This window comes from Synechococcus sp. RC10A2 (genome assembly GCF_047502605.1).
On the sequence record NZ_JANSHP010000029.1, the window covers coordinates 1 to 56,205 of the forward strand.

The following is a 56,205-nucleotide window of genomic DNA, read 5'->3' on the forward strand; positions in this document are numbered from 1 at the left end:
AGGTGCCGGTGATGTTGATGTTGGTGGAGATCTGCCGGCGTACCGCCTTTTATTTCCCCCGCCAGCCGGAAAAGGCCAGCTTGCCCGATCCCCGCTGCCTTAAAATTAGCCCCTGAGGGATCCCTTCAGCCCATGAACCTGCCCCCGGATCGCCAACGGGAACACCAGGCCAACGAGCGCACCTTTCTGGCTTGGCTGCGCACCTCTGTGGCTCTCATTGCCTTTGGTTTTGCCCTCACCCGCTTCAGCCTCTTTCTGCAGCAGATCGAAGCTTCCAGCTCCCCCGAGCAGCCCTCCCCGAGCCACGGCCTCTTGAGTACCCAGAACCTGGGCCTCCTGTTGGTGATCTTTGGGATCCTGACAATTGGCCTTTCAACCTGGCGCTACAACCAGGTGATGCGGCAAATCGAGGCGGGCAACTTTCGCCCCAGCCGTTTTCTCGTCTGGATCATGGCTGCGGTGGTGGCCCTGTTTGGGCTGCTGAGCCTTCCCCTGATGCTGCGCCGCCCCCGCCCTCAGGAGCCTTCCCGGCTCAGCCTGCCGGAGTGAAGGGCTGCCAGCGGCTGCAATTGCCGGGCTTGCTGCTTGAGCCGCTCGATCAACTGCTTGCACACCACCTCGCACAGCTCAAAGCAGATGGGATCGGCAATTTGGTAGTAGACGCTCACGCCCCTGGGCTCGCGGCTGACGATCCCTGCCTGCGCCAAGATCTTGAGATGTTTGGAAACGTTGGCCTGGCCCATGCCGGTGGCCTCTAAGATCTGGGTGACGTTCTTGGGTCCCGAGCGCAACTGACACAGGATCTGCAGCCGGCTGGGCTCCGCCAAAACCTTGAAGTAATCCGCTACGCTGGTCAGCACTTCCGGCGTCAGAGTCAACTGGCACTCGTCTTTGCCACCTTTCACGAGCTCGTCCCAATCCATAGCCTGTCTTGAGGGATGCGCTGGCTTGATTTTAACACTAAATAGTTATACAGTAGATCTAGAGGCCCGAATTGGATCGCGTTCGGGTTTTGCCAACAGACAGGAGGGCAGCATGCTATTTCGCCAACTGTTCGACACCGAGACGAGCACCTACACCTATTTAATCGCAGACCCAGACACCCGCGAGGCAGCTCTGGTGGATCCCGTTTTGGAGCAGGTGGAGCGGGACTTGAAGTTAATTCGAGAGCTGGGTCTGACCTTGAAGTACTGCTTGGAAACCCACGTCCACGCCGATCACATCACCGGCACTGGCAAGCTGCGCGAGCTGACCGGCTGCCAAGGGGTGGTGCCGGTTCAGGCCAAGGCGCAATGTGCGGATCGCTTTATCGGCCATGGGGAAACGCTGCAGGTGGGATCCATTGTCATCGAGGCCATCGCCACCCTGGGCCACACCGACAGCCACATGACCTATCGCGTCAATGGGGATCGCGTTCTTACCGGCGATGCCCTGCTCATTCGCGGCTGTGGGCGCACGGATTTCCAGAGCGGGGATCCCGGCCTGATGTATGACCATGTTACCCAGCACCTGTTTACCCTGCCGGACGAGACGTTGGTCTATCCCGGCCATGACTACCGGGGGCACACCGTCTCCACTATTGGCGAAGAGAAGCGCTGGAACCCCCGCTTTGTGGATCCGGAGACCGGAAATTTGCGTTCGCGGGAGAGCTTCATCGCCCTGATGAACAGCCTCAACCTACCTCAGCCCAAGAAGATTCAGGAGGCGGTGCCGGCCAACGAGCAGTGCGGCCAAGTGGCAGCAGCCGCGGTTTAGGGGGAGGCCGCAAGGCTTGGCGCTGGGTAGACTTCTCTCAGGCAGCCCGTCAGGAGGGTTGAGAGTGGAACCCCAAAATCTCTATGAGAGGGATTTCTATGCTTGGACGCAGCAACAAGCCCAACTGCTGCGGGAGCGGGCCTGGGAGAAGCTAGACCTGCCCCATTTGATTGAGGAGATGGAATCGTTGGGCAGGCAACAGCGGCAAGAGCTGCGCAACCGGCTAGGGGTTTTGGTGGGGCACCTTCTGAAATGGGAGTATCAGCCGCAGGCTAGATCTGTAAGCTGGCTTCTTACCCTACAGGTGCAGCGACAGGAAGTTCTGGATCTATTGGAAGAAAACCCCAGCTTGAGGCCCTATTTGCCGGAGGCCATCTCCAAGTCTTACTTGAGGGCGCTGCAGCTAGCCCTGGAAGAGACCAAGCTGCCCAGAAAGACTTTTCCCAAGACGTGTCCTTACGCTCCCGAGCAAATCCTGGATAGCCAGTTTTACCCCGGCGAGCCCAGCAGGTTGCTTGAGGAAGAAGGTTAGTTACCCGAGGAGGAAACCAATGACTGTAGCCCGACAAAATCCTACGCCTTCCGCTCAGCAGGAACGGGATCCCCGTCTCAAGGAGATCGACGCCCTGACCTTAAAGCAGTGGCTGGATCAAGGGCGGGTACAGCTCATCGACGTGCGGGAGCCGGGAGAATATGCCGATGAGCGGATCCCAGGGGCGATCAACATGCCTCTGTCTAGCTTTGATCCGGCCAAGGTGCCCGCCTCGACGCCGGAAAAACCGGTGGTGTTGCAGTGCCGCATGGGCAGCCGCTCCATCCGCGCCGGCTGTCAGTTGCTGGAGTACGGCTGGCCGGAAGCGATGAGCCTAAAGGGCGGGATCGAAGCCTGGAAGGCCGCCAAGCTGCCCACCACCCGCACCCGCAACGCCCCCATCTCGCTGATGCGGCAGGTTCAAATTGCGGCGGGATCCCTGGTGGTGGCCGGCACCCTGCTGGGAGCTTTTGTCCATCCGGCCTGGCTGGTGTTGAGCGGCTTTGTGGGAGCCGGGCTGGTGTTTGCCGGGATCACCAACACCTGCGGCCTGGCGCTGCTGTTGGCCCGCATGCCCTGGAACCGAGGTCAGACGCTATGAGCAGCGAGATCCCGTCCGCCTCTTCTACAAAGCAGGGGATCTGGGCGCGCTACCTGCCCTTTGCCAAGGATTCCTTGTGGTGGCTTCGCTATCGGCGAGAGGATCTGCCGGGGGATCTCATTGCCGGACTGGTTACAGCCACTCTTCTAGTGCCCCAGAGCATGGCCTACGCGCTGCTGGCCGGGCTGCCTCCCCAGGCGGGCCTCTACGCCAGCATCCTGCCGGTGATCGCCTACGGCTTTCTGGGATCCAGCCGGGCTTTGTCGGTGGGGCCGGTGGCCATCATCTCCCTGCTGGTGGCCGCGGGCTTGGAGCCGCTGGCGGAGCCGGGCAGCCCGGAGTATGGCCGGCTGGCGCTGGGCTTGGCCCTGGAAGCGGGCTTGATCCAAGTAGGGGTAGGTCTGCTGCGGCTGGGGTTTTTGGCCAATTTCTTGAGCCACTCAGTGGTAACGGCCTTCGGCAGCGCGGCAGCCTTGATCATCGCCTTCAGCCAGCTCCGCCATCTGCTGGGGGTGAAGATCGCCAACACCGAGTCCTTCTGGCTGCTGCTGCAACGGCTCTGGCAGAGCTTGGAGGGAGTCAACTGGGCCACCCTGGGGCTGGGGCTGTTATCCATCGCCCTCTTGGTGTACGCCCAGCGGAAGCTCCCAGCGCAACTGCGCCGCTGGGGGATCCCACCCCTCTGGGGCCTACTTCTCACCAAGGGCGCGCCGCTGGGAGCCGTCTTCCTGACCACGCTGCTGGTGTGGGGGTTGAACCTCTCGGAAAGATCAGGAGTGGCGGTGGTGGGATCCATTCCGGCGGGTTTGCCCCCCCTGACCTTCCCTTGGCTGAGCTGGCCAGAGTGGCGAGCTTTGCTGCCCACAGCCTTGGCCATTAGCTCGGTGGGCTTTACAGAAAGCTATGCGGTGGGGCAGTCGCTGGCCAGCCAGCGGCGCCAGAAAGTGGATCCCAACCAGGATCTGGTGGCCCTGGGGGTGGCCAACCTGGCGGCAGCCGTGAGTGGTGGCTACCCGGTAACCGGTGGGATCAGCCGCTCGGTGGTTAACGCTCAGGCCGGGGCCAACAGCGGCCTGGCCTCGGTGGTCACGGGATCCCTGATAGCCCTGGCCGTGATCTGGCTGATGCCCCTGTTTACCTTCCTGCCCCAGACGACCTTGGCAGCTATTGTTTTGGTAGCCGTGTTGGGGTTGGTGGATTTTCACCCCTTGCTGCAGAGCTGGCGCTACGACCGCGGCGATGCCTTGGTTTGGCTGGTCACCTTTGCCAGCGTGTTGGGGATCGGGGTGGAGCCGGGGATTGGGCTGGGGGTGCTGGTTTCCATCCTGCTCTTTCTTTGGCGGGCCAGCCGTCCCCACATCGCCATTGTTGGCCAGGTGCCGGGCACCGAGCACTACCGCAACGTGCTGCGCCATGAGGTGATTACCGATCCGCGCATCTTGGCGGTGCGGGTGGATGAAAGCCTGTTTTTTGCCAACGCGGCCTACCTGCAGGAGTCCATCCTGCAGGAGGTAGCAGCGCGGCCAGCAGTGGAACAGGTGCTGCTGGTGGCCAGCGCCATTAACTTCGTCGACGGCAGCGCTTTGGAGGCCCTGGCCCAGTTGGTAGAACGTCTGCAGCAAATGGGGGTGGGCTTTGCCCTGGCCGAGGTGAAGGGGCCGGTGATGGATCGCCTCAAAAGGGCTGGGTTTGTGGAGAAAGTGGGCGCCGAGCGCTTCTTCTTGTCGACCCACCAGGCGATGCAGGTTCTCAAGTCTCAGACGAACTCTATGCCGGCAGCCGCTTCCGGATGAGCACAATCGGCGTTTGCTCTGCCGCATTGCCGGCTGGGTTCTTGCGCAGCGCCTGCTCCACCAGCTCCTCCTCCACGCCAGGGCTGGTTGCCAGAACGCTTACTTCGCCTAGATCGTTGGCATCGACAATGGCCACCTCGTAGCCGGTCTGGGCATGGAGCTCGGCCACCAGCTTGGCCGGATCCCGCGGCCCCAAGACGATGAACTGGTCGTAGGGGGGCAAAGTGCCGGTGACATCGTCGATCAAGGCCGCCTGCTCCCCCGCCAGGGCGTAGAAGGCTCCGCGGATCCCCAGCAATTTGGCCAGGGATCCTACCACAAAGGCCGCCAGCACCCGCCAGGCCCCGGAGCAGTCGATCAAAGTCTGCATCCCGTAGCAGCTTGAAAGACTGGTCTTGGAGGGGAAGAAGTAGCACAGGGTGCGTGCCAGCCAGCCGGGTTGGACTTGGAGAGGATGGCGAAAGTTGCCCTGCACAATGGCCACGGCACTCTCGGAAATAGCCACCACATCCCCAGGCTGGACGTGAGGGCTCACGTACCGCTGCAGCACCTCGGCCAAGTCATCGCTGGGGGTCAGCAGATGGGTGGGAACGGCGGCCCAAAGGAGGGATCCCTGCTTCTGCCAGTTCAGCTCTGGCAAGGGCTCCACTTCCTGCAAGGGCAGGATCAGGTGGCTGGTCTTCAGGGTGCGCCGTTGCCGCCCGTACTGGATGTAGTCCAACTCCAGCCAGGCCGAGCGCAAATGGGCCAGCCCTTCCCCCTTCAGCTCGATCTCGACTTCTAGGCCAGTCTGGTTCTGGGGGGTGATGATGTAGGCCTGCCAGTAGTTGTCTTGGCGGGGGGGAAGATCCGGATGGCGAGAGCGCAGGCGTAGGCGGTTGTGAATGCCTTCTAGGGATCCGGCGCTGAGCAAATGCAGTCGCGGCTCCACCTGGGCCAAGGTGACTTCCAAAAGGGGGTTGAGGTTGCGAGCCACAAACTCCGCTTGAATGACCCAGTGCTCGGGGGTGTGGCGGCTGATGCGCCAGCCTTGGGGCTCCACCACCAGGTGATCGGCGGGGCGGGTCTTGAGCCAGTAGAGCAAGCTGCCCAAACTCAGCAGCAACCCGGCCACTACCTGAGCCCAGCCCCAGGGATCCCAAAGCCAACGCCAAGCCCCCCATAGGCTGAGTCCTACCCCAGCCAGCACTGCAGCCAACACGCCACGATTCACCATGCTGCTACTTGTTGCCATTGGGATCCCACTCCTCAAAAAAAGACAAGTGCTTAAACCCTGCTAAAGTCTGCCCCTTTGTCCACCACAACACCCTAGACTACAGGTACGCTCTAGCTCTTCTCCCAAACCCTAGCCATCCTACCGGGAAACTGAAGCAGGCCGTAGCGGGATCCCTACCTAATTTTTAGTCTCAAACAGTTAGCTTACAAATAGATTTCATTTCAGCTAGAAATCGCAGGAGCCCCGCACTGTACCCGTAGGGTCAGTGTCGGGAGGAATGCGGAAGTTATGATAGAACCATGACCCAAGTCCTGACTGTAGCTTGCAAACTCAAGGTGTCCCAGTCGCAGGCCGCAAAGTTGGATGCGACGATGGATGTCTTTGTGCAGGCGTTGAACTGGGTCAACCAAAACACACCCGAGAAAGTCGCCAACGCAGTCAAACTCCAATCCCTTTGCTATTACCAGATTCGCGCTCGGTTTGGCTTGTCCAGTAATCTGGCCCAGCAGGTCTGCAGACGGGTGGCAGGCGCTCGCAAAGTGGCGAGACAGCGCAACCGTCCAGTTAAAGAGTTCAAGCGTAGGTTCGTTACCTACGATGCACGTATCTTCTCGTTTCGCGAGAAAGACTGGACAGTGTCGCTTGCCACGGTTGATGGAAGAGAACGCTTTGAGCTAGCCATTGGCAACTACCAGAGGGGAATGCTGGCTGGCTCTAACCCCAAATCGGCCACCCTAGTCCAGCGCAAAGACGGCTCCTACTCCATCCAGATTTGTGTTTGTGTCGAGGCAGACCCCCCCAAGCAACAGAACACCGACAAGGTGATTGGGGTTGACCTGGGACGGCGAGACATTGCACATACCTCCGAAGGAGACAACTGGAATGGACAGCAGCTGAGCAAAGTCCGAGATCACTACTGTCGGTTAAGAGCGTCTCTTCAGCGCAAGGCCAGTAAGGGCACCCGCAGTTGCAGGCGGCGATGCCGTCAACTGCTGCAACGGCTGTCTGGCAAAGAGAGACGCTTTCAAGCTTGGGTGAACCACAGTATCGCTAAGCGCATCGTTAAAGCAGCTCAATCTCTTTCTGCCTGCATTGCCATTGAGGACTTAAGCGGCATTCGAGAACGCACCAATCAACACCCCCGCAGTCATGAGGAGCGGCGGCGTAGCAATAGCTGGGCGTTCTACCAGCTGCGGCGGTTTATCGAATACAAGGCTGTGAGGGCGGGTGTCAAAGTGGTAGCTGTCCCTGCGGCCTATACCTCGCAGATCTGCCACAAGTGCCTGCATATTCATCCCGACTCCGCTCAATCCTATCGCAAGGGTAAGCAGTTCAAATGCGGGCACTGCGGTTGGGAAGGGGATGCGGATTTTAACGGTGCGAAGGTGATTGCGCTTTTGGGGGCTGCCGTAAACCAGCCTAGAGGTCCGTGGTTGGCTTGCCAACTGCAGGGCTGCCGAAAGCCCGCCCTGTACTGCGAAGCAGTCAGGGTCGGGTAGTTTACGCTTTTCAGAACACTCTGGGAGTTTCCTATGGCGCACAAACAGCAATTCAAAAGTTTTGCCGACATGATTCAGGGATCCAAAACCCCGATCCTGGTGGATTTTTATGCTTCCTGGTGCGGCCCTTGTCAGGTTATGGCGCAAGTGTTGGAGCAGGTAAAACCTCAGGTGGGGGATGCGGTTACTTTTGTGAAGGTTGACACCGAAAAGTACCCAACCATCGCTGCTCGCTGGGGCATTCAAGCGGTGCCAACGCTGATCCTCTTCAAAGATGGGAAGCCGATTGACCGCATTGAGGGGCTGTTGCAGCCGCGGGCCCTGTTGGAGCGGTTGCGGGCGCAGGTCAACCTGCCGGTAGGCTAGGTGGACGTTGCTGGGATGGGGTCTTTTGGTCATCTTCTGGTGGCACAGCGAGCTCTCCAGCAAAACCGTCTTTGAGATGTCCTCGCAGGTGTTTGAGCGCTCTTTGGGATCTCCGCCTCTGGAGGTTCACCTGGCGGGAGAAGTGCCCTATCGCACCGCTTGGGCTTGGCAGCAAGCCAGGGTGGCTCGCCTGATCTGCAATCCGCAGCTGCCAGATGGGCTCCTACTGCTCACCCACCCGCCGGTCTACACCCTGGGGGCAGGGGCGGATCCCAAGTTCCTCAAGAGCTTGGCTGGACAGATAGGATCCCCAGCTATCCACCCGGAATCTCCTTCTGAACAAGAGCCAGAAATCCTGCGGGTAGAGCGCGGCGGCGAAGTCACTTACCACGGGCCAGGCCAGTGGGTTGGTTATGCGATCCTCAACCTCAGGCGCCACCGTCTGGATCTCCACTGGTACCTGCGCCAACTGGAGCAGGTGCTTATTGAAACTGTGGCCCACTTTGGCCTGCGGGGGGAGCGGATCCCTGGCCTCACAGGGGTTTGGGTGGAGGGGCGCAAAGTGGCGGCCATCGGCATCAAGGTCTCCCGCTGGGTGACCTACCACGGCTTTGCCTTGAATGTCTGCCCCGATCTGTCGGCCTTCGAGGCCATCGTGCCCTGTGGGATCCCTGATCGCCCGGTGGGATCCCTAGTGCACTTTTGTCCAGAGGTAACGATGGCTGCCGTAGCTCCGGTGCTGGTGGAGTCGTTCTGTCAGGTCTTTGGGCTGCAGGCTCAGGCAGTTTCCCTGGCCGAGTGGTTGGGAGAACGCAAGTCTCTAAAGACTCAAGGCTAATCCACCCCCAACTGGCGCAGCAGTTGCTGCAGGATGGTTTGGTCGGCAAAGTTGCCGCTCTTGGAAAAGAGAGCCAAGGCCTGGCGAAAGTCGGCCATCGCCGCTTCTCGATCCCCCAGTTGCAGGTGGGCCACGCCGCGGCTGAAGTAGGCTTCTGGAATTCGCGGATCCAACTGAATGGCCCGCTCCGCATCGGCCAGAGCTTCTTCCGGCTGGCGCAACTGGTTGTAGACGTAGCTGCGGTTCACATAGGCCGGCGCATAGCTGGGATCCAACTGCACCGCCCGATCCAGATCCGCCAGGGCAGCTACGGGATCCCCCCGCAGCAACTTGAGGGATCCCTGCCAGTTGAACTCGGAAGCGGTGTTTGGGGCCGAGGTCTTCTCAGGAGGAGGTGGGAAGGCAGGCAAAGAGATGGCAGGGGCAGGAGCGAGGAATGCTGCCAAGAAACCTATCAGAGCTATCCTTCCCCATCGACACTTGATTGTGCTCCGCACCGCTAATGACGTCCTCTTCGGATCCCGAACTAGTTCAATATAGACCGTCGGCGAGAGGGGCAACCCCCTGCACTTAACTTGCAAGGGGTGCGGGGAGCTACAAGTTCCGCGCTCTGGCGGGAAAGTCAGCTAGAAATCGCAGGAGCCCCGCACTGTACCCGTAGGGTCAGTGCCGGGAGGAATGCGCTTTGATGAAGTACAATGAACTTATGAGCCAAGTCCTGACCATCTCCTGCAAGCTCAAGGTGTCCCCGTCGCAAGCCGCCAAATTGGACGCGACGATGGATGCCTTTGTACAGGCATTGAACTGGGTCAACCAGAACACGCAGGAGAAGATCGTCAACGCGGTCAAGCTGCAATCCCTTTGCTACTACGAGATTCGAGCCCGGTTTGGCTTGTCCAGTAACTTGGCTCAACAGGTGTGCAGACGGGTAGCGGGTTCCCGCAAAGTGGCTAAGCAGAAAAAGCGTCCCGTCAAGGAGTTTAAGAGCGGCTTTGTTACCTACGACGCTCGCATCTTTTCGTTCCGTCAAAAAGACTGGACGGTGTCGCTGACCACGGTTGAAGGGAGAGAACGCTTTGAGCTAGCCATTGGTAACTACCAGCGTGGGATGCTGGCTGGTTCCAACCCAAAAGCTGCCACGCTGGTCAAGCGCAAAGATGGCTCCTACTACATCCAGATTTGCGTAGAGGAAAAGCCACCCAAGCAACAAGATACCGACAAGGTGATCGGGGTGGACTTGGGAAGGACAGATATTGCCCATACATCGGAAGGAGATAACTGGAATGGACAGCAGTTGAACCGAGTCCGAGACCACTACTCCCGGTTGAGGGCGGCACTCCAACGCAAAGCCAGTAAGGGCACACGCAGTTCGCGGCGCAGATGCAGAGAACTGTTGCAACGGCTGTCTGGCAAGGAGAGGCGCTTTCAGGCGTGGGTCAATCATCGCATCTCTAAAGCTATTGTCTCTAGGGCAAAAGCTACCAACAGCGCTATTGCTCTGGAAGACTTGACAGGGATACGGGAGCGTATCAACCAACAACCCCGCAGCAAAGCCGAGCGACGCAGGGCCAACAGTTGGGCGTTCTACCAACTGAGGCAGTTTCTGGAATACAAGACTCTGCGTGCAGGAGTTGCTTTGATTCTGGTGCCGCCTGCCTACACGTCGCAGACCTGTCACAAGTGTTTGCACATCCATCCCGACCCTGCGCAATCCTATCGCAGTGGCAAGTCGTTCAAGTGTGGGCACTGTGGATGGGAAGGGGATGCGGACTGGAATGGGGCCAACATGATTGCCAAACTTGGGGCTGTCGTAAACCAGCCTAGAGGTCCGTGGTTGGCTTGCCAACTGCAGGGCTACCGAAAGCCCGCCCCGTACTGCGAAGCAGTCAGGGTCGGGTAGTTTACGGTCGAGATACCGACTCCTCTGCCAAGTCGTTCTGTGACGCGGGGCAGGAATGCCCAATGGCAAGGTTGGGAGGCCCAAGCTCTATTGGCTAGAGTGAGGGCGGGGGGATGTTACAAGGAAAGCTTCTGGAATAGATGAGCCACCGGCAGGGCAAATCCTGGAATAACCTCTTCACCTTCTAGAAGATCAACCGATTTCAGGAGGCGGTCAGGCTCTTGAGAGCTGCGATACACCAGGACGTAGTGCTCGCTGGGGTGAACCAGCCAAACCAGGCGGCTGCCATTTTCAAAGTACTCCACCAGCTTGTCATGAATTTCTTCAACCGTATTGCGGGGGGAAAGCACTTCAACAGCCAGATCTGGAGCGCCTTCCAAAAATCCTGTGGGCAGTTCAGCCATGCCCTGCAAGCGTTCTTTAGCAAAAAAAGAGATGTCAGGGGAGCGCCAATTTCCACTCTTCATCTTAAAAGCAGTGCTGGAATCTAAAACGATCCCCAGCTTGTTGGACAAAACGTAGGGGGTCAAAGCTGCCAATAGGAGGCTGCAGACATAACCATGGAGTGCCCCCGCGCTTCCCATATCAATTGGCTTCCCATCAACAATCTCGTAGCGATGTCCCTCCCTGGACAACGCCATGAATTCTTCGGCTGTCCAAGCTCTTTTTCCCTGAGTTGGCACAGCTCCGACGGTCATCTGCAAACTCCTTGCTGCTCCTTCGACACCGCAAGCCAAGCCCGCAGGGATCCCCCAGCGGCTTTTCCTCGAGGGGGGACGCCAAAGGCTAAAATAGCCTAGCTCATCCTACTGTACCGACGGAAAAGGCACCTTGATCGAGCGCTACACTCTGCCCGAAATGGGCCAGATTTGGTCCACTGCCCACAAGCTCCAGACCTGGCTGCAGGTGGAGCTGGCTGTCTGTGAAGCGCAAGCGGAGCTGGGGCGGATCCCGCAAGAAGCCCTGCAGGAGATCAGAGCCAAAGCCGCCTTTGACCCGGCGCGGGTTTTGGAAATTGAGGCGGAAGTGAAGCACGATGTTATTGCCTTCTTAACCAACCTCAACGAGCATGTGGGCGAGGCAGGGCGCTACATCCACCTGGGCCTGACCAGCTCGGATGTGTTGGATACAGCCCTGGCCCTGCAGCTTGTGGCCTCGGTGGAGATCTTGCAAGCTCGCCTGGCCGACCTCATCGCTGCTATCCGCGACCAAGCTCGGCAGCACCGCTACACCCTCATGATCGGCCGCACCCACGGTGTTCACGCCGAGCCGATTACCTTTGGCTTTAAGCTGGCAGGGTGGCTGGCCGAGTGCCTGCGCCACCAAGAGCGCCTAGCTCGCCTGCGGGAAGTGGTGGCGGTGGGCAAGATCTCTGGCGCCGTGGGCACCTACGCCAATGTGCCTCCCCAGGTGGAGCAGTTGGCCTGCGCCCGCTTGGGGCTCAAGCCGGATACGGTCTCAACCCAGGTGATCTCGCGGGATCGCCACGCCGAGTATGTGCAGACCTTGGCTTTGATTGGCTCTTCTCTGGAGCGCTTTGCCACCGAGATCCGCCACCTGCAGCGGACAGAGGTGCTGGAGGCCGAAGAGTACTTTGCCCCCGGCCAAAAGGGATCCTCCGCCATGCCCCACAAGCGCAACCCCATCAAGTCTGAACAACTGACAGGGATCGCCCGCCTTCTACGGGGGTATGCCGTCTCGGCCCTGGAAAACATTCCCCTCTGGCACGAGCGGGACATCTCCCACAGCTCGGTGGAGCGGGTGATCCTGCCCGATGCCTCCATCCTCTGCCACTACCTGCTGGTCAACATGGCGGATCTGGTGCGCCACCTGCAGGTTCACACCGGCAACATGGAGCGCAATCTCAACCTCTACGGCGGCGTCATCTTCAGCCAGCAGGTGCTTCTAGCCTTGGTGGAGAAGGGCCTTAGCCGCGAGGAAGCTTACCGCCTGGTGCAGGAAAATGCTCATCGCGCCTGGAACCAGCCGCAGGGAGACTTTCGCGCCAATCTGCTGGCGGATCCCCGGGTGATGGCTCACCTCAGCGAGGCGGAACTGCAGGCTTGTTTTGATCCGCGGCGCCACCTAACCCATTTGGACGAGATCTTTGCCCGCTTGCGCATTTGAGGGATCCCCTATGGTTTGGCAGCGGCAGCACGTCTTGGGCTTGGCGGATTTTACTCCCGAAGAATACCAGATGGTTTTGCAGACCAGCGCCAGTTTCCAGGAGGTGTTGACGCGGCGGTTGCCCAAGGTGCCCACCTTGCAGGGGAAGGTGGTGGTGACGCTGTTCTTCGAGCCTTCCACCCGCACTCGTTCCAGTTTTGAGCTGGCGGCCAAGCGCCTTTCGGCCGATGTGCTCAACTTTTCCCCAGGCACCTCTTCCTTGAGCAAAGGGGAGACGCTCTTGGATACGGCCCGCACCTTTCTGGCCATGGGATCCGATCTCTTGATCGTTCGCCATGCCCAGGCAGGAGTGCCCCAACAATTAGCTGCCGAGATCGACCGCCGCGGATCCCCTGTGGGCGTTCTCAATGCCGGGGATGGACTGCACGAACATCCCACCCAAGGTTTGCTGGATTTGTTTACCCTCTGCAGCCATCTGGATCCCCGGCGTCCCCGTCTGGAGTTGCTGCAAGGGATCAAAATCGCCATTGTCGGCGATATTCTCCACTCGCGGGTGGCCCGCTCCGATATCTATGCCTTGGTGGCTGCCGGAGCTGAGGTTCACTTAGCCGGCCCTCCCACCCTGTTGCCTAAGGATTTTGCCCAGTTTGTGCCCGGCCATACGCTCCCTGTCCATTGGCAGCTAGAGCCTGCCCTCGAAGGGGCGCGTTTTGTTATCACCCTACGCCTGCAACAGGAGCGCATGGGCGAGTTCCTTCTCCCCAGCTTGCAGGAGTACCATCACTTCTTCGGCCTCACGCGGCAACGACTGCGCCTGTGCCACCCGGATGTCAAGCTTCTGCACCCCGGCCCGGTCAATCGCGGTGTGGAACTCAGCTCCGAGGTGATGGAGGATCCCGGCTTGAACCTGATTGAGCAGCAGGTCACCCACGGCGTGGCGGTGCGCATGGCCCTGCTGTACCTCATGGGGGGCGGGCGGATCCCAGCTTAGAGCCCAGATCTTTCTCTGCTCGGGGAACATGTAGAGCTGCCTCACGTCTGGAGTGTTGAAGTCCATCTCCTAGCTAATTCTCTCTGTCAAAAGTCGGAAGAAGCTCTGGCCAGAGCTTTTCCCGCCCTGCTGAAATCATGTCCAAGCTTGCCGAGAGGGGAGCAACATCTTTGTATCAAATTTTACACATCTTGGATCTGGATCCAGTTTTTTTGCAGCCGTCTAAGCTTAGCTCTTATTCAAGTTGTGTCCGTTTGATTGGTTGTCAAATGAGATAGAAGTTCAGCAGCATAAGCCTTTTCGCGGATCCTGGGCTCCAGGATCCTGATTTTGCTGAAATCCAAACTGGCCAAGACCACCAGATGGAAAATCGAGGTTTGGAAACGAGCCAGCACACTCAAAAATATCGATTTTTCTCTTGACTTAACCCAAAGTTAACCTTTAGATATCCTTCCGTTAACTTTGAGGTTATAGAGTTGAAGATGTTGATTTGCCACAGATATTACCTATGCGAACCCTGCTTTCTGCTTTCTCCCTCACCGCTCTAACAGTAGGATTTCTAACAGCGACCTCGGCTCAAGCCCAAACCGTGCAAATCTCCGGGGCGGGCGCGACCTTTGCGGCTCCTTTGCTGCAACGTTGGTTTGACGCCTACAACCGCACCGTAGACCCCACTGTGCAAGTCAGCTATCAGTCTGTCGGTAGTGGTGCTGGCCTAGAGCAGGTGATCAATGGCACTGTGGACTTCGGCGCTTCCGAGGCGCCTTTCTCCGGTGCTCGCCTGGAAAGCTTCCGAGCTAAATACGGCTATGATCCCCTACAGTTGCCTCTGGCGGGAGGGGCCATCGAGTTTGCCTATAACCTGCCCGGCATTGAAGACGGAGAGCTCATCCTGAAGCGGAAAACCTACTGCGGCATCGTGACCGGCGAGATCACTCGCTGGGACGACATTCGCATCAAGGCCGAGAACCCAGGTATAGCAAACAAGCTGCCACCCCTGGACATCACCTGGGTACACCGCTCTGATGGTTCTGGGACTACCTTTGTGTTCACCAACCACATCAGAACTGTCTGCCCTAATTGGACAGCCGGTGCTGGTACTACTGTCGAGTGGCCTGTTGGCATTGGAGCCCAAGGGAATGAGGGCGTAGCCGCCACCATCAAGCAGGAGCCAGGGGCAATTGGCTACGTGAACCAGTCCTATGCCAAGCTGGAAAAGATGACCACTGCTCGCTTGGAAAACAAAGCGGGCAACATTGTTGAGTTCTCGACTGAGGCAGCTACCTCGGCGCTGGATGCTCCCATTCCTGATGACTTTGCGCTGTTGGTGCCCGACCCTGAAGGGCCAAATGACTACCCAATCGTGGGCTTGTTCTGGGTGATGCTGTACCGCGAGTATCCCGATCAGCAGAAGCTGACCAAGCTGGTGGAGGCTCTGAAGTGGACCCAGGGGCCAGAGGGTCAAGCCATCACCAAGGAGCTGGACTACATCCCTATGCCTGAGGCGGCTATCCAGCGGATCTTTGCAGAGCTGGATGCCATCACCGTTAACCCCAATGCGGTGCGATGACTGGGTTGCAGCCTGAACTCCACTAGAGTGGAGCTGGTGGCCGGCTGAGGAGGCAGATGAGGCTTTCTCGGTCGGCTGCTGGCCTTACCTTGCACGGTGGGATTTTTAGGAAAGTTTTGAACCGAAGATGATCATGGGAGAGAGGCTATGACTTCAGCGGCTACGGGTTATGGTTCACCACCAAACCCGGATATCGATGTTGACATTGAGAAAAAGGCGAGCCTGTCTCGGGCTGTTGATGTGGGCTTTGTCCGCCTGACGCTGGCCTTGGCAGGGTTTGCCGGCATTATCCTCATCTGGGTGATTCTTCAAACCACCGAAGCGGCTCTGCCGGCGATTCAGCAGTTTGGCTTGGGCTTCCTGGTTACTACCCGCTGGAACCCGGTGGAAAACATCTACGGGGTACTACCACAGATTTATGGCAGTTTGGTAACCTCTCTGGTGGCTTTGATTTTTGCCATCCCTCTGGGCATTGGCACTGCCATCTTCCTGGCGGAAGGTTTTGCCCCCAAGTGGGTAACGGAGCCGATTGGCTTTGCCGTTGAGCTGATCGTGGCCATTCCCAGTGTGGTGCTGGGGCTGTGGGGGATCTTTGTGCTGATTCCAGCAGTGCGGCCCATCTTTCGAGCCATTAACCAGACGCTGAGTTGGATCCCTTTCTTGGGTGGCCCGGCTCCGCGGGGGCCCAGCTTGTTGATAGTGGCTGTGGTGCTGGGGATCATGATCTCTCCCATCATCATCTCCATTACCCGCAGTACCCTTGAATCTCTGCCACGCAGCCTAAAAGAGGGCGCTTTGGCTCTGGGGGCAACCCGCTGGGAGACCCTCTTAACGGTGATGATCCCTGCCGGCCTGTCGGGCATTGTCAGCTCGATCATGCTGGCGCTGGGACGGGCCCTGGGAGAGACCATGGTAGCGGCCATGCTTTCCGGCAACGCCAACCGCATCAATATCTCCCTAATGCAGCCGGGATCCACCATTACCGGCTTGATTGCCTCTCAGTTTGGCGAGGCAGGACGCTTGCAGGTTTCGGCTCTCATGTATGCCGGCGTGGTGCTGATGGTGCTGACGTTATTGGTCAACATTGTTGCCGAGATCATCATCCGCAAGTTTCAAAACTTGGAGCAGTAACTTGGGAAGCAGAAAGAAGATAAAGGAGCACTGTTATCATGTCCGACTCAGCACAGCTTGCCCCTGAGAAGGTTGACATCGACATTACTCGTGCCGCCATTGCCCCTGTCCGCAATTACACAGGCATTGTCCTAACCCTGCTGAGTGGCCTCTCTGTGGCGGTGATCATAGCTTCCCTATCTTGGGTGCTGTGGGATGTGGGCAAGGAAGGCATCCAGCGGATAAATTGGGATGTCCTCACCCAGACCCGCTACCCTGCCCCTGGCCTGGCGGAAGGGGGCTTTGGTCACGCAATTGTCGGCAATTTAATGGTGCTGGCTACGGGGGCGGCTTTGAGCTTTCCCTTCGGCATCTTGGCGGCAGTGTACTTGTCTGAATTCGGTCGCGGCACCCGCTTGGCTTATCTGGTTAAGTTTTCCTGCAATGTGCTCACGGGGGTACCGGCCATTCTCTGCGGCCTGTTTGCCTATGCTGTGGTGGTGAGGGGATCCGGCTTTTCGGCTTTCTCGGGAGGGGTGGCTTTTGGCGTGCTGATGCTGCCGATTGTCGTCCGCTCCACCGAGGAGGCGTTGCTGCTGGTTTCGCCCGACATGCGCTTGGCTTCCCTTGGCCTGGGCTCAAATCGCTTTCAGACCACAATGCGCGTTGTTTTGCCGGCAGCGGCACCGGCCATCGTAACCGGGCTAATCCTGGCTTTGGCCCGAGCGGCAGGCGAGGCTGCACCTCTGCTCTTTACCGCCTTCAACAACAATTTCTGGTCTACTAATCTATTTGGCCCGGTGGCTACCTTGCCGGTGATGGTCTACTTTTTCTCCATCATTCCCTACAGGGTGCAGCAGCAGCTGGCTTGGGCGGGCGCTTTGGTTTTGTTAGCCATTGTTTTGGCGGCCAGCTTGACCGCTCGCTTTTTGGTGTACAAGACCAGGAAATAGCCTGAGGATTCTCAACAAAGTCTTGAATCGAACTCTTCGTCGAACTCTAGCTCTTTTTGTGAGTGCTGCCATGCAAACTCAATCTCTTAACCAGACCTCTTACGTTTTCAGGACCGAGAACCTGAATGTCTACTATGGCTCCAATCTGGCGGTAAAAAATGTTACTCTGGACATCCCAGCCCGACAGATTACTGCGTTTATCGGCCCTTCCGGCTGTGGCAAAAGCACGATCCTGCGCTGTTTTAACCGCACCAACGATTTGATCCCCGGTGCTCGTGTAGAGGGCAAGCTCACCTACCACGGCAAGGATCTCTACGCCAAAGAAGTCGATCCGGTGGCGGTGCGGCGGCGTATCGGCATGGTCTTCCAAAAGCCCAATCCCTTCCCCAAAAGCATTTACGACAACGTGGCCTACGGCCCGCGGGTGCTGGGGATGAAGGTGGACTTGGACGAGGTGGTGGAAACTTCGCTGAAGCGGGCCGCCCTCTGGGACGAGGTGAAAGACAAGTTGAAAGAAAACGGCCAGTCTTTGTCCGGGGGGCAGCAGCAGCGCTTGTGTATTGCCCGCGCCCTGGCGGTGCAGCCGGATGTGATTTTAATGGACGAGCCCTGCTCGGCGTTGGATCCCATCTCCACCCGTCGCATCGAGGAGCTGATGAAGGAGTTGAAGCAGGACTACACCATCATCATCGTCACCCACAACATGCAGCAGGCCAGCCGTGTCTCGGATATGACGGCTTTTTTTAGCGTGGAGCTGGTGGGATCCAACCGTGTGGGCGAGCTGATTGAATTTGACAGAACTGAAGTCATCTTCAACAGCCCCACCAAGCAAGCCACAAGAGATTATGTGGAGGGCCGCTTCGGCTAATCGACCTGGCCGGACAGGGATCCTTCCCATACTGTTCTCGGCAAACCCTTTTGCAGGCAATTTCTGCCGATGATGGAGTCTGAAGAACCGTTGCACCCAAATACGGATACCCATGATCGTTGCCGCTCCTGACAAGCTGCAGGCTTTGCGTTCTGACTTAGAGGGTATTGAGATCATCACCGATCCGGCTCAGGTGGCCAAGTTGTCGTTGGATTTTTACCACTACAGCCCCGTGCTGAGCCGACAACTGAGCGACAAGCGGGGAGATTTGGTGGTGCGCCCCGCCGATGAGGCCGAGGTGATGCGGGTGGCAGCGGCCTGTGCCAGGCTGCGGATCCCGGTTACGGTGCGCGGTGCCGGTACCGGTAATTACGGCCAATGTATCCCGCTGGCCGGGGGTGTGATCCTGGACATGGGCAAGCTCAACCAGGTGCTTTGGGCAAAGCCGGGCTTGGCGCGGGTGCAGGCGGGGGCCAAGTTGATGGCCATCGACAAACACACCCGGGAGATGGGCTGGGAGATCCGTATGGCCCCTTCCACCTACCGTACGGCCACTATTGGGGGGTTCATTGCCGGGGGCAGCGGCGGCATTGGCTCTGTGACCTACGGCCAATTGCTGGATCGGGGCAACATCTTGGGGCTGCGGGTGATCACAGTCGAAGAGGAGCCGCGGGCCCTGGAGCTGCGGGGAGACGACGTGTTTAAAGTCAGCCATGCCTGGGGCCTCAACGGGATCATCACAGAAGTAGAGATCCCGCTGGCGCCGGCCTACCCATGGGCAGAGCTGGTGGTGGCCTTTCCCCCTGAGGTGGGGTTTATGCCCTGCGCCCACTTTGGGCAGGCCCTGGCCGAGGCAGATGGGATCCTCAAGAAACTCATCAGCCTGCACGCCTGGCCGATCCCTCGTTACTTCGTCCCCCTGCAGGACTACTTGCCCCAGGGATCCGCCGTGGCCCTGGTGATGGTGGCCGAGCCCAGCCTGGAGCCGTTGCTGGAGCTAATTCGGGAACATGGCGGCCAGGTGGTCTACAACAAAACGGCGCAGGAGGCGGCCAAGGGGATCTCGCTGGGGGAATTTTCCTGGAACCACACCACCCTGCACTGCCGCAGCGTGGATCCCAATTTGACCTATCTACAATCGATTTTCCCGCCCGACCGGGAGCTGAAGTTGGTGCAGCACCTGTACGAGCACTTTGGCGACGAAGTGCTGATGCACCTGGAATGGATTCGCATACGCGGCCAGGTTGCCCCGGTCGGCCTGCAAATTGTGCGCTTTACCACTGAAGAACGCCTCAACGAGATCATGCGCTATCACGAGGCGCAGGGAGTCTTCATCGCCAACCCTCACACCTACATCATCGAAGAGGGGGGTCGCAAGGTGATGGATCCGCGCCAGATCCGATTCAAGGAAGAAGTGGATCCCTACGGGTTGCTTAACCCCGGCAAGATGCGCAGTTGGCAAGGGCGGGCTTCTGCTTGACAGTGCCGAGAGGTCTCTATCCTTAGGCGATCTCTGAGTTTCCTCTTCCAAAAGGAGAGGGGCTTGGCAGCCAATCTTCTGCCAAGGCCAGCTCCAAAGCATAGGGACAAGTCTCCGGAAAGGCCGAGATATCCATACCGGTTTGCTGAGCTGCATGGCGGCGTGCCCGTTGATAGCTCTTTTCCAGTTGCTCGGCCAGATATCCTCTTAAGCTGGGGCTATCTTCGAGGGCCAATTCAATTTGGGTTCGCGCATCTGTGATGGAATCCAACCAGCTATCTGAGCGGCGCTGAGGTTGATATTGCCACTTGAGCAAATGCAGGAGAAGGCGAGTTAATTGGCTGGTCATCCCTCGCCGTTCGCTCTTACCCAAATCCTCAACCTCTTCAATTAAATGGATTAGATCAATTTCTTGCCAACGTCCCTCCCGCAAGAGCTGGGTTGTTTGGGCAATCCACAAGTTAAAATCTGCAAAGTATAGGTTGCTCACGGTTCTATCCTGCCGCCTGTATGTAGTCGTTTCAGCTCCAGCCGGGACAATGCCCTCCTGCCCAACTTCTCAATCTCAGAGATCCTGGCACTCTGAATATCTCAGCCTAATCGCCGCTGACCCTGCAGTTAAGCTATCGTTCGCTGCGGGGACTACCTATCCAAGATTTTAACTACAGTAGTAATTGATGGCCAAAGCCCCTACTAAAGTGAACTGAAAAGTCAGGAGCACCAAGTAGAAAATGGCGCGGGGCCTGAACAAAGTCAGCATCAAGCCAATGGCCTTCAGGTCCACCATCGGCCCAAACACCATAAAGGCCAACAGGGATCCCGGCGTGAAGGTGGCGGCAAAGGAGAGGGCAAAAAAGGCATCCACCGTCGAGCAAATGGAGATGATCCCGGCCAGCGCCATCATGATCAGGATCGAGACCAGCGCATCTTGGCCATAATCCAGCACAAACGAACGCGGGATCACCGTTTGAATCAGGGCCGCCATCGCCGAGCCTAAGATGAGCACGGATCCCAATTCGCGGATCTCCTTGGCCCAGGTCTGCAGCAGGAGAACTCCTTTTTGTCCCCTGGAGGGAGAAGGCGCAGCGGCCAGAGCAGAGCGATACACATCTTCAGCCGTTTGTAAAGTGGCCAGGGATCCGCCAGAGGCCCCTTGAGCAGGGCTCTGGGATCCAATCCAGAAGGTGCCCCCCTGCAACAACGGCGAGCGGGAGATGTTCTTCGGATCAGCTTCTTGGGAGCAATTGCGCTGCAGCTCCTGCCAGACTGACGGCTGCAACAGAGGCTGGAAATCCTTTTGCAGGCTGAAGATCAAGCCGACGACAACCGCAATGCCGAAGGAAAAGAGAACTCGGTAGATCACCAGCTCCGGCATGGAGCGAAAGGCAATCCAAGTGGAAAAGATCACCACCGGGTTAAACACCGGCGCCGCCAACAAAAAAGCCACCGCCACGTGGGGTGGGATCCCTTTGATCACCAGTTGACGGGCCACCGGCAGGTTGCCGCACTCGCACACCGGAAAAAAGAACCCCAAAGCACCGCCAGCCACCGCGCTGCCGATTTTGCCTTTGGGCAGGAAGCGGGCCAACTGGGATCCCTCTACAAACACCGCCATCAGCCCCGAAAGGAACACCCCCAAGAGCAAAAAGGGCATGGCCTGCACCACGATGCTCAAAAAGAGGGTGAACCCATCGCGCCAGAGAGGAGAATCCAAAAGGCTCAACGCACCACCTCACACCAATTTGGGCTCTATTGAGTTGGGATCCCGGCCCAGCGCCCTGTCAAACCGCCCTCAACTCCGCTCCTCGATGGGGATGTAGCGCTGCTGGCGCTCGCCTGTGTACACCTGGGTGGGGCGGAACAGGCGATTGTCCGACAACTGCTCCCGCCAATGGGCCAGCCAACCCGCCGCCCGGGCAATGGCAAATACCGGCGTAAACAAATCTTCCGGGATCCCCAGCTTGGCGTAGACCAACCCTGAGTAGAAGTCCACATTCGGGTAGATCCCCTTCGGCCCTAGCAACTCCTCACACACCCGCTCCACCTCCAGGGCAATGTCGTAGTACTTGTCGTGGCCGTAGCGCTCAAACAGCTCCTCAGCCAGCCGCTGCAGGATGGTGGCCCGCGGATCCTTCACCTTGTAGACTCGGTGACCCATGCCCATGATGCGCTGTTTTTTGGCCAGCTTCTCCTCGATAAACGAGCGCACATTTTCCACCGAGCCGATTTGCCGCAGCAGCATCATCACCTGTTGGTTGGCCCCCCCGTGCAACAGCCCCGAAAGGGTACCCACCGCCGTGGCCAGGCTGCTGTAGGGGTTAGCCAGCGTGGAAGCGCTCACCAGAAGGGCAAACGTAGAGGCATTGACCGTGTGCTCGGCGTGCAGGATCAGGCAGATGTCAAAAATGCGGGCCAACCAGGGATCCGGCTTCTTGCCGGAGAGCATGTAGAGGAAATTGGCGGCATGATCCAGGCTGTCGTCGGGGGGGATGGGATCGTTGCCCTGGCGCATCTGGTGAAACATCGCCACCATCGTCGGCAGCTTGGCGAGCAGACGGGTAACCGTGCCGAACACGTAGTCGGGATCCGCCTCTCGCACCGGATAGAACATCCCCAGACTGGCAACACAGGTTTGCAGGGCATCCATGGGGTGGCCCGACTCGGGAAACGACTTGATCATGTCGCGGATGCGGTATTTCACCCGCCGATGGCTGCGGACGGCCTGATCGAAGTTGTCCAGCTCGGCTTGCGTCGGCAGCTTGCCGAAGATCAGCAGATAGGCCGTCTCCAGAAAGGTGCTCTGGGCCGTCAGTTCCTCGATGGGAATGCCCCGATACTCCAGGATCCCTGCCTGGCCATCGACAAAACTAATGTTAGAGCGCGTGGCCGGAACGCCTTCTAGCCCCGGCCTGTATTCGCCATCCGCCATAGTCGGATCCCTGAAATGAGCCCCCCAAGGAGAGAACAGGGACGTCACTACATTCGCTACATTAAAGCAGATCTGGATCTCTGAAGCCAGATCCCGCCTTTGCCTACCCTGAGAAGGGCTTTGGCAACCCATATCAGCCAGGGTGAGAAAGACCCTGCTCCGGTATCAGGTTTGCCTCGGAGCACCTCGCCAGTTAATGTACGGGATCCCGACCGGAGAGTCGCCAGCGGTTGAGGCGAGAGAAGGTCTCCGGGTTCAAATAGAAATCAATGCCCCGCCTGCTCGGCAGCCGCTTGGGCTGGATGCGCCGGATCTGCTCTTGAGCCTGCTGCACTTCTGCCCACAGTTGTTCTGCCGAGAGCCATTCTGCGTTGTAGCCGCCGATCACCCACTGCTGGACGCGATCTGAGGTGGCCACCCGTACCCGATAAGCCTTTGCCTGCAACTGAGCACAGAGCCGTTCGATGCAGGCGTCGGCAGTTTCCCCGTAAGCAGTGTAGAAAATCTCGATGCCGGAGGGAGAACGCTCCTGTCGGGCAGGAGTGGGCTGGGTATAGGCGTCGTACACCACAGTCGCCCGGTAGCCGCGGAAAGCCACGTAGCTGGCCAAAGATTCCACCAAGCGCAGACGCGCCAAGTCCAGCAGGGAGCGACGTGCCAACTTCTTTAGGGTGGGCCAAGCTCCGATGATGTTGTAGCCGTCAACCAATAAAACTGTGGGGGAGGAAGCTGTCATGCATAGTGGTGGATCCCTTGCCCAGGATCGCACCAATTTGTATCAGTTTGCACCCTTATCCTAATCCTTATCAAAGAGCGCCGTAAAGACCCTTTTGAGGCTGGCCCACTCACAGTCTTGGGCTTGCAAGTGAACCAGGAGAGGAAGACTGCCTCAAAGACGCCCCCCAGGGGTTGCAAGTCCTCAAGGAAAGCAGTCGTAAGGGGTCTGCCTCAGGCCCAAAGCTTTTTTCTACGCGACTTCCCTTGAGCGGTTGGGTGTTACTTTTCGCCTGAGTTCGCCCGCAGGTTTGTCGAGAAGACCATTTTTACCGCACCCGAGCTAGCAAGTTAAGATGTGTTACGAGATCCGTCGGGACTTCTATGGGCGCAATACCGTCAACAGCAGCAGTAACCAAACCAGTGGCAACCCAGCCTCGACCGGCTTCGGCAGCGGCGGGGGCTGAGGTTACCCTGTCGCAGCCAGCCCTGCGCTACGATCCGGAGCAATTGGCCGAGCAATACCGGGGGCGCTGGGATCTGGTGCTGGGGCGTCTATTCCAGTTGATCACCCCCTTTTTGGGTCTGTTGGCCTGGGTGTTTTGGGATCGCTGGCGAGGGGTGGAGCTGAAAAATCGGCCCAAGCACGCGGCGCGGCTGCGGGAGATCCTCACGGAATTGGGGCCGACAGCTATCAAAATTGGCCAGGCTCTCTCCACCCGTCCTGACCTGGTCTCGCCTCTTTTTTTAGAAGAACTGGCCAAGCTTCAGGATGAGCTGCCCCCCTTCGACAATGCCACCGCCTTTGCCCTTATCCAGTCGGAGATCGGCCAATCGGTAGAGCAGATCTTTCGCGAGATCGGCCCGGAACCGGTTGCCGCTGCCAGCCTGGGGCAGGTTTACCAGGCCTATCTGCACACAGGGGAGAAAGTCGCCGTCAAGGTGCAGCGGCCCGATTTGATCGGGCGCATCTCCCTGGACATGTACATCATCCGCAGCCTGGCCGCCTGGGCCAAGCGCACCTTCCGCCGCATCCGCAGCGACTTGGTGGGCATTGTGGATGAGTTTGCCGGGCGGCTTTACGAGGAGATGGACTACACCCAAGAGGGCCGCAACGCTGAGCGCTTCCTGGAGCTGTACCGCCACCCCTCCATCTACGCCCCGAAAATCTATTGGCAGTACACCCGCACCAAGGTGCTGACGATGGAGTGGATCGACGGCATCAAGCTGACCCAACTCGACAAAATTGCCGCTGCAGGGCTAGATGGACGGCACCTGATCGAGATTGGGGTTAACTGCTCCCTTAAGCAGCTTTTGGAGCATGGCTTTTTCCATGCTGACCCCCATCCGGGCAACCTCTTGGCCATGCACGACGGGCGGCTGGCCTACATCGACTTTGGCATGATGAGCACCATCCAGCCCCACCAGCGCTACGGCCTGATCAAGGCCATCGTCCACTTGGTGAACCGGGATTTTGTTGCCTTGGCGCAGGACTACGTGGATCTGGAGTTCCTGGATCCCGATACGGATCTCACCCCCATCATTCCCGCTTTGGAAGCTGTCTTTGCCGAGGCCCTGGGCAGCTCCGTGGCCGAGCTGAACTTCAAAAGCATCACGGATAAGCTCTCGGGGGTGATGTACGATTTTCCCTTCCGCGTGCCTGCCTACTACGCCCTGATCATCCGCTCTTTGCTCACCCTGGAGGGGATCGCCATCAGTTTGGATCCCAATTTCAAGGTGTTGAGCGTGGCCTATCCCTATGTGGCCCAGCGGCTGCTCACCGACCCGGCTCCAGAGCTACGCGCCGCCCTGCGGGAGCTGCTGTTTAACCAGGGGCAATTCCGCTGGAACCGCCTGGAGAACCTGCTGCGCAACGCCGCCAACAGCGAAGACTTTGACCTGCAGGGATCCCTGGAAAAGGCCGTCGATTTTATCTTTTCCGAGCGGGGGGCTTTCTTGCGGGAGCGGCTGGTGGATGTGCTGTTCTCCAGCTCGGGGAACGGCACCTCAGACGGCTTGGCTCATTTGCAACGTCTGTGGGAACTCCTCAGCCGCAACCCGACCTTTCAGCCGCTGCAGCTTCTGCCCATCGTCGCCAAGATAGCCACCAAGCCGGAAGCCCAGCAACTGGGCCGGCAATTGGCCTCCCGCTGGTTGCAACGCTCGGCAGCCCGGCTTATCCGCGACCTATTGTTGTCGGAGGATGAGAAAAAGCCCGTAAACGGGCACAACGGGAGCCCTGGGCCGATGAAAGCTGCAAAACCTGCTGCTGCCTGACCTTCCCCTTGCGCTGAACAGACCAGAACCTTTCTGCTCTGCGGGGCAACAAGACCAGCCTCCGGGAAAAAGCTTTGGGTTGCCCCGCGAGTGTCGGCCACTAACTAAGAAGAGCAAGCCGGGAAAATCCCAACGACATCCTTATGTTGAGAGAAGCAGGCAGAAGGAACTTTCCCGGCTGAACCCAATGGCGCAGTCTCTTCAGCGTAGTTCAGGTCTGCCCCGACGAGAGTCTACCTCTCCTAGCTGGCGCTCTCGTCTTTGGGGCTGACGGCATTGAGGGCTAGCGTCATCCACTCAGAAAATTCATCGCGGCGGAAAACCTGGGGGCAGGAGCGCGGGCCAAAACGCAGCAGGCTGGGCATGCCGTACTCCTTGAGGCGGTTCTGCAGCCAGGTGCCAACGCCGGTTTTGCCGTCGTTGGGCATTTCGGTTTGGAAGTCGCTGTACATCAGCAACAACTGGCTGCGAGATTGGAGCACAGCATTCTCTTGGATCAACTTCGGCAGGGAGAGGCTGGCGGCTGGATTGGCCCCTTTGATCCCTTTGGCCGATTCACGGCGACGGCTGCGGGAACGGGAGTTGGCATTTTCGCGGTTCTTACGGGCTTTCGGTTCAATGGTCATAGAATCTCCTAGACGACTGAGTGGTTCCCCAAAAGGGGTAAAAGCCGGAACTCGCAGGCTGAGGACAGAGCCCGCCGCGGAAGGTAGCTCGATGAGTCCAATGTTGGGGCAATCGCTGAGAAGAGGAACACACGCTCTCAGTTAAGCGAAGGGAGAACTGCGCCAGCTTGCCACAAAAGCTCGAGGTTCCTTGCCTGCAGCAGCAATCTACAGCGCGTCGAGTTCCTGGCCGCCCATCCGAGACTTGTCTTCGTCTTTCCTGGCGGAGGTTAGTTTGGTTACCACAGATCCGCAGGGTAAAGAAGCCCGGATGCTACCTTTTATATTGGCCTAAAACTGAACCGATGAACACTCTCTGGTCGAGCACAAATTTAGGTCTGAAGGTTTTGTCGCCCGTTGCGGATCACCCGCAGAGACTCCAACAGCCGCAGCTCTAGGTCTTGCAAAACCTGATCCACGTAATGATGGGCCTCCCGTTGTAGGCGCTCCGACTCCTGCAGCGTCTGTCGCCGCACCTCCTCGCTCTGTTGGTAGGTTTGTCGCAGCAACTGTTCTGCCTGCGCTTGAGCCTGGCGTAGGATGGTCGATTCGCTGACGAGCTGCTCGGCGCGGCGCTGGGCCACGGCCACGATCTCCTGGGCGTAACGATGGGCCTCGGCCAAAATCTGATCCCGCTGGCGCAGCACCTCCTCGGCTTCCTCCAAGGCTGTGGGCAGGTTGAGGCGGATGAAGTCCAACTGCTCCAGGATCTTCTCTTCGTCGATAAGGGTGCGAGACCAGAACAGACGAGGACTGCTGAGAATGGCTGCCTCCAGTTGATCCAAAGCCTCCTGGACGCGCATCAGCGCCAGGGTCTGTTCCCCAAGCAGGTCACCGGCGCGATTGAGGGCATCGGGGGGCAATTCTCGCATCAGGCCAGAGAGTGGGTGGCTGGGCTGAGCTAAGCAGGCAGGATAACGCCTACCATATCAGGTTCTCGCGGTTCTGAGCCTGGGCGGCTTCCCCCTGGTTCCTATCCCTCTTCAGCCGGGGGGACAGAAACCGGTCTCTGTGGCAAACTGAGGGGAAGTTGTTGGATTGCGATCTGCCCATGCCACAGCCGCAGCCTCCTCGTCGACTGGAAGATCAATTTGTGGAGAATGTCTCCCGCTACCCTACCTACTTCATTACCGTCTTGCTGGGGGGGATCTGGGCTGGCTTACAGCCTTTTGTTAACCTGTACCGCAAAAGTCCGACCTCGGCAGCCCTGGTTGTGCTGGGATCCCTGCTGTTGCTGCTGTTTGTCTATTTCACCCTGCGAGGCATGACAGGGCACACTCTCCTGCCGGCGTGGATGTTGCGTTGAGGGCAGGGGGGATGGACGAAGCGATAGAGTGGACGCCAGAAGCAGAGGCGCGCCTTAAAGAAATCCCCTTCTTTGTGCGTCCGGCTGCCCGTAAGAAGATTGAACAGTTTGCCCGCGAAGCCGGGATCCAGAAGATCACAGTGGCAGTTTACGAGCAGGCCAAGCAAAAGTTTGGCTCTTGAGGGATCCCCCCTGCTGGCCATAGCAGGGAGATTGGGTTTGCCGCTAGCTTGGTAGAGGTGTTCTCCTCTGTTTTTTGCAACTCATGGCAGATTGGATCCTGTTGGCACTGGTGGGTTCTGCAACCTACCTGCTGCTGCAAAAAAGTGTGGCCCGCCTCTCCAAGGTGCCCTGGCGGATCCTGTGGCTGGTGATGATGATGCCCCCTTTGATCTGGGTGCTGGGGCGTCAGGTGTTTCAGTACGAAATGCCCCCCCTGCTCATGTTGGGGCTGTTTCTGGCTTCCTATTTTACCAGCATGACTTTGGTACGCCGGGGGCGCCTCCGACCTCCAACGGCAGGCTCTCAACCGGGGGCGGAAAACACCTCGCCGGTTGCGGGATCGGATCGCGAGTCTTTGCTTGAAGCAGAGGAAGAAAAGGAGGACAGTGCTGCAGATCTGGCCTCGGCAGCTCTTGTCCACACCCCCATCTCGGAGGTGCCGCGAGAAAAGCTCAGCCACTGCTTCCCCTGGAATGTTTTTTATTTGCAAAGCGTGGAGTACCGTCCCCAGGCCATCATCTGCCGCGGCAATTTGCGGGCGGATCCCACGGAAGCCTATGAGCGGGTGCAGCGCAATGTAGAAAACACTTTTGGCAAACGCTTCTTGGTGGTGCTGCAGGAGGGGTTTGCCGGCAAGCCTTTTTTTGCCTTGGTGCCCAACCCGGCGGCACGGCGCTCCCTAACCCGTCAGCAGGAGTGGCCTCTGCTGGCGCTGGGGCTGCTGCTGTTTACCTTTTGGACGACTCTCACTGCCGGGGCCCAGGCGGCTGGGGTCGGCCCTGACCGGCTGCTGCATCTCCCGTCTCTGCTGAAGGGGTTGCCCTACGCAGTTGGGATCCTGGCCATTCTGGGATCCCATGAGGGGATCCGCTACTGGGTGGCCCGCCGCCACGGCATCAAAACCTCGCTGCCCTATTTCATCCCGGTGCCCTTTGTGTTGGGAACTTTCGGGGCTTTCATCGAGCTGAAAGAGCCGGTGCCCAACCGCAAGGTGTTGTTTGATATTGCCATTGCCGGGCCGCTGGCGGGCAGCCTGGTTGCTTTGGCGATGTTGCTGCTGGGGCTGTCCTTTTCGGCGCCTGGGGATCCGCCGGCGGTGCCGGAGGGGCAGCCCACCCCAATTAGCTTCCATCGCATCGACCCACGCCTCTCGGTGCTGCTGGCGATCTTGGCGCGTATGGTGCTGGGGGATCAGTTGCAGCCGGGCCAGGTGATCGATCTGCACCCGCTGGCCTTTGCCGGCTGGCTGGGCCTGGTGGTGATCGCGTTTAACCTGGTGCCGGTGGGCCAACTGGATGGGGGGCACATTGTCCACGCGGTGTACGGGCAGCAGATGGGAGCCAATGTGGGCCGGGTAGCTCGCTGGCTGGTGCTGCTGTTGGCTTTGACGGTGCAGCCCTGGCTACTCTTGTGGGCGCTGCTGCTGTTTGTCATCTCCAGCGCCGACGAGCCGGCCCTCAACGACGTCACGGAGCTGGACGAGGGGCGGGATCTGCTGGGGCTGGGGATGCTGACGCTGCTGGTGCTGATCCTGCTGCCGGTGCCGCCCTTTTTGCAAAGCTGGCTGGCCTTGGCCTAGTTCGGGGTAGGATCCAAACCACGTCCAACCAGCTCAGCCCAAGCCATGCAAGCGGGTTTAATTGTCCAGAAGTACGGCGGCACCTCCGTCGGCTCCATCGAGCGCATCCAAGCCGTGGCCCAGCGGGTGGCCCACACGGTGGATCGGGGGCAGCGGGTGGTGGTGGTGGTCTCGGCCATGGGGGACGAAACCGACCGCCTCGTGGAGCTGGGGGAGCAGATCTTGCAGGGATCCCCGACCACACCGGCCCAGTGGCGGGAGTGGGACATGCTCCTTTCCACGGGCGAGCAGGTAAGCATTGCCCTGCTGGCCTTGGCGCTGCAGCGCTTGGGCTATCCTGCCGTTTCGCTGACGGCGGCTCAGGTAGGGATTGTTACCACCCGGGATCACGGGCGGGCCCGCATTTTGCACATCCACACCGACCGCCTCTGGCAACACCTAGAGCGGGGAGAGGTGGTGGTGGTGGCCGGGTTTCAGGGCATCACCAGCCCGGCGGAGCTGGAGATCACCACCCTGGGGCGGGGGGGATCGGACACCACAGCGGTGGCCTTGGCGGTGGCTTTGGGGGCAGAGCTGTGTGAGATCTACACCGATGTGCCGGGGATCTTTACCACCGACCCGCGCAAGGTACCCGAGGCCAGGCTGTTGCCGGAGATTACCGCCGACGAGATGCTGGAGCTGGCCAGCCTGGGGGCGCAGGTGCTCCACCCCCGCTCGGTGGAGATTGCCCGCAACTACGGCGTCAAGCTGCGGGTGCGCTCCAGCCTGGAACCGTTGCAGGCGGGATCCGAGGGCACCCTCATTCTTGCTCCCCCTCCCCGTCCTCGCCCCGCCGACAGCAGCATTGAGCTGGGCCAGGCAGTGGATACGGTGGAGCTGGATCGGGATCAGGCCAAGTTGGTGCTGGTGGGAGTGCCGGATCGCCCGGGCATTGCCGCGCAACTGTTCCAGGAAATTGCGGCAGCCGGGATCAATGTCGATTTAATCCTGCAGTCGCTCCACCTCAGTGCAGCCGAGGGATCCCCTATCAACGACATTGCTTTTACCGTCAGCCGGGCGCAGGCGGCCCAGGCGGCAGCCGTGGCGCGGCAGGTGGGCCAGGAGCTGGGGTGTAGGGAAGTCATCGTCGATGAGGCGGTGGCCAAAGTCAGCATTGCCGGGGTGGGGATGATGGGCCGCCCGGGCATTGCCGCCCAGATGTTCCAGGTGCTGGCAGAAGCTGGGATCAATCTCCAAATGATCTCCATGTCGGAGATCAAGGTGAGCTGTGTGGTGGCTGACGAGCGGGCCGGGGAGGCCGCCCTGGCGCTGGGGGAAGCGTTCCAGGTGATCCCCCATTTGCATCGGGTCAAGGCAGCCCCTTGCGGGGATCCCCGCCCAAGCGACCACCCGGTGCGCGGCGTTGCCCTGGATTTGAAGCAGTCGCGGCTGGGCCTGCGCAAGGTGCCGGATCGCCCGGGGACGGCTGCCCATCTGTTTGGACGCCTGGCCGCTGCCGGTATCATCGTCGACACCATCATCCAAAGCCAGCGGGGCTACCACAACGGGATCCCCAGCACCGACATCGCCTTTACGGTGCCTCAGGATCAGGCCAGGGCGGCTGAGGCCGTGTGCCGGCAGGTGGCCGAGGAGCTGCAGGCGGCGGGGGTCGAGACCGACCACGACATTGCCAAAGTCAGCATCGTCGGTGCCGGGATGGAAACATATCCCGGCGTGGCTGCCCGTTTGTTCAAGGCTCTGGCCGACGCCGGGATCAACATTGAGATGATCGGCACCTCAGAGATTAAGGTGAGCTGCGTGGTGCGGCGGGAGCAGGGGGTGCGTGCCCTCCAGGCCGCCCACCGTGCCTTCGGGCTGGATCGACCCTAGTCCACCTTGGCCGCTAGCAAGAGAGGAAAGTGGTGGGCGTTGGGGGCGTGCATGGCCTGGATCCCCAGATTGGCGCGGTTGAGGAGATCGGCGTAGGTGGGGATGAACCGGCCCTGGCTGTCCAGGAGGGACTGGTTAAAGTTAAAGCCGTTGAGGTTAAAGGCCATGAGGCCGATGCCGATTGCCGCCGCCCAGATCCCTAAGGTAGGCAGGGCCGCCATCCAGAAGTGGACAGAGCGGCTGTTGCGCCAGCCAAGGCTGGGGATCCCCAACCGCCCCAAGAAGGCGTAGTGGCCGGCCAGGAAGTTGTAGGTGACCTCCTGCTGGCCAAAGCGGTAGCCGGCATTGACTGACTCCTCTTCTGAAGTCTCCCGGATCAGGCTAGAGGTTACCAGGGAGCCGTGGAGAGAAGCCAGTAGGGCGCCGCCGAACACCCCCGCCACTGCCAGTTGGTGCAGCGGGTGCATGAGGATGTTGTGTTCCGCCTGGAAGGCCAGCATGAAGTGGAAGGTGCCGGCAATGCCCAGCGGCAGCCCCTCCGAAAAGCTGCCCTGGCCGATGGGATAGACCAAGAGCACCGCCGTCGCAGCCGCCGCTGGGGCGGAGAAAGCCACCGCAATCCAGGGGCGCATGCCCAGCCGGTAGCTCAGCTCCCACTGCCGGCCCAAATAGCACCAGATGCCGATTAAAAAGTGGAGCACGATGAGCTGGTAGGGGCCGCCGTTGTAGAGCCACTCCTCCAAAGAGGCAGCTTCCCAGATGGGGTAAAAGTGCAGGGCAATGGCGGCTGAGGTGGGCACCACCGCCGCAGAAATGAGGTTATTGCCCCCCAACAAAGAGCCGATCACCGGCTCGCGGATCCCGTCCACATCCACCGGCGGAGCGGCAATAAAAGCGATAACAAAACAGAAGACCGCCGCCAACAACGTCGGGATCATCAATACGCCAAACCAGCCGATGTAAAGCCGATTTTCGGTGCTAGTGATCCATTGGCAAAAACTTTCCCAGCTCCAGAGCCGCCGTGCGGCAGCGGAGCGCCGAACAACCACACTCATAGGCCAACTCCTAGAAAATTTGAGGAGAGCTTTCTCCCACTTGCTCTTAGCAAAGTGACCTCAGGAAGTTACTCAGCCTCGCCCTGAGGATTCTTCTCCTTCCACGCTAGACAGTCTCAAGAAAACTGCCAAGGATACCTAACGTCTGCAGCCAAAATGTGAAATAAATTGATTTATCGATACAAACATGCAGATTAGTATTGCAGTTTATATTCCACCCCTTTTCCCAGGCCTCAAGAGCCAGTTTTTGCAGTCGAGAACTTCAGGATTTCTTAAGGTGGAGGTCTTAAGGATTTCTTCAGAAAAGCAACCCCGGCAGGCTCCTATCGCCCAATTTCGGCGTGAAACTCCTGCAGGGACTTCACCCCCAGGGATCCTGACTGCAGAGCGCGGATGGCAGCAGCAGTAGCCTTGGCTCCAGCCAGAGTAGTGACCAAAGGGATCTTGTAGGCCAGGGCGGTGCGGCGGATCTTCTGCGCATCCTGTTGGGCTTCGCCGCCAGAAGGGGTGTTGACGATAAGCTGAATCTGGCCGTTCTTGATGGTGTCGATGACGTGGGGCCGGCCCTCGTGCAGCTTGAGCACCTTCTCGACGGGGATCCCGTGCTCGGCCAAAACTTTCTGGGTTCCGGCAGTGGCCAGCAGGCGAAAGCCTAGCCTGACCAACTCCTGGGCCACTGGGATCACCGCCTGCTTGTCGCGGTCGTTGACGCTGATGAACACGGTGCCCCCTAGGGGCAGGTTTTGGCCAGCAGCCAGTTGCGCTTTGGCAAAGGCGCGGCCAAAGTCGGTGTCAATGCCCATCACCTCCCCAGTAGAGCGCATCTCCGGCCCCAGCAGCGTGTCGGTGCCGGGGAACTTGTGAAACGGCAGCACCACTTCCTTAACAGCCACGTAGGGCGGGATCACCTCCTGGGTAAAGCCCAGCTCTGCCAGGGTTTTGCCGCTCATCACCTGGGCAGCGTAGGCGGCCAGGGGGTGGCCAATGGCTTTGCTGACAAACGGCACGGTGCGGGAAGCGCGCGGGTTGGCTTCCAGAACGTAAACCTGCTCCTTCTGGACGGCGTATTGGACGTTAATGAGCCCCACCACCTTGAGAGCTTGGGCCAACTTCACCGTCCAGTCGCGGATCACCTGCAGCACAGCAGGGCTGAGAGTGCGGCTGGGCAAGACACAGGCGGAGTCGCCCGAGTGGATCCCGGCCTGCTCAATGTGCTCCAGGATGCCGCCGATGGTTACAGCCCCGGTGTGGTCGGCGATGGCGTCCACATCTACCTCCACGGCATCCTCCAAGAACTGATCCACCAGCACGGGACGGTCGGGATCCACCGCCACGGCTAGCTGCATGTAGCGCCGCAGGTCTTGATCCGAGTAGACAATCTCCATGGCCCGCCCCCCCAGCACATAGCTGGGCCGCACCACCACCGGGTAGCCGATGCGGCGGGCAATCTCCAGGCTTTCTTCCACGCTGCGGGCAATGCCGTGGGCCGGCTGGCGGATCCCCAATTCCTCGAGCAGGCGCCCAAACCGGCCGCGATCTTCGGCTATGTCGATGGAGTCAGGAGCAGTACCCCAGATAGGCGCTTGGGCTGCGGCTAGCCCCTGGGCCAGCTTCAGGGGGGTCTGGCCGCCAAACTGCAGGATTAGACCTAGCGGCTGCTCGGCCTCGACGAGGTTCATCACCTCTTCGTAGGTCAGGGGCTCAAAGTAGAGGCGATCAGCGGTGTCGTAGTCGGTGGAAACGGTCTCGGGGTTGGAGTTGACCATGATGGTCTCATAGCCAAGGCGTCTGAGGGCAAAGACGGCATGACAGCAGCAGTAGTCGAACTCAATCCCCTGGCCGATGCGGTTGGGACCGCCCCCCAGGATCATCACCTTTGGCTTGGCGGTGGGGAAGGTCTCGGATTCGCTCTCGTAGGTGGAGTACTGGTAAGGGGTGGCCGCCTCGAACTCGGCAGCGCAGGTGTCCACGGTTTTGTAGGTGGGGATCACCCCCAGGGCCTTGCGGCGATCCCGCACCTGGGCTTCCGTGCAGCCGGTCAGGTGGGCAATTTGTCGGTCGCTAAAGCCCATCTGCTTGAGATGGCGCAGGTCTTCGGCCGTTAGGGATCCCAATTCCCGCCCCTTGAGGACCTGCTCCACCTCCACCAGCTCCTGCAGCTTGTCGATAAACCAGGGATCGATGTGGGTAAGCTGAGCAATTTCCTGAACGGAAAAGCCCATGAGCAGAGCCGTGCGGATGGTCAAGAGGCGCAAGGGGTTGGGGGTGCGCAGGTTGGCCCGCACCTCCTCTGGGGTGGGGAAGACTTCAGGCCGGTCGCTGCCAAAGCCGGGGCGGTCGATCTCCAGGGATCGCAAGGCCTTCTGGATGGACTCCTGGAAGGTGCGGCCAATGGCCATCGCCTCCCCCACCGACTTCATCTGCGTGGTCAAAACCGGCTCCGAGCCGGGAAACTTCTCAAAGGCAAAGCGGGGGATCTTGGTGACCACATAGTCAAGGGTGGGCTCGAAGCTGGCCGGGGTTTTGCGGGTGATGTCGTTGGGGAGCTCCGGCAGCGTGTAGCCTACGGCCAGCTTGGCGGCGATCTTGGCAATGGGAAACCCAGTGGCCTTGCTGGCCAAAGCAGAAGAGCGGGAAACCCGCGGGTTCATCTCGATCACCCGCACTTCGCCATTGGCGGGGTTGACGGCAAACTGCACGTTGGATCCCCCCGTTTCCACCCCAATCTCGCGCATGATGGCGATGGCGTAGTCGCGCAGCCGCTGGTACTCCTTGTCGGTGAGGGTCTGGGCCGGGGCCACGGTGATGGAGTCGCCAGTGTGAACCCCCATGGGGTCGATGTTTTCAATCGAGCAGATGATCACCACGTTGTCCGCCAGATCCCGCATCACCTCCAACTCAAACTCCTTCCAGCCGATGATCGACTCCTCCACCAGGATCTGAGAGACCGGGCTGGCCTCCAGGCCGGCGGCGCAGATCTCTTCAAATTCTTCTTGGTTGTAGGCCACCCCTCCCCCTGTGCCCCCCAGGGTATAGGCGGGGCGGATGATGAGGGGATAGCCGATCTCGTGAGCGATCTGCTTGGCTTCGGCCAGGCTGCGGGCCAGCCCCGAGCGCGGCACCGCCAGGCCAAGCCGCTGCATCGCCTGCTTAAACAGCTCCCGATCCTCGGCTTTTTCGATGGCCTCCCGCTTGGCCCCGATCAGCTCCACCCCGTACTGGTCCAAGATCCCGCGCCGGGCCAGCTCCACCGCTACATTGAGGGCCGTCTGTCCCCCCATGGTGGGCAGCAGGGCATCGGGGCGCTCCCGCTCGATGATCTGGGCCACGAAGTCCGCCGTCACCGGCTCGATGTAGACGCGATCCGCCATACTGGGATCCGTCATGATGGTGGCCGGGTTGGAGTTGACCAAGATCACCTCGTAGCCCTCTTCTCGCAGGGCTTTGCAGGCTTGGGTGCCGGAGTAGTCGAACTCGCAGGCTTGGCCAATGACGATCGGCCCCGCTCCGATGAGCAAGATCTTGTGAATGTCGGTACGGCGCGGCATAGGGATCCCAGGGGTGGCAGGGTCAGCCTTCTATTGTAGAGGTCGCCTGCAGGTCAAGTTGCTCAACGGACAGGGAAACGTCCTGCTGTCAACGCTATCTTTGCGGCAAAGCCATCCATGGATCTGCCGATCGAGGAGACGCTCTACGGCCACTCCAATTGTTCGCAACGTTGATGGGGCCATTGTCAAAGTTCTGAAAGAAAGGGCTAGGCCTCACGGTGGGAGTGCAGAAGCCGAACATCGCAAAATCCTCAAGCAAGTCTTACTCCAACTTGCAAAAAAGTCCTTTGCCAAGTGCTCGGATCGATCCCAAACATTGGTGAAGATTCGGACTTCGAGCGGATGCAAGAAGATAACACCGCCCACGATGTATTGGCTTGACACGAGCGTTATCAACCCGTTCGAGCCTTCATAACAAGCCGCGGTAGCGAATAAAAATTAAAATCGCCGCCCAGGATCCCAGCGCCACCTTGATGGCCACCAAAATGTTGAGGATTGGGATCCAGCCGCCGCTAAAAAGTGCCCCCAGCTCGCCCTTGGGTAGTTCCCAACCGGCCAGGGCGATTACAGCCACCCCGATAAACGTCACCACCGACAGCTTCTCCCACATCGCGGCTTGCCACCGCTTGTAGATGGCCTCCATCCAGGTCGAAGAGGCGGTGATCGCCACCAAGCCAATCGCCGTTCCTCCCGCCACGCCGGCAGCAAACCCCCCGCCCGGCGTCAGGTGACCCCGAATGGCCAGCTCCACCCCAATCAGAGCGGAGATGGTGGCCCCCACCCGCGCCAACACAATTGAGGGAATATCGGTAAACTGAGCTACATTGGCCGTCGGTCGCTCATCCGCCAGCAGGTACTGCGCGCCCAGAATGGCCGTAGAAAACACGACGACTTCAAAGACGGTGTCGTAAAGGCGGTTGCGCAGGATCAAGCCCGTCACCGTATTGGGCACGCCGCTTTCTCCGGCCAGAACCGCCACAGGCTCAAAGGCAGGAGAAACAGCTCCCGCGTCGGCAACCATGAGCTGCAAGGCTGCCAGCAGCGCCGCCACCCCGTACAACCACCTCATGGCAGGAGGACCTCAGAAAGCAGGGCTTGTTGCGTCAAGATGGCCTGCAGGCGGGGCACGCGCGTTACCAAGCGATACTCTGCCACCTCCTCATCGGGCTCAAGGGCAATGGTGTGCACCTCCCGGCTGTGAAGGGCAGCCAACAACGCCTCTGCACTTCCATAGACGGCCAACTCCAGACGCATGTGGTACTGCTGTAGCCCTTGGTGCATCTGCTGTAACAACTGCTGTGCTGCTGAGGTCCTGGCCGCCAACAGAGGACTGTCTTCGAGAACGCCCAAGCGCATACTCAACGAGGAACGCACCGCGATGGCATAGAGCGTAATGGACAGCATGGTGCCCACCAGCGCCTCAGTAAGCGCCACATCCGCCGCCCCAAACAAGGCATAGATCAGAGCAGCGATGGATCCCAGAATGCCGCGCATCACCAAGGCATGATAGGGATTGGTCTGGGTCACCACCAAGGCAGCCGTCAAGGGCAACAGCAGGGCGATCACCAGCAACAAAGTCTCTTCCATCCTGTCCTCCTATAGGGACTTGCGCTGCGAGCAAAAGGCCAGCACATAGCCCAAGATGGTGTTCCAAATGGCCAAGGAAATCAGGGCCAACACCAGCAGAGGCCACTCCCTTGGGATCCGCAGCAACAGCCCCAGCATGATGCTCATGGATCCCAGCGTGTCCGACACCGAAAGGCCGTGCAGCTTAAACAAAATCGAGCGATCCCCAAGGAGCGGCGCTGTTCCCCACAGCCAAAACAGCACCCCGATCCCAAACAGAAGATAGCTGAGAGCCTCCACCAAAACTTCCATGTTGATTCCCCTTAAAGCATTTCCAAGCGCTTGAGCACGTGGGCCAGCAGCATTAGGGCTGCATTGCCCACCGACAAAATCAAGACCCCCACAATCCCGATCATCCAGTCATCCCGCACCACAGATACCACCAAAACCAGGATGGCCGTCTTGGTCGATAAGCTGGCAAAAGCCAGCATCGTCTGCCAAATATCCTCCTTCAGCCAGGCGGCATACAGCGGCAGGCATAGGGTCAAAGTCAGCAGAAACAGCAGTAGATTCACGCCTCCTCCCGCGGCTTGAGCAGATGCACCTCGTAGGTGCCTTGGGCATCGCAATTGAGCACAATGGTTTTGGGCGTAAAAGTAATCAAAAAGATGTCGAGAAACACTAGTCCCGCCGAACGATTGGGGAGAGTTTGTTTGTATACAACCTCCTCTACGGTGTGGGGTCTGAGGATCATCTCAAAGGCCTCCCAGTAAGCTTTCGGAACGGCGAAAACGATCTCCCTGAGCACCCGCCCCCAATCCCGCCACCGCACCGGCGCAGAGGCCTGCCGAGGCAGCAGCAGCGTCGCCGCCACCCCGATGGCCACATTGTCCCAACTCAGATTACCCGTCAGCAAAAACCAAATCAAAAGCCGCAGGCCAATTTCCAGCAAGCCCAACTCAGGGTAGCGCCACATGGTTCACTCCACTTAGCAGAATCCAGGCCAGCACCAACACCACGCTCAAGCCGCCCACCACTGCCTCTAGCCCTTCATCCAGACGCCATCCCTTCACAGGAATTCGCTCCCAAAACCAGCCCAGCGGGATCCCGAGGCCCAAGCTAAGGAACGCCTTGATGAGATTATCGACGTCATAGGCCGCTGGCAGCCAGAACCAGAGCAAGCCCCCGCCCCAAAGGACTAGGGCCACCTTGTCTGGCCAACCGGCTGCCGGGGTAGTGTCCCCGTTTGTTTGAGAAGGAAAAGCTCGCAGCACCCGCACGGCTATGCAGGTGGTGCCGACAGTAACCCCCACCAGCAGCCACTCGTGCCAGGGATCCAGAGCTGACAAGCTAAGGGCCTTGGCTGCATAGCCCAAAGTGCCGGGCACCCCCGCCAGCGAGGCCGTCCCCAAGATCAGCAGCGACCAGCGCCAGCGATTGGTTATCGCAGCCCCGACAAACAACAAGGGCTTCGCCAGCCCATGGGCCAGGCCGTACAAACCCGCCCACTGGGGTGCAGCGATGACAAATCCCATCTGCGACACCGAGCTCCAGGCCAAAAGGCGCTGGGGCGTGCTGGCCATCAAAGCCAGAAGGATCCCAAAGACCGCCGCGCCTGCGCTGAAGTAGGGCAGCCCCTGCGCCAAGACGGGCGAGAACTCGCTGCAGCGCACAAGGGCCATGGCGCCTGCTTTTGTAGTAAAACCGCTGAGCACCGCCGCAATGACAGGATCGGCAGTGGCGTAGGTGAGGGGCAGCCACAGGCCGGCGACGAAGACTGCCCCCTTGGCCAGAAGGCCAACGGCAATCAAGGCAAGAGCCGTGGGGTCGGCCAGGGCCAAGCCGCTCATCGCCAGGGATCCGGTGCGCACATAGACCAGCATGGATCCCACCAGGTAGAGGAGCATGGCCACATTGCTCATGAACAGGTAGCGCAGCCCCACCCAGAGCTGACGGTCGCGAGAGCGGTGCGGGGCGCTTTCCCCCAGGATCGGCTGGGACTCTGATCGGCGACTGTAGGTGAGCAGCAAAAACACGCCGATGCTGAGCACCTCCAGGGCCACATAGACGCTGATCAGGTCAGCGCTGATGACGACGGCGTTGGCGCTGCCGTGGACGATCAGCAACTGCATGGCCAGAAAGCGGCTGCCCACAAAGCGCCGATCCAAATACAGGGCCACCCCAAGGGTGACCAGGCCATGGGCCAGGAGCATGGCCGCGGCGTTGCCATCGATCCGCAACGTCACCCCGAAGTGATCCAGCAACTGGAGCTCCAACGGCGCAGCAGTTGCCCCTGGCAGGCCTCCCTGCTGCACTGCGTAGGCTATCGTCAGTCCAGCCATGATGACCAGGCTGGGACGGGTCAAAGCCGGCAGCAAGTAGGTGGCAAAGGCCAGCCAAAAGGGCAGTGCCACCCAGACCAACGTCAGTTCGGTCGTCAGCTCAGTCATCAGCTACCGCCTGCTCAATACTCTCCACTTCCAAGGTGGGATGATCGCGGGACAGCTTCATCACCCCCACCAACATCAGGGCTTGTACCGACAGGCCGATGACGATGGCCGTGAGGATGATTCCTTGCGGAACCGGGTCGGCATAGTCCACCTGGCGCCAGGGCTTGTAGATGGGAGTGAACACGCCGGTGCGGGCGGCCCAAATGACAAAAAAGGCGATGACCCCGGTGCTCATCACATCCATGGCCAAGATTTTCATGATCAGATTGCGCTTGACCACCACTCCCCAAAAGCCCAGCAGGATCGTAAGGATAATTGCAGCGTGTGCCATGGGTACCTTGCCGTTTGAGCCTCGATGGTGATTTTCCATTCAGCTAGAAGCCGCAGGAGCCCTGCTCCGTACCCCCCTATATCCCCCCCGTATACGGGGGGACTGGGGGGCCGGGGGCCGGGCCGGTCAGTGACGGGAGAAATGCGGTCTGTTGATGTACCATCACAGCATGACTCAAGTCCTGACCATCTCCTGCAAGCTCAAGGTATCTAATTCCCAAGCCGCCAAGCTGGATGCGACTCTGGACGCCTTTGTGCAGGCCTTGAACTGGGTCAACCAAAACACGCCGGAGAAGATCCTCAACGCCCTTAAGCTCCAATCTCTGGGTTACCGCGACATCCGTGCCCGCTTTGGCCTATCCAGCAACCTGGCACAACAGGTATGCAGATGGGTGGTATCTGCCCGCAAGACTGCCAGCCAGAAAAAACCGTCCGGTCAAAGCCTTCAAGGCGGGCTTCGTGACCTACGCTGCCCGCATCTTCTCCTTCCGAGCGAAAGACTGGACAGTATCGCTCACCACCGTTGAGGGGCGGGAACGGTTGGAGCTGTCCATCGGCAACTATCAACGAGGGATGCTGGCCGGCACCAATCCCCAATCGGCCACGGTGGTCAAACGCAAAGAGGGTTCTTACTCCATCCAGATTTGTGTGGAGCATGACCTGCCGGAGCCGCAAAACACCGCCAAGGTCATGGGGGTGGACTTGGGTAGAAAAGACATTGCACACACCTCAGAGGGGGATAACTGGCATGGACAGCCGTTGAACCAGGTCAGAGACCACTACTTCTGGTTGAGAGCGATCCTCCAACAAAAAGCCAGTCAGGGCAGACGCAGTTCACGGCGGAGATGTCGGGAACTGCTGCAACGGCTGTCTGGTCAGGAGAGACGCTTGCAAACCTGGGTCAATCCCTGCATCTCCAAGGCTATTGTTTCCAGGGCAAAGGCGACCGATAGCACGATTGCCTGGGCAGACCTCACTGGAATCAGAGAGCGTGTCAACTCACAGCCGCGCAACAAAACCGAGCGTCGGCGGTCCAATAGTTGGGCGTTCTATCAACTGAGGCAGTTTGTGTACTACAAGGCGCTGCGGGCTGGGGTGAAGGTTGTGGTGGGACGCAGACTACAACGGAGCGTTAGCATCAGCGAAGCGTAGCGCCTATGTCATTGCACTTTTGGGGGCTGCTGTAAACCAGCCGCCCTACATCCCCCCGTATACGGGGGGAAGGGGGGCGGTCGGAGTCGGGTAGTTTACTATCCAACTTCCGCAGCCGCAGCAGCCAGATGGCGACATCTCGTCCGAGGGATCCGCCCAGACGCAGCCGGGATCCCCAGGGCTGAGGCTCGAGGTCGCTGAAAATAAGCTGGAAACACACTGGGCCGTTTCCGGTCTTCGCCCCGCTTCCCTAAGCCCCCTCTGGATATGGAGAGAGCTCTTGTACGCTGCCTTGGGATGGAATAGCTTCATGGAGTTGGCGTAATGGCCGTCAATTTGCATTAGGACTATATTGCAGTCGGCTATCATGAAGCCAAAACTGTTCTTGTCGGATGGATTAGTCTCGTTCGACGATCTGCAGCGATGCCCAGTTCTGCTGAGTCTCTGTCCTCTCCGCTTCCCCAAGGCGAGGCCCTCAAGCCCTCGGTGGTGGCGGCGCGGGAGCCTTTTTTGGGGCTGCTGAGGGATCTGGCACGGGCTTACCAAGCCTTTGAAAATTACGCCGGCGCTCACATTCGGCAGATGGGGCTGACTGCCCCCCAATTTGACGTGTTGGTAACCCTCGGCAACACCCCCGGCCTGACGATGAATGTCCTGGCCCAGAAGACACTGGTTACCAAGGGGACGCTGACCGGGATCGTGGATCGCCTGGAGCAGAAGGGGTTGGTGCGCCGCGAGGTACCCCCAGAAAACCGCCGCTGCTTCAAGATCGTGCTTACCGAAGAGGGGGAAAAACTGTTTGAGCAGGTTTTCCCGGCCCATGTGGCCTACCTAAAGGAGCGCTTTCAGAAGTTGGATCCAGAAGAGATGGCCCAGATCCAGGCTTGCCTGAAAAAGCTGCAGTCTATTTTCCATCTCCCTCGGGGGCAGACCCAGGATTGTTGAGGAGGCCTCTTACCCCAAGACCCAGAGCATCAAGACGACGCCCAGGGTAACGGCGGCAAAGAGGGCGTAGCTAATCCGGCGCAGCGGCTGCAGTTGCATGGCATGTAGATCCTTAAGCCAGCCCAGCCCCAGCGATTCCACAAAGCGATCCAGCACGGCCTGCATGGGGTAGGCGTAAACGGATCCCTGTTCTTTGAAGTTCACCAGCAGGACCAGCAGCGTGGCGTAGCCCCAGAGGAGGCCCCAGAGCACAGCACTCAACCCGATCAAGATGGGCTCAAGCATCGAGCTTCCTTGGCCTTCGGTAGGCGTGACCCCCGCTTCCTCAGTGTGACGAAGTTTTGCAAGATGGAAGGGTTGGATCCCATTTTCAGGCTCTTTTCTGCTTGAAGCCACATCCAGGCCTGCTTTTTAGGACAGGGGAAGGAGGGTTGTCCAACGCAAAAGATGGCAGACTAGGGTTACCTGCCCCACCTCTTCTGGACGAGTCCCTATGAGCTCTCGCTACCTGCTGCTCCCCGCCGAGCCCAAATCGGTCGGTATTGCCTATCTCCTCTGGGCGCTGGGCATATTCGGCATCTGCGGTGTCCATCGCCTCTACTTGGGCAAGACTGTGACGGGCCTTCTCTGGCTTTTGACCTTTGGGCTCTTGGGCTTTGGCCAGTTGATCGACCTGTTTCTGATCCCAGGCATGGTGGACGACCACAACTTCAAGCTGGCCGTCTTGCAGGGGATCCGCCCCTCTCCGGCTCCCGCCAAGGGGGTCTCGGCGCCGCCTCAGCCTTTGAAGGGTCAGGCTTTGATGCGGGAGATCCTGCGGCTGGCGCAGCAGCGGCAGGGGATCCTCACCCTCTCGGAGATCGCCATCGAACTGCCTGCTGATTTTGACGAGATTGAAAAGGCGCTGCGAGAGCTGAGCCGCCGGGGCATCGCCTCCCCCGAGAACAACCTAACCACCGGCGCCGTGGAGTACCACTTCCCTCACCTGTTGCGCTCCCCTGGCGACCGACGCTCCCTCTGACAACGTCCTACTGGGATCCCAGGATGCCGCGCTGTTTGGCTAGCTGCATCGCCCGGCGAAAGGCCAGCAGCCCCAAGGCGAAGTAGAACACGCCGCTGGCCAGAGCCATGAGCAGCCGCAAGGGATCCAAACCCGCCTCCCGCACCATCACATCTCGCAGCAAGCCGGCCCCCGCCGTCATGGGCAGCATCTGCCCCAGCCACTTCAGGGATCCCGACCACTCTTCTGTGGGGGTGGCCAACAGAAACAGCAGGCCAAATTGGCTGAGGATCAACAGTTGTTGGATGCGCTTCCAAATCAAGGCGGCGGATCCCAGCAAAAACGAGAAGCCATAGGCCCCCAGCACCACGCTCGCCAACGGCAACAACAGGGTGGGGGGAAAGTGCAGCCGGCTGCCGGTAAGCAACAGGATGATCCCCAAGATAACGACAACGGTTGAAAAGCGCAGCACCAAGCTGGCGCAGGCCCGCGCCAAAAACAGGGTGGCCGCCGAAAAGGGCGAGAGCAACACCTGCTCCAAGGTGCCTGTCTGGGCTTCCACCTGCAGGTTGAGGGCAATGTCGTTGACCACAAAAATGACCAGCGTCCAGAGCACATAGCCAATCACCACCGCATCCAGCCGTTGTCCAAACTGCGAGGCCGGCCCCGCCACATACTGAGCGCCGGCAAAGAGGGCATAGAAGAAAAAAGTGGTGATCAGGATCCCGCCCAGGGCTTCTGCCGGATAGCGGATGTACTGGATCCAGGCCCGCTTCAGCTCGGCCCAAAATAGGTACAGCAGTGGCCTCATCCCTGCTCCCTTCTCCTTTTCAACAGCTTGAGGAAAATGTGGGTGAGATCCGCTTCCTCGCGCTTGATCCTGAGCAAGGGCAAGGGCTTGAGGATCTCCAGCACCTGATACAAAGTCTCCGAGGAGCCGCTGAAGCGCAGCTGATGGGATCCCAGGATCTCCACCCCTTGCTGGGCCAGGCGTTCCGCCCGGCTGGGATCCAGCTTCTGCTCCAACTCAATCCGGTAAGAGCCGGCGGCGCCGGCAAACTGCCGGATCATCTCCTGCGTGGGAGCTTGGGCAATAATTATCCCCCGCTCGATCACAGCCACTTGGTCTGAGAGCGCCTCGGCTATATCCAGTTGGTGGGTGGTGAGGAGAATGGCCCGACCTGAAGCGGCAATTTGGCGGATCAAGGATTTCACCGCTTGGGCGGCTTCTACATCCAACCCCAAGGTAGGCTCATCCAGCAACAGCAGAGCCGGCTGGTGCAGAAGGGCAACAGCAATGGCCACCTTCTGCTGCATACCCCGCGAAAGGGTTTGCACGGCAACATCCCGCTTCTCCCCCAGGCCAAAGGTCTCCAGCAGCTCTGCCCCCCGTTGGCGAGCCGTTCTGGGGGATAACCCCCGCAGCACGCCAAAGTACTCCAGGTTTTGCAAGGGGGTAAGCCGCCAGTAGAGGTTGCGATTGCCTTCCAGCACCGCTCCCACCTGGGCCAGCGCACCCGGATCGGCGTGGGGATCCCGCCCCAGGATGCGCACGCTGCCGGCATCGGGCTGGATCAGCCCGGCGATCATCTTGATGGTGGTGGTCTTGCCGGCCCCGTTGGGCCCCAGAAAAGCCAGGATCTCCCCTGCCGCAATCGCCAGGGAGACATCCACCACTGCCCGAACCTCCTTGCCCCCCTGCCGGTAGGTTTTCTGAAGGTGGTGGGCTTCTAGAACCTTCATGGGGCAAACACGAGGCAAAAGGGAGTGCAAAAGTTCCACCCGAGAAGGGCCGGCCATCCATCCCAGTTTCTCACGGCAGAGCCCAGCCCCCCCGCAGCCAGGACTAGGTGGCTGTTGGGATCCGGGCTTCCATCAGGGCCAAGCTCATTTTGTCCAGCCACTGCAAAAGGTTCTCCAGTTGCTGGGCCGCAGGCACCATTCCCAGGCCCCGCACCGTCACCTTGCCCGGCTGATAGACAAAGCGAGACTGCAAATGGGCCGGCAGGGCTTCCTTGAGGCGGTTCCAGGCCGGCTCCTCCATGGGGGTTTCCAAAAGCACATGCTCCTTGGCCGGCCTAATGCGGGAAAAGCCCAGCGTGCGGGCCAAAATCTTCAGCTCCATCACCCGCAGCAGCTCCTGGGTGGGCTTGGGCAAGGGGCCAAAGCGATCCTGCCATTCCTGGGCAATTTGCAACAGTTCGACCCGAGAGCCGGCAGCCGCCAATTGGCGATAGGCCTGCATCTTTTGATCTTCGTCAGGGATATAGCTCTGCGGGATCATGGCCGTTATATTGAGGTCAATTTGCGTGTCTTCCACCTGCGGGATCTCTTGGCCGCGAATTTCTCGAATCGCCTCTTGCAACATCTCCAAGTAGAGATCAAAGCCCACCGCGTTGAGTTGTCCGGATTGCTGAGTTCCCAAGAGGTTGCCAATGCCGCGAATTTCCATGTCCCGCAGCGCCAACTGATAGCCGGATCCCAGTTGGGTAAATTCCTGAATGGCCTGCAGGCGCTTGCGGGCCTCTTCGGTGAGGATGCCATCTTCTCGGTAGAACAGCCAAGCATGAGCTTGGATCCCGGCCCGGCCCACCCGTCCTCGCAGTTGGTAAAGCTGAGCCAGACCAAACTCCTGGGCATTTTCGATCAAAATAGTGTTGACACGGGGAATATCTAAACCGGATTCAATAATGGTGGTGCAGACCAAGATATCGATTTCTCCGTTGTTAAAAGCCAGCATGGTCGCTTCCAGCTCCCCTTCCGGCATCTGCCCATGGGCAATGGCAATGCGGGCACCGGGCACCCATTCCCGCAATTTGGCGCTGGTCTCTTCGATCTCTTCAATGCGGTTGACCACATAAAAGACTTGCCCGCCGCGATCCAACTCTTGGCGGATAGCCGTGCGAATGACCTCAGGATTGTAGGGAGAAAGGTGAGTTTTAATCGGGCGCCGCGAGGGCGGGGGAGTCTGGATCAGGCTCATTTCCCTCAACCCCGACAAAGCCATGTACAGCGTGCGGGGAATGGGGGTAGCCGTAAGGGTGAGCACATCCACCTGGGTTTTGAGGAGTTTAATTTTCTCTTTTTGGTTGACGCCAAAGCGCTGTTCTTCGTCAATGACCAGAAGACCCAAATCGCGAAACTGCACATCCTTGCCCAAAAGTTGGTGGGTGCCCACAATGACATCGAGTTCGCCACTTTTGAGGCGGGCCAGGATCTCTTTTTTCTCTTCGGGAGTGCGGAAGCGGTTGAGCAACCCCACTTGAATGGGGTAGGGGGCAAAGCGCTCTTTGAGAGTGTGGTAGTGCTGCTGGGTGAGAATAGTGGTTGGCGCTAGAAGAGCTACCTGCTTGCCGGCGGTTACGGCCTTAAAGATGGCGCGGATGGCCACCTCCGTTTTGCCAAAGCCCACATCGCCACACAGCAGTCTATCCATGGGGCGGGGAGACTCCATATCCCGCTTGATCTCCTGGACGGCGCGAATTTGATCCGGTGTTAGAGGATAGGGAAAAGACTCCTCAAACTCCTGTTGCCAAGGAGAATCGGGCGGGAAGGCATAGCCCTCCTGTTCGGCCCGTTTGGCGTAGAGCTGCAGCAGGTCAAGGGCCACTTTACGCAGGCTCTTTTTGACTTTTTGCTTGGTCTTTTCCCAGGTGCTGCCGGACATTTTGTGCGGTGCAGGGGGCCCATCTCCACTGGCCCGGTAGCGCGAGAGGGAGTTGACCTGGTCGGCAGCCACCCGCAACAAGCCATCGCTGTATTGAATGACCAGGTATTCTCGGGTTTCGCCGCCAATGGTGAGGCTTTCCAGCCGTAAGAACTGGCCGATGCCATGGGCCTTGTGGACAACAAAATCCCCCGGCTTGAGCAGGTTGGGATCCACCTGGCGGGAGCTGGCCTGGCGGCGCTTGCGCACATAGGTGGGGGTGGCCAGGCTGTGCTGGCCGAAAAACTCGCGGTCGGTGAGCACCACCCACCCCAGCGTGGGCAGGAGAAACCCCTCCAGATCTGCCAAGCCGGAGTACTTCAGGGCCACCGGCGTGTAGGACTGGAGCTGGCGCTCGATGGCGGGGAAGTCTTTGGGGTTGGGCACATACTGGGCCGGGCAGTCGTGTTCCTGCAGCAGGGCCACGGTGCGGGAGGGCTGGGCAGAGAGGATCCACACCTGCAACTGCTGCTTGCGGTACTCGCGCAGGGTTTTGGCCAGGGATCCAAACTGGTGGGGGATGGTAGGAACGGGCCGGCTTTTCAGGTCGATGGCGGCGGATTCGGCGGGGTCGGAGCTGGCAAAGGCGCGGGCCAACAGGCGGGGGAAGGGATCCCATTCAGGGGCCTCGAGATCGAAGGGGCGGTGGAAGGGGAGCAGAGCCGGCTCGGCAGCCTGGGCCAACTGCCACTGCTCTTGGGCGTGGTCTAGCCACTGCCGGCTGTGGGCCTGGCACTGCTCCGGCTCGTCGATCAGGATCAAAGTATCGGGATCCAAGTAGCTCAGCAGGTTGGCCGGAGGATCGTAGAGCAGGCCGAGAAAACGGCGCAGGCCTTCAGGGGGGGCGGATCCCTGCGCTAGCTGCTGCCGCAGGGCGGGGGAAAGCTGCTCCATCTTTTCCTGGAGCGCCGGCCAGAGGATGGGTCCATAGCCGGTGGGGGTCAGCCAGACAGAGGGGATCCCGTCTTGGGAGCGCTGGCTGACCGGGTCAAACTCCCGCAGCCGCTCCAGCTCGTTGCCAAACCACTCCAGGCGCACCGGCCACTCGCAGGCCACCGGGAAAACGTCGAGAATATCGCCCCTTTGGCTCCACTGACCCTCACTTTCCACCAGGCTGACCCGCTGATAGCCCAGCCGGGTCAACTGCTGCCCCAACTGCTGCGGCGACAGCTCCGCGCCGGCTTCCAGCCGGAGGCAGAAAGACTGAAACACCTTTGGGGGGGGGAGGTGGGGTTGCAGGGCCCGCTCCGTGGCCACAATGGCCATGCCCTTCCTGCCCTGGAGACAATCGGCCAGCACCTGCAATTGTCCCCACACCAGCTCCGGCTCCAGGTCAAACGGCTCGTAAGGGGAAGCCTCGGAGGTGGGATAAAGCTGCACGCTCTCCCAGCCCATGCCCTCCAGTTGCGCCGTCCAGCGGCCCGCCTCTTCCAAAGTGGCAGTCACCACCAGCAGGGATCTTCCCTCCTGCTGGGCCAAAGCCGAGGCAACTAGCCCCTTCGCGATCCGACCTGCCCCCTGAATGGCAGCCCGCCGCCGCGATCTCAAGCGGGCGGCCAACTCTTGCATCGAGCCCGATCGGGCGAGAAAGTGCACCAGCGGGACAAACGACATTTTCCTCCCACACTGCCAACTCAAGCCGGGATCCCAATTCTGGCAGGCTCTGCGGCCAATTTGCATGACGTTACTCCCGCCTCTCCACCAGCCATTTCGGGAGCCCGGACGCGGATCCCTAGGCTGCCGAGTTTAGAACCCTGTTTATTCTGTAGTCTGCTTTACACGAAGAGAACCCCTCCTCTCAGGATCCTAAAGTTAACCTTTAGAATCGAGCAGCCCATCGATGGTCTTGGTCAAGATGTGATCTTAGAAGGAACAAAGAGGATAGCCTTCCCGGCCTCATTCAAATGGGTAGGGATGTCTGCAGCTGAGAAGATATCCCCCCTACATAGGGATGTGCCTGCACAAGCTGTAGCAGAGATTGTCGGGAAAAGTCGAATTCGCCCATCCAAACTTGGTGCCAATCATGTTTCTAGATACCCTTGCACTTTCTCGTCTCCAGTTTGCCCTCACGGCCATGTTTCATATGCTATGGCCGGTTTTAACAACAGGAATGTCCATCTATCTTGTTGTAATTGAGGGACTTTGGCTGAAAACTCGCAATCTAGATTACTATCGCCACGCTCGCTTCTGGTCAAAGATCTACGTGTTAAACTTTGGCCTTGGCGTGGCCTCGGGGTTGCCGATGGCCTTTCAGTTTGGCATGAACTGGGCCCCTTTTTCTGAGGCGGTAGGTGACTTCTTTGGAACCATCCTAGGATTTGAGGGCACGATGGCCTTTATGCTGGAGGCCAGCTTCCTGGGGATCATGCTGTTTGGCTGGGAGCGGGTGCCGCCAGTAATTCACTGGATCTCGACAATCTTAGTGGCCTTCGGTGCCAACCTCTCTACCTTTTGGATCCTGACGGCCAACTCCTGGCTGCAGACGCCGGCAGGGGGGATATTTGTCGATGGGAAGTTCGTGGTACGTGACTACCTGCAGGCCATTTTCAATCCCTTCATGGTCAATAGCTTTCTGCACATGTTTTTTGCCACTTTGGAAACCTCTTTGTTTGTCATCGGTGGCATCAGCGCCTGGTACATTCTCAAGCGGCGGCACAGCGAGTTTTTTTCCCGCTCCCTCAAAGTGGTCCTGGTGATGGCGCTGGTGGTGGCCCCTCTGCAGGTGTTTATTGGCCACTTGAGCGCGGAGCAAGTGTATCGCTATCAACCGGCCAAGCTGGCGGCTATGGAGGCCCAGTGGGAGACGCTCCCCGCCGGCGAGAGGGCGGACTGGAGCCTGTTTGCCTTGCCCAATGAGCGTGAGGAGCGCAACGAGTGGGAGGTGAAGATCCCCGGCGCGCTGGGCTACCTGCTCGAGTTCAAGCCCAGGCTGGATCGACCGGTGCAGGGCCTGAAAGCTTGGGATCCCCAAAATCGCCCTCACATGATTGGCCTCATCTACTACTCCTTTAGGACGATGGTGGCCATTGGCTTCTTTATGGCCGGGCTCGTGGGGGCTACCTTGATCCAGTGGTTGAGGGGCAAACTGTCGGCGGAGGCCCTTTCCCAGCAGAAGTGGCTGATGTGGGCTTGGGTCTTTGCCGGCCCCTTGGGCTACATTGCCGTCGAGGCTGGCTGGATTGTCCGCTGTGTTGGCCGGCAGCCCTGGATTGTGTACGAGCAACTGCGCACGGCGGAATCGGTTTCGCCGCTGCCGCCAGGAGAGGTGCTGTTTTCTTTGGTCGGCCTGAGCGCCTTGTACACGGTGTTTTTCGTGGCCGCTCTTTACTTCGGCAGCCGCATCATCCGCAAAGGGCCTAATCTGGAGCTGCCTGCCCCCGTTCCGGCAACCCAGCCGGTGATCGTGATCGAGCCTGCCAGCCACGAGCCGGATCGCCGTCCGGCAGAAGCTCGGTAGCGCCGGTGCAGCTCCAACAGAACCCAGGCGACACAGCAGGCTCCTTATCCAAACAGCAGCCAAGCCGTTGGTTACGTCGATTTCCAATTCCCCTCTCCCAGAGGGCGAGGGGGGTAATGTCTCGAACTGGTTGGAAATACCCAAAGCGGAGAGAAGGACGATGGAATCTTTCGAGCCTTTACAGCAGTTTTTGCCGCAAGTCTGGTTTTTTATCCTCGGTCTATTCCTATTCCTTTATGTCTTGCTGGATGGATTTGACTTGGGAGTGGGCATCCTCTCCCTGACGGCCTCCAGCGAAACGCGCCGCAGCATTCTCATGACCAGCCTGGGCAATGTTTGGGATGCCAACGAGACCTGGCTGGTGCTGATGGGGGGATCCCTGTTCGGGGCCTTCCCCCTCGCCTACGCCACCATTCTCAACGCCCTCTACCTGCCGCTGGTGATCATGGTGGTGGGCCTGATCTTGCGGGCCGTTTCCTTCGAGTTTCGGGAAAACGCCGACAACAAGCTGGTCTGGAACCTGGCCTTTGGGGTGGGTAGCTTTTTGGCGGCGCTGGGCCAGGGGTTTGCCCTGGGCAGCGTCTTCGAAGGGATCCGGGTGGACGAAGCCGGCCACTTTGCCGGCAGCCCCTGGGATTGGCTGACCTGGCGGACAGTGTTGGTGGCCCTCACCCTGATTCAGGGCTATGTCTTAGTTGGCTCGGCCTACTTAATTGTGAAGACCACGGGGGAACTCCAGAAAACCTACTACAAAACGGCAACCATCGCCACCTGGACAACGTTGCTGGGGGCAGTGTTTATCACCATCAGCACCCCCATCATGTCGGAGCAAGCGCGCTCCCAACTTTTCTCGCCTCCTCTTTTCTATATCTTTGCTGCCATCCCCGTTTTGGGGCTTTTGTTGGTGGCTCTGTTGCTGCGCAGCCTGCGCCGGCGAGAAGAAACTAGCGTGTTGGTTTATACCTTTCTCATCTTTGCCCTTTCTTTTATTGGCCTGGGGTTTATGGTTTTCCCCAACATTATTCCTCCCAGCGTCACCATCTACGAGGCAGCAGCTTCTCCCAGTTCGCTGGTGTTTATGCTTACCTTTATTGGCTTTTTGATCCCGGTTATCTTGTCCTACAACATCTACAACTACGTGGTGTTCCGGGGCAAAATTGTGGTGCAGGAAGCAGCAGCAGAAGAGGCCAAAGTTCCGGAAGCAGCTTAAAAGGTCTCAGCGCAATCCAATTGAAACCCCGCCGGACGTTTTGCCAGGCGGGGCAGGCTTTTATCTTGCAGCTCTGGGAAGCTAGACAGGGTTAACCGTCTCCAAGACTTCACTCCCGCTTAAGCCACTGCCGGATTTGCTCGGCAGCCACATCGCGACCTCCCAAGCCAAAAGCCAAAGCCACAGCCACAGCAATGGCGCCCAGCACCAGGCCAAAGGCCAGCACCACAATATCGGTGGCTACGCCCATCTGCTGCAGGGCCATGGCGCCAACGAAAACCAAAATGGCCACCCGCGCCGCCTGCGCCAGCACTCCTGAGGAGGGGTTGCCGAGGCTCTTAACCATGGAATGGGCCAAATTCGCCAGGTAAAGACCGATCCCAAACACCAAAGCGCCGATGAGCACCCGCCCGGAAATGACCAACAGCCCCTCCACGATGTCGGTCAAAGCAGCAAACTGCAGCAGCTCCACCGCCGGCACTGCCCCGAACAAGACCACGCCCACCCAGACCACCAAGCCAGCAATCTCAGAGGGAGTGCGCCGCTTCACCAAGGTTGAGGGATCCCCTTCGGCGGCGGGAGCTTCAGGAGCAGGGGCCGAGGGCAAGCCAAGGCCGGCAGCCAAGCGGTCGAAACCGATTGCCTGCAGCAACTGGGTCACCAAGCCAGCCAAAAACTGCCCCAGCCAGTAGAACACGGCCAGGATGAGAGCAGATCCTGCAATTCGGGGAATGGCCCGCAACACCTGCTCCAGCATCGCCACCGCTGGATCGGAGATGGCCCGGATTTCCAGGGCCTTGAGGGCGGCAATCACTGCCGGGATCAACACCAAGACGTAGGCCACTGTGCCCACCGTTTGGGCCAGCTGGGGAATGCCAAAGCGTGCCCCCAAGCGGTTATCTCCCGCTGCCACCAACAAATTGGAAACGATCCCACGCACGATGCGAGCTAGAAACCAGCCCCCCACACCGATGATGAGCGCTCCCAAAATGCGGGGTACCATCGACAGGATTTGATCCAGCAGGTTTTGCACTGGCTGCAGCGGCCCCCGCAGGTTCAGCGTGTCCAGGATAAGCGGTAGAAAGAACAAGAAGATCAACCAGTAGAGGGCGTCGCCCAGAGCTTCATTCAAGAGAAAGGGAGCGACCTCAGCGCCTCCCTCCGGCTTGGCAGCAGTTCCTTCCGTAGCCGCCTCCGGTTGGAGGGGTTGAGCTAGCCGCTCATCCAAGTTAAAGCGCCGCAGCCCTTGGATAACTGCCAGCCGGGCAACGGTGGCCACCGCCCAGCCCACCCCTAGCAGCACCAGCGCTCCGCCTAGCCGCGGCAGGTAGACGAAAATCTCTCCCAAAAACTTGTTGAGCGGATCGGAGACAGCCTGAAGCTGGAGAGCATTCAGCACCGCTACCAACACAAAAGCGAGGATAATCCAGTAAACAGCAGCAGCCACCCAGCGCTCAGTTTGCGGAGGCCTCTCGCCGGGCCTCTGGCCCATAATCCAGGTGGCCAAGCGGTTATCAAGCTGCGTCCGTTTGAGCAGCCCCCGAACGCCGAAAGCCACCACCCTGGCCACGATCCAACCCAAAACTAGAATGGCAAGCGCCGCCAGTAGATTGGGCATGAAATCAATGACTCTAGCCCAAAGATTGACAGCAAAAGAGACGGCTTCATTGCGAAGGTCGTTTGCAGGGGTTTCCATGATTACCCTCACAGCATGAGATGTTCAAAAGAGTAGGTTAGCCTGAAGCCCTTCTTTGGGCAAGCTGGCCTGGGAGAAAGCCTCAAGCGTCAAGCAGAAACGCTGAGTCTTGCAACAAAGCTTTACATCCATTCCCAGGATGCCGATGGTTAACCAAAGCTCCAGGGCAAAAGTTCAAGGTTCAGGTGTATAGAGGAAAACTTTTGCTTTAGAACCCTTTGCTTTTCCTCACTTAAATTGATTTTTTCCAATACACCAGCCCATCCTCTCCGTTGTAATAGCCCTTGCGGCGTCCCAGCAATTGAAACCCTGCCGATTCATAGAGGCGGATGGCGGCCTGGTTAGAAGCCCTCACCTCCAACGTGGCCCAGCGACAGCCTGCTGCCCTGGCTTGGCTCAACAGCTCCTCCAGGATCCTTCGACCCAAACCACGCCGCCGATGGGCAGGATCCACCGCCAACGAGATGATGTGGGCTTCTTCTTCGATGCGCCAGAGGATGCCAAAGCCCACGAGCGCTTGGGTCGTTTGCGTCGCGAGGTCTGGAGAGGGAGGGGGGAACTCCGTTCGGCCCAAGCCACAGGAAGCGCCAGCGGCAGCCGGTTCCGCCACAACCCCGATCACCGTGCTGCTGGGTCTTTCCAGCTCCGCGCGATAGCCCTGTTCTCCCCAGTATCCGCCGTAGCAGCGGCGATCCAGCTCCAGCAATTGGGGCAGGGCGGTGAGGTCGAGCACCTGCAGCCGATAACTCGTACCGCTCATGGTGGTCTAGTCCCGCAATTCGCAGAACTCGGCCAGCAACAACTGCCCAAAGGGATCGTCATCGGGGGCGGCATAGGGCAGGGCTCGGCGGCTAAGGCTTAAGATCTGACCCCCCGATTGGGGATGGGGCTTGAGCTCGTAATCGATCCCTTCTTGGAAGCCGGCCTCTTGCAGGTAATCTTGGGCGGCTTTGAGGATCCCTGCTCGCAGTTGGGCTTTGACGGCAGGGGCCATGAGGTGGCGAACAAACCAGCGGGCGCTGTCGGGATCCACCTCGGCAAGGTATTGGAGAGCGGGAGTCAACACCGCGGAGCGCTCTTGGGGGGAGAGGCCGTTGACCTGCTGCGCTACCGCGGGCACATCCCGCCTTTGCATGGCCTGGATCAGGGTTTGGATGGCCGGAGAAAAAGAGGGATCCGACGCTTGGCTCATGGCTGCCAAAAGGATTCGAGGGTGCGGACAAGGGCCGCTGCTTCCGAAGGAGAGGGGGGGCTCGGCAGACAGACGGTAACATGGCCCAGCTTGCGCCCCGGGCGGGCGGGGGTCTTGTGGTACCAGTGCACCGTGGCATTGGGGATCGCAGCCAAGCGCTGCCGCTGCTCGGCATAGTCGCCGGTGGAGTGCTCGTAGCCCAAGAGGTTGACCATCACCGCCCCCCCACACTTGAGGGAAGGATCCCCCAAGGGGAGACCGAGGATGGCCCGCAGATGCTGCTCAAATTGCGAGGTGTGGCAGGCTTCCAGGGTGTAGTGGCCGGAGTTGTGAACCCGCGGCGAGATTTCGTTGATCCAGATCCCGGCTTTGGGCTGGGGCGGCGGCACCCAGAACAGCTCGATGGCAAACACGCCCACCGCATCCAATTTTTCCATCACCTTGACCGCCAAATCCCGGATCTCGGCCTCAACAGAGGAAGGGATGCGGGCGGGCACCAAGACGTGGCGACAGACTTGGTTAACTTGAACCGTCTCCACCACGGGGTAGATCTGGATTTCTCCCGTCAGCCCTCGCGCCACCATCACCGCCAGCTCCCGCTCAAACGGGATCCACTCTTCAACCAGCAGCGGGATCCCGGCATACTCAGCCAGAGCCTGTTGCAAGGTTGCTGGGTCGGGCAGGATGCGGGTGCCCTGCCCATCGTAGCCCTGCCGCCGCCGCTTGAGCACCAAGGGAAAGCTCAGGCTAGGTAGATCTGCCGTCTCCGCAGGCCAAAAAGCCGGCACCGGCATCCCCAGCTCTGCCAGAAACTGCCGTTGGTGCAACTTGTCCAGCAGCGGCTCTAGCGTGCTCAGGCGAGGACGAAAGCGGGATCCCTGCGGATCCAGTTTTTGCAGCTCCGCCAGCGGGATGAACTCGTTCTCAAATGTTACCACCGGGCAGCGTTGCAGCAACTGGGCTGTGGCCTGGGTGTCGGTCACGGCACCCCAGACCACGCCGTCGGCCACGGCCACCGCCGGATCGGTAGGAGCGGCAGCCTGAACAATCAGCGGGATCCCCAATGGGCGAGCCGCCAAAGCCAACATCTGCGCCAACTGCCCACCGCCGATCACCCCCACCGGTTGGAAGCTCTGGTTTTTTGGGGATACCTGGGGTTCCACCACTGTCTCGCTATACTGACGGGTGTGCCTGCTTGGATCCAAAACCCATTATGGGATCCCTTGCCCTCTAGCGCTAGGAGAAAAACGGTGGAACCCCCTCAACCTTCTGAGCTCAGAGCTTTGATCGACCGGGCTTTGGCAGATAAGGTCTTAACCCGCGCTGAACAACAGCAGATCCTCAATGCCGTCGCAGCCGATCAAGAGGTTTCCCCAGAAGAGCACGAGCTGCTGGAATTGGTTGTGGAGCGGCTCAACAGCGGCGAGATTCGCGCCGTGGATTGAGCCCGTTCTCATATTCCAAGCGCCTCAAGCAATACCCGCCAGGCATTGCCTAGAATGGAGATCCCCACCCCCTTTGACTGCTGCCATGAGTTCTCGCTCTTCTGACTGGTTCACGCGGGCTCGCCACATCTTTTACGGCACGGCCACTGCCCTGGTGGAGATCCTCCAAGACCCGGAAAAGCGGGCCGAAAACCTCAACCGCCTCTCGATGGACTTGGCACAACTGGCAGCAGAACTGGAGCAAAAGGGGGAGCTGATCGAACAGGAGGCTGTCCGCTACGTTGAAAGTCTCA

General features: G+C 59.4%; 55 protein-coding genes and 1 pseudogene (1 of these 56 only partly in view). 29 read left to right on the plus strand and 27 right to left on the minus strand.

The window, feature by feature from the left end:
- Positions 1-132: 132 nt before the first annotated feature.
- Entirely contained in the window at positions 133-549 is a 417-nt protein-coding gene (locus tag NW848_RS02945; protein ID WP_011430549.1) for a YidH family protein, read from the plus strand.
- Here NW848_RS02945 and NW848_RS02950 read toward each other — a convergent pair.
- Positions 516-923 (minus strand): ArsR/SmtB family transcription factor, encoded by a 408-nt coding sequence (locus NW848_RS02950; protein ID WP_049749757.1) that lies wholly within the window; start codon positions 921-923, stop codon positions 516-518. The genes NW848_RS02945 and NW848_RS02950 overlap by 34 nt on opposite strands.
- A 112-nt stretch (positions 924-1,035) precedes the next feature.
- On the opposite strand from NW848_RS02950, the gene NW848_RS02955 reads away from it, so the two are divergent.
- The 4 genes from NW848_RS02955 to NW848_RS02970 all read left to right on the plus strand — a co-directional run bounded on the left by NW848_RS02955 (position 1,036) and on the right by NW848_RS02970 (position 4,681).
- Entirely contained in the window at positions 1,036-1,755 is a 720-nt protein-coding gene (locus NW848_RS02955) for an MBL fold metallo-hydrolase (RefSeq protein WP_099813148.1), read from the plus strand.
- Between the two features lie 64 nt (positions 1,756-1,819).
- Entirely contained in the window at positions 1,820-2,287 is a 468-nt protein-coding gene (locus NW848_RS02960; protein WP_414402762.1) for a DUF29 domain-containing protein, read from the plus strand.
- Between the two features lie 19 nt (positions 2,288-2,306).
- On the plus strand, positions 2,307-2,888 hold the full coding sequence (locus NW848_RS02965) for a rhodanese-like domain-containing protein (RefSeq protein WP_414402763.1): 582 nt from the start codon (positions 2,307-2,309) through the stop codon (positions 2,886-2,888).
- Positions 2,885-4,681: a SulP family inorganic anion transporter gene (locus NW848_RS02970; RefSeq protein WP_414402764.1), complete on the plus strand. Its 1,797-nt coding sequence runs from the start codon at positions 2,885-2,887 to the stop codon at positions 4,679-4,681. Before NW848_RS02965 ends, NW848_RS02970 begins: the two co-directional genes overlap by 4 nt.
- Here the strand turns inward: NW848_RS02970 and NW848_RS02975 are convergent.
- Complete coding sequence (locus NW848_RS02975; protein ID WP_414402765.1) at positions 4,656-5,915, minus strand: hypothetical protein; 1,260 nt, start codon at positions 5,913-5,915, stop codon at positions 4,656-4,658. The genes NW848_RS02970 and NW848_RS02975 overlap by 26 nt on opposite strands.
- A 281-nt stretch (positions 5,916-6,196) precedes the next feature.
- Here NW848_RS02975 and NW848_RS02980 point away from each other — a divergent pair, with 281 nt between their 5' ends.
- From NW848_RS02980 to lipB, 3 genes are all read left to right on the plus strand, one after another.
- Entirely contained in the window at positions 6,197-7,396 is a 1,200-nt protein-coding gene (locus tag NW848_RS02980; RefSeq protein WP_414508823.1) for an RNA-guided endonuclease InsQ/TnpB family protein, read from the plus strand.
- 33 nt (positions 7,397-7,429) lie between these two features.
- Entirely contained in the window at positions 7,430-7,762 is a 333-nt protein-coding gene (gene trxA, locus NW848_RS02985) for a thioredoxin (protein WP_414403038.1), read from the plus strand.
- Positions 7,763-7,838: 76 nt separating this feature from the next.
- Entirely contained in the window at positions 7,839-8,600 is a 762-nt protein-coding gene (gene lipB / locus NW848_RS02990; RefSeq protein WP_414403040.1) for a lipoyl(octanoyl) transferase LipB, read from the plus strand.
- Here the strand turns inward: lipB and NW848_RS02995 are convergent.
- Positions 8,597-9,046, minus strand: a complete 450-nt coding sequence (locus NW848_RS02995; protein ID WP_414508824.1) for a tetratricopeptide repeat protein — start codon at positions 9,044-9,046, stop codon at positions 8,597-8,599. The two genes, lipB and NW848_RS02995, sit on opposite strands and share 4 nt — an antisense overlap.
- 260 nt (positions 9,047-9,306) lie before the next feature.
- Between NW848_RS02995 and NW848_RS03000 the strand changes: the two genes are divergently transcribed.
- Positions 9,307-10,500, plus strand: coding sequence for an RNA-guided endonuclease InsQ/TnpB family protein (locus tag NW848_RS03000; protein WP_414508825.1), 1,194 nt, complete (start codon positions 9,307-9,309; stop codon positions 10,498-10,500).
- Positions 10,501-10,616: 116 nt separating this feature from the next.
- On the opposite strand, the gene NW848_RS03005 is transcribed toward NW848_RS03000, so the two are convergent.
- On the minus strand, positions 10,617-11,198 hold the full coding sequence (locus NW848_RS03005) for a Uma2 family endonuclease (protein WP_011430559.1): 582 nt from the start codon (positions 11,196-11,198) through the stop codon (positions 10,617-10,619).
- A 133-nt stretch (positions 11,199-11,331) separates the two neighbouring features.
- Between NW848_RS03005 and purB the strand changes: the two genes are divergently transcribed.
- The 7 genes from purB to NW848_RS03040 all read left to right on the plus strand — a co-directional run bounded on the left by purB (position 11,332) and on the right by NW848_RS03040 (position 19,599).
- A complete protein-coding gene (purB, locus tag NW848_RS03010; protein ID WP_414402726.1) occupies positions 11,332-12,627 on the plus strand; it encodes an adenylosuccinate lyase in 1,296 nt (431 codons plus the stop codon).
- A gap of 10 nt (positions 12,628-12,637) precedes the next feature.
- Entirely contained in the window at positions 12,638-13,618 is a 981-nt protein-coding gene (locus NW848_RS03015) for an aspartate carbamoyltransferase catalytic subunit (protein ID WP_414402727.1), read from the plus strand.
- Between the two features lie 508 nt (positions 13,619-14,126).
- Positions 14,127-15,188 carry a phosphate ABC transporter substrate-binding protein PstS gene (pstS, locus tag NW848_RS03020; RefSeq protein ID WP_414402728.1) on the plus strand — a complete coding sequence of 354 codons (1,062 nt, stop codon included), beginning with the start codon at positions 14,127-14,129 and terminating at the stop codon, positions 15,186-15,188.
- Between the two features lie 147 nt (positions 15,189-15,335).
- Positions 15,336-16,319: a phosphate ABC transporter permease subunit PstC gene (gene pstC, locus NW848_RS03025; protein ID WP_414402729.1), complete on the plus strand. Its 984-nt coding sequence runs from the start codon at positions 15,336-15,338 to the stop codon at positions 16,317-16,319.
- Positions 16,320-16,357: 38 nt separating this feature from the next.
- Entirely contained in the window at positions 16,358-17,251 is an 894-nt protein-coding gene (gene pstA / locus NW848_RS03030; protein ID WP_414402730.1) for a phosphate ABC transporter permease PstA, read from the plus strand.
- A 70-nt stretch (positions 17,252-17,321) separates the two neighbouring features.
- Positions 17,322-18,119 carry a phosphate ABC transporter ATP-binding protein PstB gene (gene pstB / locus NW848_RS03035; protein WP_414402734.1) on the plus strand — a complete coding sequence of 266 codons (798 nt, stop codon included), beginning with the start codon at positions 17,322-17,324 and terminating at the stop codon, positions 18,117-18,119.
- Between the two features lie 112 nt (positions 18,120-18,231).
- Positions 18,232-19,599 (plus strand): FAD-binding oxidoreductase, encoded by a 1,368-nt coding sequence (locus NW848_RS03040; RefSeq protein ID WP_414402731.1) that lies wholly within the window; start codon positions 18,232-18,234, stop codon positions 19,597-19,599.
- Positions 19,600-19,621: 22 nt separating this feature from the next.
- On the opposite strand, the gene NW848_RS03045 is transcribed toward NW848_RS03040, so the two are convergent.
- The 4 genes from NW848_RS03045 to NW848_RS03060 all read right to left on the minus strand — a co-directional run bounded on the left by NW848_RS03045 (position 19,622) and on the right by NW848_RS03060 (position 23,264).
- Positions 19,622-20,089 carry a DUF29 domain-containing protein gene (locus tag NW848_RS03045; RefSeq protein WP_099813135.1) on the minus strand — a complete coding sequence of 156 codons (468 nt, stop codon included), beginning with the start codon at positions 20,087-20,089 and terminating at the stop codon, positions 19,622-19,624.
- A 168-nt stretch (positions 20,090-20,257) separates the two neighbouring features.
- Entirely contained in the window at positions 20,258-21,313 is a 1,056-nt protein-coding gene (locus tag NW848_RS03050) for a permease (protein WP_414402735.1), read from the minus strand.
- Positions 21,314-21,391: 78 nt separating this feature from the next.
- Positions 21,392-22,528: a citrate synthase gene (locus NW848_RS03055; RefSeq protein ID WP_414402732.1), complete on the minus strand. Its 1,137-nt coding sequence runs from the start codon at positions 22,526-22,528 to the stop codon at positions 21,392-21,394.
- A gap of 193 nt (positions 22,529-22,721) precedes the next feature.
- Entirely contained in the window at positions 22,722-23,264 is a 543-nt protein-coding gene (locus NW848_RS03060; RefSeq protein ID WP_011430571.1) for an NYN domain-containing protein, read from the minus strand.
- Positions 23,265-23,665: 401 nt separating this feature from the next.
- Between NW848_RS03060 and NW848_RS03065 the strand changes: the two genes are divergently transcribed.
- Entirely contained in the window at positions 23,666-25,519 is a 1,854-nt protein-coding gene (locus tag NW848_RS03065; protein WP_011430572.1) for an ABC1 kinase family protein, read from the plus strand.
- A 242-nt stretch (positions 25,520-25,761) separates the two neighbouring features.
- On the opposite strand, the gene NW848_RS03070 is transcribed toward NW848_RS03065, so the two are convergent.
- Both NW848_RS03070 and NW848_RS03075 read right to left on the minus strand, forming a co-directional pair.
- On the minus strand, positions 25,762-26,145 hold the full coding sequence (locus NW848_RS03070) for a hypothetical protein (RefSeq protein WP_011430573.1): 384 nt from the start codon (positions 26,143-26,145) through the stop codon (positions 25,762-25,764).
- A 371-nt stretch (positions 26,146-26,516) separates the two neighbouring features.
- Positions 26,517-27,056 (minus strand): ATP synthase F0 subunit B, encoded by a 540-nt coding sequence (locus tag NW848_RS03075; RefSeq protein ID WP_228375231.1) that lies wholly within the window; start codon positions 27,054-27,056, stop codon positions 26,517-26,519.
- 179 nt (positions 27,057-27,235) lie between these two features.
- On the opposite strand from NW848_RS03075, the gene NW848_RS03080 reads away from it, so the two are divergent.
- The 4 genes from NW848_RS03080 to NW848_RS03095 all read left to right on the plus strand — a co-directional run bounded on the left by NW848_RS03080 (position 27,236) and on the right by NW848_RS03095 (position 31,160).
- Positions 27,236-27,490, plus strand: coding sequence for a DUF751 family protein (locus tag NW848_RS03080; protein ID WP_041439081.1), 255 nt, complete (start codon positions 27,236-27,238; stop codon positions 27,488-27,490).
- Between the two features lie 11 nt (positions 27,491-27,501).
- Positions 27,502-27,672 (plus strand): PCP reductase family protein, encoded by a 171-nt coding sequence (locus NW848_RS03085; protein WP_011430576.1) that lies wholly within the window; start codon positions 27,502-27,504, stop codon positions 27,670-27,672.
- A gap of 83 nt (positions 27,673-27,755) precedes the next feature.
- Positions 27,756-29,291, plus strand: a complete 1,536-nt coding sequence (locus tag NW848_RS03090) for a site-2 protease family protein (RefSeq protein WP_414508828.1) — start codon at positions 27,756-27,758, stop codon at positions 29,289-29,291.
- A gap of 45 nt (positions 29,292-29,336) precedes the next feature.
- Positions 29,337-31,160 carry an aspartate kinase gene (locus NW848_RS03095; RefSeq protein WP_414402971.1) on the plus strand — a complete coding sequence of 608 codons (1,824 nt, stop codon included), beginning with the start codon at positions 29,337-29,339 and terminating at the stop codon, positions 31,158-31,160.
- Here NW848_RS03095 and psbA read toward each other — a convergent pair.
- Entirely contained in the window at positions 31,157-32,215 is a 1,059-nt protein-coding gene (psbA, locus tag NW848_RS03100) for a photosystem II q(b) protein (RefSeq protein WP_099813131.1), read from the minus strand. The two genes, NW848_RS03095 and psbA, sit on opposite strands and share 4 nt — an antisense overlap.
- Positions 32,216-32,538: 323 nt before the next feature.
- Positions 32,539-35,763 carry a carbamoyl-phosphate synthase large subunit gene (gene carB, locus NW848_RS03105; protein ID WP_414508829.1) on the minus strand — a complete coding sequence of 1,075 codons (3,225 nt, stop codon included), beginning with the start codon at positions 35,761-35,763 and terminating at the stop codon, positions 32,539-32,541.
- Between carB and NW848_RS03110 the strand changes: the two genes are divergently transcribed.
- A complete protein-coding gene (locus NW848_RS03110) occupies positions 35,744-36,178 on the plus strand; it encodes a FitA-like ribbon-helix-helix domain-containing protein (RefSeq protein WP_414346946.1) in 435 nt (144 codons plus the stop codon). The two genes, carB and NW848_RS03110, sit on opposite strands and share 20 nt — an antisense overlap.
- On the opposite strand, the gene NW848_RS03115 is transcribed toward NW848_RS03110, so the two are convergent.
- From NW848_RS03115 to NW848_RS03145, 7 genes are read right to left on the minus strand one after another with little or no spacing between them, the layout of a single operon-like run.
- Positions 36,173-36,832: a Na(+)/H(+) antiporter subunit B gene (locus NW848_RS03115; RefSeq protein ID WP_011430581.1), complete on the minus strand. Its 660-nt coding sequence runs from the start codon at positions 36,830-36,832 to the stop codon at positions 36,173-36,175. The two genes, NW848_RS03110 and NW848_RS03115, sit on opposite strands and share 6 nt — an antisense overlap.
- The gene (locus NW848_RS03120; protein ID WP_414402983.1) at positions 36,829-37,350 is read right to left on the minus strand and encodes a DUF4040 domain-containing protein; all 522 of its coding nucleotides are present in this window, start codon (positions 37,348-37,350) and stop codon (positions 36,829-36,831) included. The genes NW848_RS03115 and NW848_RS03120 overlap by 4 nt, the downstream gene beginning before the upstream one ends.
- Before the next feature lie 9 nt (positions 37,351-37,359).
- Positions 37,360-37,641, minus strand: coding sequence for a monovalent cation/H(+) antiporter subunit G (locus NW848_RS03125; RefSeq protein WP_011430583.1), 282 nt, complete (start codon positions 37,639-37,641; stop codon positions 37,360-37,362).
- A gap of 11 nt (positions 37,642-37,652) precedes the next feature.
- Positions 37,653-37,904, minus strand: coding sequence for a hypothetical protein (locus tag NW848_RS03130; RefSeq protein WP_011430584.1), 252 nt, complete (start codon positions 37,902-37,904; stop codon positions 37,653-37,655).
- On the minus strand, positions 37,901-38,305 hold the full coding sequence (locus NW848_RS03135) for a Na+/H+ antiporter subunit E (protein ID WP_041438403.1): 405 nt from the start codon (positions 38,303-38,305) through the stop codon (positions 37,901-37,903). The genes NW848_RS03130 and NW848_RS03135 overlap by 4 nt, the downstream gene beginning before the upstream one ends.
- Positions 38,289-39,779: a cation:proton antiporter gene (locus NW848_RS03140; RefSeq protein WP_414508830.1), complete on the minus strand. Its 1,491-nt coding sequence runs from the start codon at positions 39,777-39,779 to the stop codon at positions 38,289-38,291. The genes NW848_RS03135 and NW848_RS03140 overlap by 17 nt, the downstream gene beginning before the upstream one ends.
- Complete coding sequence (locus NW848_RS03145) at positions 39,772-40,110, minus strand: cation:proton antiporter subunit C (protein WP_011430587.1); 339 nt, start codon at positions 40,108-40,110, stop codon at positions 39,772-39,774. The genes NW848_RS03140 and NW848_RS03145 overlap by 8 nt, the downstream gene beginning before the upstream one ends.
- 169 nt (positions 40,111-40,279) lie before the next feature.
- Here NW848_RS03145 and NW848_RS03150 point away from each other — a divergent pair.
- A pseudogene (locus NW848_RS03150) lies at positions 40,280-41,219 on the plus strand (RNA-guided endonuclease TnpB family protein); the annotation flags it as partial.
- 465 nt (positions 41,220-41,684) lie between these two features.
- A complete protein-coding gene (locus tag NW848_RS03155; RefSeq protein WP_228375232.1) occupies positions 41,685-42,206 on the plus strand; it encodes a MarR family winged helix-turn-helix transcriptional regulator in 522 nt (173 codons plus the stop codon).
- 9 nt (positions 42,207-42,215) lie between these two features.
- On the opposite strand, the gene NW848_RS03160 is transcribed toward NW848_RS03155, so the two are convergent.
- Complete coding sequence (locus NW848_RS03160) at positions 42,216-42,491, minus strand: hypothetical protein (RefSeq protein WP_099813128.1); 276 nt, start codon at positions 42,489-42,491, stop codon at positions 42,216-42,218.
- A gap of 208 nt (positions 42,492-42,699) precedes the next feature.
- On the opposite strand from NW848_RS03160, the gene NW848_RS03165 reads away from it, so the two are divergent.
- On the plus strand, positions 42,700-43,227 hold the full coding sequence (locus NW848_RS03165) for a TM2 domain-containing protein (protein ID WP_099813127.1): 528 nt from the start codon (positions 42,700-42,702) through the stop codon (positions 43,225-43,227).
- Between the two features lie 7 nt (positions 43,228-43,234).
- Here NW848_RS03165 and NW848_RS03170 read toward each other — a convergent pair whose 3' ends face one another.
- The 3 genes from NW848_RS03170 to mfd are packed head-to-tail and all read right to left on the minus strand — an operon-like array spanning position 43,235 to position 48,526.
- Positions 43,235-44,017 carry an ABC transporter permease gene (locus NW848_RS03170; protein WP_011430591.1) on the minus strand — a complete coding sequence of 261 codons (783 nt, stop codon included), beginning with the start codon at positions 44,015-44,017 and terminating at the stop codon, positions 43,235-43,237.
- Complete coding sequence (locus NW848_RS03175) at positions 44,014-45,006, minus strand: ABC transporter ATP-binding protein (protein ID WP_228375236.1); 993 nt, start codon at positions 45,004-45,006, stop codon at positions 44,014-44,016. Before NW848_RS03175 ends, NW848_RS03170 begins: the two co-directional genes overlap by 4 nt.
- A 46-nt stretch (positions 45,007-45,052) precedes the next feature.
- The gene (gene mfd, locus NW848_RS03180) at positions 45,053-48,526 is read right to left on the minus strand and encodes a transcription-repair coupling factor (RefSeq protein ID WP_414508831.1); all 3,474 of its coding nucleotides are present in this window, start codon (positions 48,524-48,526) and stop codon (positions 45,053-45,055) included.
- Between the two features lie 409 nt (positions 48,527-48,935).
- Here mfd and NW848_RS03185 point away from each other — a divergent pair, with 409 nt between their 5' ends.
- Both NW848_RS03185 and cydB read left to right on the plus strand, forming a co-directional pair.
- Positions 48,936-50,369, plus strand: coding sequence for a cytochrome ubiquinol oxidase subunit I (locus NW848_RS03185; RefSeq protein WP_414508832.1), 1,434 nt, complete (start codon positions 48,936-48,938; stop codon positions 50,367-50,369).
- A gap of 160 nt (positions 50,370-50,529) precedes the next feature.
- Positions 50,530-51,579 (plus strand): cytochrome d ubiquinol oxidase subunit II, encoded by a 1,050-nt coding sequence (gene cydB / locus NW848_RS03190; protein ID WP_099813124.1) that lies wholly within the window; start codon positions 50,530-50,532, stop codon positions 51,577-51,579.
- A gap of 109 nt (positions 51,580-51,688) precedes the next feature.
- Here the strand turns inward: cydB and NW848_RS03195 are convergent, their stop codons facing one another.
- The 4 genes from NW848_RS03195 to NW848_RS03210 form a co-directional block, all read right to left on the minus strand.
- On the minus strand, positions 51,689-53,275 hold the full coding sequence (locus tag NW848_RS03195) for a mechanosensitive ion channel (RefSeq protein ID WP_414510456.1): 1,587 nt from the start codon (positions 53,273-53,275) through the stop codon (positions 51,689-51,691).
- A 232-nt stretch (positions 53,276-53,507) separates the two neighbouring features.
- Entirely contained in the window at positions 53,508-54,035 is a 528-nt protein-coding gene (gene rimI, locus NW848_RS03200) for a ribosomal protein S18-alanine N-acetyltransferase (protein WP_414510457.1), read from the minus strand.
- 6 nt (positions 54,036-54,041) lie between these two features.
- Positions 54,042-54,467: a hypothetical protein gene (locus NW848_RS03205; protein ID WP_099813122.1), complete on the minus strand. Its 426-nt coding sequence runs from the start codon at positions 54,465-54,467 to the stop codon at positions 54,042-54,044.
- Positions 54,464-55,630, minus strand: a complete 1,167-nt coding sequence (locus NW848_RS03210) for a 5-(carboxyamino)imidazole ribonucleotide synthase (RefSeq protein WP_414390960.1) — start codon at positions 55,628-55,630, stop codon at positions 54,464-54,466. Before NW848_RS03210 ends, NW848_RS03205 begins: the two co-directional genes overlap by 4 nt.
- Before the next feature lie 87 nt (positions 55,631-55,717).
- On the opposite strand from NW848_RS03210, the gene NW848_RS03215 reads away from it, so the two are divergent.
- Positions 55,718-55,912 carry a hypothetical protein gene (locus NW848_RS03215; protein WP_414348107.1) on the plus strand — a complete coding sequence of 65 codons (195 nt, stop codon included), beginning with the start codon at positions 55,718-55,720 and terminating at the stop codon, positions 55,910-55,912.
- Positions 55,913-55,997: 85 nt separating this feature from the next.
- Positions 55,998-56,205, plus strand: partial view of a hypothetical protein gene (locus tag NW848_RS03220; protein WP_049749759.1) — the beginning only. 212 nt of this gene lie beyond the right edge of the window; 208 of the gene's 420 nt are visible here — the first part of the coding sequence; the start codon lies at positions 55,998-56,000; its stop codon lies off the right edge, out of view.

Coding starts and splice junctions, on each gene's coding strand:
- NW848_RS03090 (WP_414508828.1), top strand. CDS start 27,756: ATGGCAGATTGGATCCTGTTGGCACTGGTGGGTTCTGCAACCTACCTG.
- NW848_RS03070 (WP_011430573.1), bottom strand. CDS start 26,145: ATGACCATTGAACCGAAAGCCCGTAAGAACCGCGAAAATGCCAACTCC.
- psbA (WP_099813131.1), bottom strand. CDS start 32,215: ATGAGTGTGGTTGTTCGGCGCTCCGCTGCCGCACGGCGGCTCTGGAGC.
- NW848_RS03085 (WP_011430576.1), top strand. CDS start 27,502: ATGGACGAAGCGATAGAGTGGACGCCAGAAGCAGAGGCGCGCCTTAAA.
- pstA (WP_414402730.1), top strand. CDS start 16,358: ATGTCCGACTCAGCACAGCTTGCCCCTGAGAAGGTTGACATCGACATT.
- carB (WP_414508829.1), bottom strand. CDS start 35,763: ATGCCGCGCCGTACCGACATTCACAAGATCTTGCTCATCGGAGCGGGG.
- pstS (WP_414402728.1), top strand. CDS start 14,127: ATGCGAACCCTGCTTTCTGCTTTCTCCCTCACCGCTCTAACAGTAGGA.
- cydB (WP_099813124.1), top strand. CDS start 50,530: ATGGAATCTTTCGAGCCTTTACAGCAGTTTTTGCCGCAAGTCTGGTTT.
- NW848_RS02970 (WP_414402764.1), top strand. CDS start 2,885: ATGAGCAGCGAGATCCCGTCCGCCTCTTCTACAAAGCAGGGGATCTGG.
- NW848_RS03120 (WP_414402983.1), bottom strand. CDS start 37,350: ATGGAAGAGACTTTGTTGCTGGTGATCGCCCTGCTGTTGCCCTTGACG.
- NW848_RS03115 (WP_011430581.1), bottom strand. CDS start 36,832: ATGAGGTGGTTGTACGGGGTGGCGGCGCTGCTGGCAGCCTTGCAGCTC.
- NW848_RS02955 (WP_099813148.1), top strand. CDS start 1,036: ATGCTATTTCGCCAACTGTTCGACACCGAGACGAGCACCTACACCTAT.
- pstC (WP_414402729.1), top strand. CDS start 15,336: ATGACTTCAGCGGCTACGGGTTATGGTTCACCACCAAACCCGGATATC.
- NW848_RS02950 (WP_049749757.1), bottom strand. CDS start 923: ATGGATTGGGACGAGCTCGTGAAAGGTGGCAAAGACGAGTGCCAGTTG.
- NW848_RS03145 (WP_011430587.1), bottom strand. CDS start 40,110: ATGGCACACGCTGCAATTATCCTTACGATCCTGCTGGGCTTTTGGGGA.
- NW848_RS03095 (WP_414402971.1), top strand. CDS start 29,337: ATGCAAGCGGGTTTAATTGTCCAGAAGTACGGCGGCACCTCCGTCGGC.
- NW848_RS03135 (WP_041438403.1), bottom strand. CDS start 38,305: ATGTGGCGCTACCCTGAGTTGGGCTTGCTGGAAATTGGCCTGCGGCTT.
- NW848_RS03170 (WP_011430591.1), bottom strand. CDS start 44,017: ATGAGGCCACTGCTGTACCTATTTTGGGCCGAGCTGAAGCGGGCCTGG.
- NW848_RS03080 (WP_041439081.1), top strand. CDS start 27,236: ATGCCACAGCCGCAGCCTCCTCGTCGACTGGAAGATCAATTTGTGGAG.
- NW848_RS02980 (WP_414508823.1), top strand. CDS start 6,197: ATGACCCAAGTCCTGACTGTAGCTTGCAAACTCAAGGTGTCCCAGTCG.
- NW848_RS03175 (WP_228375236.1), bottom strand. CDS start 45,006: ATGGCCGGCCCTTCTCGGGTGGAACTTTTGCACTCCCTTTTGCCTCGT.
- mfd (WP_414508831.1), bottom strand. CDS start 48,526: ATGTCGTTTGTCCCGCTGGTGCACTTTCTCGCCCGATCGGGCTCGATG.
- rimI (WP_414510457.1), bottom strand. CDS start 54,035: ATGAGCGGTACGAGTTATCGGCTGCAGGTGCTCGACCTCACCGCCCTG.
- NW848_RS03195 (WP_414510456.1), bottom strand. CDS start 53,275: ATGGAAACCCCTGCAAACGACCTTCGCAATGAAGCCGTCTCTTTTGCT.
- NW848_RS02975 (WP_414402765.1), bottom strand. CDS start 5,915: ATGGCAACAAGTAGCAGCATGGTGAATCGTGGCGTGTTGGCTGCAGTG.
- NW848_RS03005 (WP_011430559.1), bottom strand. CDS start 11,198: ATGACCGTCGGAGCTGTGCCAACTCAGGGAAAAAGAGCTTGGACAGCC.
- NW848_RS03185 (WP_414508832.1), top strand. CDS start 48,936: ATGTTTCTAGATACCCTTGCACTTTCTCGTCTCCAGTTTGCCCTCACG.
- NW848_RS03125 (WP_011430583.1), bottom strand. CDS start 37,641: ATGGAAGTTTTGGTGGAGGCTCTCAGCTATCTTCTGTTTGGGATCGGG.
- NW848_RS03015 (WP_414402727.1), top strand. CDS start 12,638: ATGGTTTGGCAGCGGCAGCACGTCTTGGGCTTGGCGGATTTTACTCCC.
- NW848_RS03160 (WP_099813128.1), bottom strand. CDS start 42,491: ATGCTTGAGCCCATCTTGATCGGGTTGAGTGCTGTGCTCTGGGGCCTC.
- NW848_RS03110 (WP_414346946.1), top strand. CDS start 35,744: ATGTCGGTACGGCGCGGCATAGGGATCCCAGGGGTGGCAGGGTCAGCC.
- NW848_RS03060 (WP_011430571.1), bottom strand. CDS start 23,264: ATGACAGCTTCCTCCCCCACAGTTTTATTGGTTGACGGCTACAACATC.
- NW848_RS02965 (WP_414402763.1), top strand. CDS start 2,307: ATGACTGTAGCCCGACAAAATCCTACGCCTTCCGCTCAGCAGGAACGG.
- NW848_RS03165 (WP_099813127.1), top strand. CDS start 42,700: ATGAGCTCTCGCTACCTGCTGCTCCCCGCCGAGCCCAAATCGGTCGGT.
- NW848_RS03040 (WP_414402731.1), top strand. CDS start 18,232: ATGATCGTTGCCGCTCCTGACAAGCTGCAGGCTTTGCGTTCTGACTTA.
- NW848_RS03075 (WP_228375231.1), bottom strand. CDS start 27,056: ATGCGAGAATTGCCCCCCGATGCCCTCAATCGCGCCGGTGACCTGCTT.
- NW848_RS03000 (WP_414508825.1), top strand. CDS start 9,307: ATGAGCCAAGTCCTGACCATCTCCTGCAAGCTCAAGGTGTCCCCGTCG.
- NW848_RS03205 (WP_099813122.1), bottom strand. CDS start 54,467: ATGAGCCAAGCGTCGGATCCCTCTTTTTCTCCGGCCATCCAAACCCTG.
- NW848_RS03140 (WP_414508830.1), bottom strand. CDS start 39,779: ATGACTGAGCTGACGACCGAACTGACGTTGGTCTGGGTGGCACTGCCC.
- trxA (WP_414403038.1), top strand. CDS start 7,430: ATGGCGCACAAACAGCAATTCAAAAGTTTTGCCGACATGATTCAGGGA.
- NW848_RS03155 (WP_228375232.1), top strand. CDS start 41,685: ATGCCCAGTTCTGCTGAGTCTCTGTCCTCTCCGCTTCCCCAAGGCGAG.
- lipB (WP_414403040.1), top strand. CDS start 7,839: ATGTCCTCGCAGGTGTTTGAGCGCTCTTTGGGATCTCCGCCTCTGGAG.
- pstB (WP_414402734.1), top strand. CDS start 17,322: ATGCAAACTCAATCTCTTAACCAGACCTCTTACGTTTTCAGGACCGAG.
- NW848_RS02945 (WP_011430549.1), top strand. CDS start 133: ATGAACCTGCCCCCGGATCGCCAACGGGAACACCAGGCCAACGAGCGC.
- NW848_RS03055 (WP_414402732.1), bottom strand. CDS start 22,528: ATGGCGGATGGCGAATACAGGCCGGGGCTAGAAGGCGTTCCGGCCACG.